60 protein-coding genes (2 of these 60 only partly in view) are annotated in these 53,975 nt (G+C 67.4%); 34 read left to right on the forward strand and 26 right to left on the reverse strand.

Annotated features, from left to right (window positions below; all coding sequences use genetic code 11):
• Together WOA58_RS10485 and WOA58_RS10490 are read right to left on the reverse strand one after the other, a co-directional pair.
• Window positions 1–467, reverse strand: the 5' portion of a protein-coding gene (locus tag WOA58_RS10485) for an electron transfer flavoprotein subunit beta/FixA family protein (RefSeq protein WP_340604143.1). Its footprint begins 310 nt before the window's first position; 467 of the gene's 777 nt are visible here — the first part of the coding sequence; its start codon is at window positions 465–467; its stop codon lies beyond the left edge, outside the window.
• A 36-nt stretch (window positions 468–503) separates the two neighbouring features.
• Complete coding sequence (locus tag WOA58_RS10490) at window positions 504–1,616, reverse strand: DUF7345 domain-containing protein (RefSeq protein ID WP_340604144.1); 1,113 nt, start codon at window positions 1,614–1,616, stop codon at window positions 504–506.
• A gap of 141 nt (window positions 1,617–1,757) precedes the next feature.
• Between WOA58_RS10490 and WOA58_RS10495 the strand changes: the two genes are divergently transcribed.
• On the forward strand, window positions 1,758–2,996 hold the full coding sequence (locus tag WOA58_RS10495; protein ID WP_340604145.1) for a DUF7096 domain-containing protein: 1,239 nt from the start codon (window positions 1,758–1,760) through the stop codon (window positions 2,994–2,996).
• Between the two features lie 23 nt (window positions 2,997–3,019).
• The gene (locus WOA58_RS10500) at window positions 3,020–3,478 is read left to right on the forward strand and encodes a type IV pilin N-terminal domain-containing protein (protein WP_340604146.1); all 459 of its coding nucleotides are present in this window, start codon (window positions 3,020–3,022) and stop codon (window positions 3,476–3,478) included.
• A gap of 24 nt (window positions 3,479–3,502) precedes the next feature.
• On the opposite strand, the gene WOA58_RS10505 is transcribed toward WOA58_RS10500, so the two are convergent.
• A complete protein-coding gene (locus WOA58_RS10505; RefSeq protein ID WP_340604147.1) occupies window positions 3,503–4,123 on the reverse strand; it encodes a methyltransferase domain-containing protein in 621 nt (206 codons plus the stop codon).
• An 88-nt stretch (window positions 4,124–4,211) separates the two neighbouring features.
• Here WOA58_RS10505 and WOA58_RS10510 point away from each other — a divergent pair, with 88 nt between their 5' ends.
• The 9 genes from WOA58_RS10510 to WOA58_RS10550 all read left to right on the forward strand — a co-directional run bounded on the left by WOA58_RS10510 (window position 4,212) and on the right by WOA58_RS10550 (window position 13,227).
• Window positions 4,212–5,060 (forward strand): SDR family NAD(P)-dependent oxidoreductase, encoded by an 849-nt coding sequence (locus WOA58_RS10510; RefSeq protein ID WP_340604148.1) that lies wholly within the window; start codon window positions 4,212–4,214, stop codon window positions 5,058–5,060.
• 63 nt (window positions 5,061–5,123) lie between these two features.
• Entirely contained in the window at window positions 5,124–5,456 is a 333-nt protein-coding gene (gene ahaH, locus WOA58_RS10515) for an ATP synthase archaeal subunit H (RefSeq protein ID WP_340604149.1), read from the forward strand.
• Complete coding sequence (locus WOA58_RS10520) at window positions 5,443–7,680, forward strand: V-type ATP synthase subunit I (RefSeq protein ID WP_340604151.1); 2,238 nt, start codon at window positions 5,443–5,445, stop codon at window positions 7,678–7,680. The genes ahaH and WOA58_RS10520 overlap by 14 nt, the downstream gene beginning before the upstream one ends.
• Window positions 7,681–7,701: 21 nt before the next feature.
• Complete coding sequence (locus WOA58_RS10525; protein ID WP_390220885.1) at window positions 7,702–7,968, forward strand: F0F1 ATP synthase subunit C; 267 nt, start codon at window positions 7,702–7,704, stop codon at window positions 7,966–7,968.
• 20 nt (window positions 7,969–7,988) lie between these two features.
• Window positions 7,989–8,570, forward strand: a complete 582-nt coding sequence (locus tag WOA58_RS10530) for a V-type ATP synthase subunit E (RefSeq protein WP_340604152.1) — start codon at window positions 7,989–7,991, stop codon at window positions 8,568–8,570.
• The gene (locus tag WOA58_RS10535) at window positions 8,567–9,640 is read left to right on the forward strand and encodes a V-type ATP synthase subunit C (RefSeq protein WP_340604153.1); all 1,074 of its coding nucleotides are present in this window, start codon (window positions 8,567–8,569) and stop codon (window positions 9,638–9,640) included. Before WOA58_RS10530 ends, WOA58_RS10535 begins: the two co-directional genes overlap by 4 nt.
• Entirely contained in the window at window positions 9,637–9,963 is a 327-nt protein-coding gene (locus WOA58_RS10540) for a V-type ATP synthase subunit F (protein WP_340604154.1), read from the forward strand. The genes WOA58_RS10535 and WOA58_RS10540 overlap by 4 nt, the downstream gene beginning before the upstream one ends.
• 10 nt (window positions 9,964–9,973) lie before the next feature.
• The gene (locus WOA58_RS10545; RefSeq protein WP_340604155.1) at window positions 9,974–11,737 is read left to right on the forward strand and encodes a V-type ATP synthase subunit A; all 1,764 of its coding nucleotides are present in this window, start codon (window positions 9,974–9,976) and stop codon (window positions 11,735–11,737) included.
• Complete coding sequence (locus WOA58_RS10550) at window positions 11,737–13,227, forward strand: ATP synthase subunit B (RefSeq protein WP_340604156.1); 1,491 nt, start codon at window positions 11,737–11,739, stop codon at window positions 13,225–13,227. The genes WOA58_RS10545 and WOA58_RS10550 overlap by 1 nt, the downstream gene beginning before the upstream one ends.
• Window positions 13,228–13,304: 77 nt before the next feature.
• On the opposite strand, the gene WOA58_RS10555 is transcribed toward WOA58_RS10550, so the two are convergent.
• Together WOA58_RS10555 and WOA58_RS10560 are read right to left on the reverse strand one after the other, a co-directional pair.
• A complete protein-coding gene (locus WOA58_RS10555; protein ID WP_340604157.1) occupies window positions 13,305–14,357 on the reverse strand; it encodes a hypothetical protein in 1,053 nt (350 codons plus the stop codon).
• Window positions 14,358–14,428: 71 nt separating this feature from the next.
• Window positions 14,429–15,424 carry a DMT family transporter gene (locus WOA58_RS10560; protein WP_340604158.1) on the reverse strand — a complete coding sequence of 332 codons (996 nt, stop codon included), beginning with the start codon at window positions 15,422–15,424 and terminating at the stop codon, window positions 14,429–14,431.
• A 176-nt stretch (window positions 15,425–15,600) separates the two neighbouring features.
• Here WOA58_RS10560 and WOA58_RS10565 point away from each other — a divergent pair, with 176 nt between their 5' ends.
• The 3 genes from WOA58_RS10565 to WOA58_RS10575 are packed head-to-tail and all read left to right on the forward strand — an operon-like array spanning window position 15,601 to window position 17,561.
• A complete protein-coding gene (locus tag WOA58_RS10565; protein ID WP_340604159.1) occupies window positions 15,601–16,389 on the forward strand; it encodes a helix-turn-helix transcriptional regulator in 789 nt (262 codons plus the stop codon).
• Between the two features lie 49 nt (window positions 16,390–16,438).
• Window positions 16,439–17,125: a V-type ATP synthase subunit D gene (locus WOA58_RS10570; protein ID WP_340604160.1), complete on the forward strand. Its 687-nt coding sequence runs from the start codon at window positions 16,439–16,441 to the stop codon at window positions 17,123–17,125.
• A gap of 40 nt (window positions 17,126–17,165) precedes the next feature.
• A complete protein-coding gene (locus WOA58_RS10575) occupies window positions 17,166–17,561 on the forward strand; it encodes a DUF6276 family protein (RefSeq protein WP_340604161.1) in 396 nt (131 codons plus the stop codon).
• A 35-nt stretch (window positions 17,562–17,596) separates the two neighbouring features.
• Here WOA58_RS10575 and prf1 read toward each other — a convergent pair whose 3' ends face one another.
• The 5 genes from prf1 to WOA58_RS10600 form a co-directional block, all read right to left on the reverse strand.
• On the reverse strand, window positions 17,597–18,838 hold the full coding sequence (gene prf1 / locus WOA58_RS10580; protein WP_340604162.1) for a peptide chain release factor aRF-1: 1,242 nt from the start codon (window positions 18,836–18,838) through the stop codon (window positions 17,597–17,599).
• A 55-nt stretch (window positions 18,839–18,893) separates the two neighbouring features.
• Window positions 18,894–19,274: a hypothetical protein gene (locus WOA58_RS10585; RefSeq protein ID WP_340604163.1), complete on the reverse strand. Its 381-nt coding sequence runs from the start codon at window positions 19,272–19,274 to the stop codon at window positions 18,894–18,896.
• Between the two features lie 40 nt (window positions 19,275–19,314).
• Window positions 19,315–21,054, reverse strand: coding sequence for an arginine--tRNA ligase (argS, locus tag WOA58_RS10590; protein WP_340604164.1), 1,740 nt, complete (start codon window positions 21,052–21,054; stop codon window positions 19,315–19,317).
• 34 nt (window positions 21,055–21,088) lie between these two features.
• Window positions 21,089–21,526, reverse strand: a complete 438-nt coding sequence (locus WOA58_RS10595) for an HTH domain-containing protein (protein WP_340604165.1) — start codon at window positions 21,524–21,526, stop codon at window positions 21,089–21,091.
• 64 nt (window positions 21,527–21,590) lie between these two features.
• Entirely contained in the window at window positions 21,591–22,214 is a 624-nt protein-coding gene (locus WOA58_RS10600; protein WP_340604166.1) for a MaoC family dehydratase, read from the reverse strand.
• A 144-nt stretch (window positions 22,215–22,358) separates the two neighbouring features.
• Between WOA58_RS10600 and twy1 the strand changes: the two genes are divergently transcribed.
• From twy1 to WOA58_RS10625, 5 genes are all read left to right on the forward strand, one after another.
• On the forward strand, window positions 22,359–23,327 hold the full coding sequence (gene twy1, locus WOA58_RS10605) for a 4-demethylwyosine synthase TYW1 (RefSeq protein WP_340604168.1): 969 nt from the start codon (window positions 22,359–22,361) through the stop codon (window positions 23,325–23,327).
• A 66-nt stretch (window positions 23,328–23,393) separates the two neighbouring features.
• Window positions 23,394–24,092, forward strand: coding sequence for a DUF120 domain-containing protein (locus WOA58_RS10610; RefSeq protein WP_340604169.1), 699 nt, complete (start codon window positions 23,394–23,396; stop codon window positions 24,090–24,092).
• Window positions 24,089–24,751 carry a 3,4-dihydroxy-2-butanone-4-phosphate synthase gene (gene ribB, locus WOA58_RS10615; protein ID WP_340604170.1) on the forward strand — a complete coding sequence of 221 codons (663 nt, stop codon included), beginning with the start codon at window positions 24,089–24,091 and terminating at the stop codon, window positions 24,749–24,751. The genes WOA58_RS10610 and ribB overlap by 4 nt, the downstream gene beginning before the upstream one ends.
• A 50-nt stretch (window positions 24,752–24,801) precedes the next feature.
• Window positions 24,802–25,725, forward strand: a complete 924-nt coding sequence (locus WOA58_RS10620) for a branched-chain amino acid transaminase (protein ID WP_340604171.1) — start codon at window positions 24,802–24,804, stop codon at window positions 25,723–25,725.
• A 34-nt stretch (window positions 25,726–25,759) separates the two neighbouring features.
• Window positions 25,760–26,185, forward strand: coding sequence for a TIGR03668 family PPOX class F420-dependent oxidoreductase (locus tag WOA58_RS10625; RefSeq protein WP_340604173.1), 426 nt, complete (start codon window positions 25,760–25,762; stop codon window positions 26,183–26,185).
• Here WOA58_RS10625 and tatC read toward each other — a convergent pair whose 3' ends face one another.
• Window positions 26,186–27,010 (reverse strand): twin-arginine translocase subunit TatC, encoded by an 825-nt coding sequence (gene tatC, locus WOA58_RS10630; RefSeq protein ID WP_340604174.1) that lies wholly within the window; start codon window positions 27,008–27,010, stop codon window positions 26,186–26,188.
• Window positions 27,011–27,111: 101 nt separating this feature from the next.
• Here tatC and WOA58_RS10635 point away from each other — a divergent pair, with 101 nt between their 5' ends.
• A complete protein-coding gene (locus WOA58_RS10635; RefSeq protein WP_340604175.1) occupies window positions 27,112–29,898 on the forward strand; it encodes a twin-arginine translocase subunit TatC in 2,787 nt (928 codons plus the stop codon).
• A gap of 78 nt (window positions 29,899–29,976) precedes the next feature.
• Here WOA58_RS10635 and WOA58_RS10640 read toward each other — a convergent pair whose 3' ends face one another.
• Window positions 29,977–30,720, reverse strand: coding sequence for a DUF4397 domain-containing protein (locus WOA58_RS10640; protein ID WP_340604176.1), 744 nt, complete (start codon window positions 30,718–30,720; stop codon window positions 29,977–29,979).
• A gap of 84 nt (window positions 30,721–30,804) precedes the next feature.
• On the opposite strand from WOA58_RS10640, the gene WOA58_RS10645 reads away from it, so the two are divergent.
• Complete coding sequence (locus WOA58_RS10645; RefSeq protein ID WP_340604177.1) at window positions 30,805–30,981, forward strand: ribbon-helix-helix domain-containing protein; 177 nt, start codon at window positions 30,805–30,807, stop codon at window positions 30,979–30,981.
• Complete coding sequence (locus WOA58_RS10650) at window positions 30,968–31,675, forward strand: queuosine precursor transporter (RefSeq protein ID WP_340604178.1); 708 nt, start codon at window positions 30,968–30,970, stop codon at window positions 31,673–31,675. Before WOA58_RS10645 ends, WOA58_RS10650 begins: the two co-directional genes overlap by 14 nt.
• A gap of 5 nt (window positions 31,676–31,680) precedes the next feature.
• Here WOA58_RS10650 and WOA58_RS10655 read toward each other — a convergent pair whose 3' ends face one another.
• The 3 genes from WOA58_RS10655 to WOA58_RS10665 form a co-directional block, all read right to left on the reverse strand.
• On the reverse strand, window positions 31,681–32,436 hold the full coding sequence (locus tag WOA58_RS10655) for a 23S rRNA (uridine(2552)-2'-O)-methyltransferase (RefSeq protein WP_340604179.1): 756 nt from the start codon (window positions 32,434–32,436) through the stop codon (window positions 31,681–31,683).
• Window positions 32,437–32,511: 75 nt separating this feature from the next.
• The gene (locus WOA58_RS10660; RefSeq protein WP_340604180.1) at window positions 32,512–32,691 is read right to left on the reverse strand and encodes a hypothetical protein; all 180 of its coding nucleotides are present in this window, start codon (window positions 32,689–32,691) and stop codon (window positions 32,512–32,514) included.
• A 114-nt stretch (window positions 32,692–32,805) separates the two neighbouring features.
• Window positions 32,806–33,600 carry a TrmB family transcriptional regulator gene (locus tag WOA58_RS10665; protein WP_340604181.1) on the reverse strand — a complete coding sequence of 265 codons (795 nt, stop codon included), beginning with the start codon at window positions 33,598–33,600 and terminating at the stop codon, window positions 32,806–32,808.
• A 129-nt stretch (window positions 33,601–33,729) separates the two neighbouring features.
• Here WOA58_RS10665 and WOA58_RS10670 point away from each other — a divergent pair, with 129 nt between their 5' ends.
• The gene (locus WOA58_RS10670; protein ID WP_340604182.1) at window positions 33,730–35,418 is read left to right on the forward strand and encodes a COG1361 S-layer family protein; all 1,689 of its coding nucleotides are present in this window, start codon (window positions 33,730–33,732) and stop codon (window positions 35,416–35,418) included.
• Window positions 35,418–37,835: an efflux RND transporter permease subunit gene (locus WOA58_RS10675; RefSeq protein WP_340604183.1), complete on the forward strand. Its 2,418-nt coding sequence runs from the start codon at window positions 35,418–35,420 to the stop codon at window positions 37,833–37,835. The genes WOA58_RS10670 and WOA58_RS10675 overlap by 1 nt, the downstream gene beginning before the upstream one ends.
• 3 nt (window positions 37,836–37,838) lie before the next feature.
• On the opposite strand, the gene WOA58_RS10680 is transcribed toward WOA58_RS10675, so the two are convergent.
• The gene (locus WOA58_RS10680; RefSeq protein WP_340604184.1) at window positions 37,839–39,041 is read right to left on the reverse strand and encodes an acyl-CoA dehydrogenase family protein; all 1,203 of its coding nucleotides are present in this window, start codon (window positions 39,039–39,041) and stop codon (window positions 37,839–37,841) included.
• Window positions 39,042–39,092: 51 nt separating this feature from the next.
• A complete protein-coding gene (locus tag WOA58_RS10685) occupies window positions 39,093–40,469 on the reverse strand; it encodes an MmgE/PrpD family protein (protein ID WP_340604185.1) in 1,377 nt (458 codons plus the stop codon).
• A 108-nt stretch (window positions 40,470–40,577) separates the two neighbouring features.
• Here WOA58_RS10685 and WOA58_RS10690 point away from each other — a divergent pair, with 108 nt between their 5' ends.
• Complete coding sequence (locus tag WOA58_RS10690; RefSeq protein WP_340604186.1) at window positions 40,578–41,321, forward strand: DNA polymerase sliding clamp; 744 nt, start codon at window positions 40,578–40,580, stop codon at window positions 41,319–41,321.
• On the opposite strand, the gene WOA58_RS10695 is transcribed toward WOA58_RS10690, so the two are convergent.
• Complete coding sequence (locus WOA58_RS10695; RefSeq protein ID WP_340604187.1) at window positions 41,318–41,800, reverse strand: GNAT family N-acetyltransferase; 483 nt, start codon at window positions 41,798–41,800, stop codon at window positions 41,318–41,320. The genes WOA58_RS10690 and WOA58_RS10695 overlap by 4 nt on opposite strands.
• A gap of 79 nt (window positions 41,801–41,879) precedes the next feature.
• Here WOA58_RS10695 and priL point away from each other — a divergent pair, with 79 nt between their 5' ends.
• Window positions 41,880–42,968: a DNA primase regulatory subunit PriL gene (gene priL, locus WOA58_RS10700; RefSeq protein ID WP_340604188.1), complete on the forward strand. Its 1,089-nt coding sequence runs from the start codon at window positions 41,880–41,882 to the stop codon at window positions 42,966–42,968.
• A 6-nt stretch (window positions 42,969–42,974) separates the two neighbouring features.
• On the opposite strand, the gene WOA58_RS10705 is transcribed toward priL, so the two are convergent.
• Window positions 42,975–43,187 (reverse strand): DUF7472 family protein, encoded by a 213-nt coding sequence (locus WOA58_RS10705; protein WP_340604189.1) that lies wholly within the window; start codon window positions 43,185–43,187, stop codon window positions 42,975–42,977.
• A 141-nt stretch (window positions 43,188–43,328) separates the two neighbouring features.
• Between WOA58_RS10705 and WOA58_RS10710 the strand changes: the two genes are divergently transcribed.
• Window positions 43,329–43,964 (forward strand): SWIM zinc finger family protein, encoded by a 636-nt coding sequence (locus WOA58_RS10710; RefSeq protein WP_340604190.1) that lies wholly within the window; start codon window positions 43,329–43,331, stop codon window positions 43,962–43,964.
• On the opposite strand, the gene hjc is transcribed toward WOA58_RS10710, so the two are convergent.
• The 3 genes from hjc to WOA58_RS10725 are packed head-to-tail and all read right to left on the reverse strand — an operon-like array spanning window position 43,961 to window position 46,199.
• Window positions 43,961–44,440 (reverse strand): Holliday junction resolvase Hjc, encoded by a 480-nt coding sequence (gene hjc / locus WOA58_RS10715; RefSeq protein WP_340604191.1) that lies wholly within the window; start codon window positions 44,438–44,440, stop codon window positions 43,961–43,963. The genes WOA58_RS10710 and hjc overlap by 4 nt on opposite strands.
• Entirely contained in the window at window positions 44,441–45,730 is a 1,290-nt protein-coding gene (locus WOA58_RS10720) for an adenosylhomocysteinase (RefSeq protein WP_340604192.1), read from the reverse strand.
• 31 nt (window positions 45,731–45,761) lie between these two features.
• A complete protein-coding gene (locus tag WOA58_RS10725) occupies window positions 45,762–46,199 on the reverse strand; it encodes a DUF6653 family protein (protein WP_340604193.1) in 438 nt (145 codons plus the stop codon).
• 79 nt (window positions 46,200–46,278) lie between these two features.
• Between WOA58_RS10725 and WOA58_RS10730 the strand changes: the two genes are divergently transcribed.
• The gene (locus tag WOA58_RS10730) at window positions 46,279–46,434 is read left to right on the forward strand and encodes a hypothetical protein (RefSeq protein ID WP_340604194.1); all 156 of its coding nucleotides are present in this window, start codon (window positions 46,279–46,281) and stop codon (window positions 46,432–46,434) included.
• Here the strand turns inward: WOA58_RS10730 and WOA58_RS10735 are convergent.
• The gene (locus WOA58_RS10735) at window positions 46,431–47,717 is read right to left on the reverse strand and encodes an amidohydrolase (protein ID WP_340604195.1); all 1,287 of its coding nucleotides are present in this window, start codon (window positions 47,715–47,717) and stop codon (window positions 46,431–46,433) included. The genes WOA58_RS10730 and WOA58_RS10735 overlap by 4 nt on opposite strands.
• Before the next feature lie 122 nt (window positions 47,718–47,839).
• On the opposite strand from WOA58_RS10735, the gene WOA58_RS10740 reads away from it, so the two are divergent.
• Together WOA58_RS10740 and hisG are read left to right on the forward strand one after the other, a co-directional pair.
• A complete protein-coding gene (locus WOA58_RS10740) occupies window positions 47,840–48,046 on the forward strand; it encodes a hypothetical protein (protein ID WP_340604196.1) in 207 nt (68 codons plus the stop codon).
• Between the two features lie 60 nt (window positions 48,047–48,106).
• Complete coding sequence (hisG, locus tag WOA58_RS10745; RefSeq protein WP_340604197.1) at window positions 48,107–48,955, forward strand: ATP phosphoribosyltransferase; 849 nt, start codon at window positions 48,107–48,109, stop codon at window positions 48,953–48,955.
• Window position 48,956: 1 nt separating this feature from the next.
• Here hisG and WOA58_RS10750 read toward each other — a convergent pair whose 3' ends face one another.
• From WOA58_RS10750 to WOA58_RS10760, 3 genes are read right to left on the reverse strand one after another with little or no spacing between them, the layout of a single operon-like run.
• A complete protein-coding gene (locus WOA58_RS10750) occupies window positions 48,957–49,904 on the reverse strand; it encodes a CPBP family intramembrane glutamic endopeptidase (protein WP_340604198.1) in 948 nt (315 codons plus the stop codon).
• Window positions 49,901–50,248: a DUF7473 family protein gene (locus WOA58_RS10755; protein ID WP_340604199.1), complete on the reverse strand. Its 348-nt coding sequence runs from the start codon at window positions 50,246–50,248 to the stop codon at window positions 49,901–49,903. The genes WOA58_RS10750 and WOA58_RS10755 overlap by 4 nt, the downstream gene beginning before the upstream one ends.
• Window positions 50,249–50,252: 4 nt before the next feature.
• Complete coding sequence (locus tag WOA58_RS10760) at window positions 50,253–50,810, reverse strand: TATA-box-binding protein (RefSeq protein ID WP_340604200.1); 558 nt, start codon at window positions 50,808–50,810, stop codon at window positions 50,253–50,255.
• A 326-nt stretch (window positions 50,811–51,136) separates the two neighbouring features.
• On the opposite strand from WOA58_RS10760, the gene WOA58_RS10765 reads away from it, so the two are divergent.
• From WOA58_RS10765 to WOA58_RS10780, 4 genes are all read left to right on the forward strand, one after another.
• Window positions 51,137–51,823, forward strand: a complete 687-nt coding sequence (locus WOA58_RS10765) for a helix-turn-helix domain-containing protein (protein ID WP_340604201.1) — start codon at window positions 51,137–51,139, stop codon at window positions 51,821–51,823.
• A gap of 418 nt (window positions 51,824–52,241) precedes the next feature.
• Window positions 52,242–53,003 carry an IclR family transcriptional regulator gene (locus WOA58_RS10770; protein WP_340604202.1) on the forward strand — a complete coding sequence of 254 codons (762 nt, stop codon included), beginning with the start codon at window positions 52,242–52,244 and terminating at the stop codon, window positions 53,001–53,003.
• Between the two features lie 77 nt (window positions 53,004–53,080).
• Window positions 53,081–53,209 (forward strand): hypothetical protein, encoded by a 129-nt coding sequence (locus tag WOA58_RS10775; protein WP_340604203.1) that lies wholly within the window; start codon window positions 53,081–53,083, stop codon window positions 53,207–53,209.
• Window positions 53,209–53,975: the beginning of a sodium:solute symporter family protein gene (locus WOA58_RS10780; RefSeq protein WP_340604204.1), read on the forward strand. The gene runs 808 nt beyond the window's last position; only the first 767 of its 1,575 coding nucleotides appear in the window; the start codon lies at window positions 53,209–53,211; its stop codon lies off the right edge, out of view. Before WOA58_RS10775 ends, WOA58_RS10780 begins: the two co-directional genes overlap by 1 nt.

The raw sequence follows: 53,975 nt of genomic DNA on the forward strand, positions 1-53,975 counted from the left end.
ACGTGTGCGGTCCCGTCCTCGAGCTCCAGATCGTTGACCACGGCGGCCCACGGGTAGTCGATCGCAGCGGCCAGCGAGACGCCCGTCGCGCCGAACATGGCGTCGCCGGTCTGGACGCCCGAGAGGATCAGATCGGGCTCCTCCTCCTCGACGACCGCCCGCAGGATCCCCGTCTTCGCGGCCACGTCGAGCAGCCCGTCGATCGAGTCGTCCCAGACACGGATCGCGCGGTCGGCCCCCTTCGCCAGCGCCATCCGGATCGTCTCCTCGCTTCGCTCGGGCCCGATCGTCACCGCGACGACCTCGTCGGCGAGCCCCTCCTCGCTCAGCTGGACGGCCTCCTCGATCGCGTAGTCGTCCCACTCGTTCAGATCGTATTCGAGGTATCGCTCGTCGATGGCCGTACCGTCGATCTCGAAGTCGTCCCCGACGGTCGCCACCTCCGCGACGGTCACGAGAACCTTCATGGTCGATGGTTCCGACCCCGAACTCCTAAACGTTTCCTAGCCCTCCCGGTCGGCGAGAGTAATGAGGTTCTCCCGGCCGATCCGCAGCTTCTCGATCTCGCCCTCCTCCTCCATCGCCGAGAGCAATTGGGAGACCTTCGCGTTCGACCAGTCGGTCTCGACGACGATCGACGCCTGCTTCATCCGGCCGTCGTTGGCCGCGAGCAGCCGGAGGACCCGCTCCTCGTCCGAGAGGAGGTCCTCGTCGACGTCGGCCAACGGGTCGGGATCGGGCTCAGGCTCGATCGCCGGCTCCCGATCGGGGTCGGGTTCGGGATCGTGCGTCGCCGAGCCATCGTCCGTCCGGGCAGCGGGGGTGAGCAGCGCCATCCACCCGCGGCCCCCGCCGGTCGGCGCCGGCACGAACGACTCGTCGCCCTCGCGCCGCGAGAGCACGTAGACCAACAGGACGATCGTCGCGACCAGCCCGAGCCCGAGCCCGACGGTCAGCAGCGAGAACCCGTCCTCCGACGGTTCGCTCCGGACGAGCGTCGCCTCGAACTCGCCGGGATCGAAGCTCTGGGGGCCCTCCCAGACGAGCGTTCCGTCGTCGATCGACGCCTCGTCGGCGCTGTCGATGGCGTACCCCTCCGGCGTGTGGATGACGAGCCGCTGGTCGTCCGACAGCGCGGGTAGCCACGTCTCGCCGTCGATCACGAAGGCGTCGCCGACCTCGACCCGCTCGTCGGTGGCGTCGGCGAACCCGTTCCAGACGAAGTTCAGCCGGAGCGTCCCCGTGTTCGAGGTCGCCTCGGTCTCCCGCTCGACGTCCTCGATCGTCATCTCGCGGTCGGTCTCCTCGCTCGCCCCGGCCGCGACCCGCTCGTAGGTCTCCGCCGAGAGCTCGCCGTCGGCCTCGCCGTCCTCGAAGTCCTCGGCGAGGCGGTCGAACGCCTCCTCGTCCTCGGCGGTCTCCAGCCCGAACTGTTTGTAGACCGAAACGTCCGCGTGGCCGTCCTCGTCGAGCCAGATCTCGATCGTCTGGGAGCCGTTCTCGACCTCGGACTCGACGCCGTTCGACTGGCCCGCCGCCGACTCCGCACCGAACGCGAGGCCTCCGATGGCGACCACCAGACAGAGACCGAGGACGACGACGGCGGACATCCGCATGCAGTAGCCTGGTAGCCGGGGGGAGAAAATGCTTTCCATGCTAAATGAAACAGCGGACAAAGATCTAAGATAATTATTTTGACGGTTGTGGCATTGATACATGTCGAGTAGATTTTTGTAGTAGAAGGGGTATGGGGGCACATGACCCGGCTGCTCCCGTTTCTGCTCGCAGCCCTGCTGATCTGCTCACTGCCGGCCATCGCGGTTCCGGGGTCGGTCGGGCCCCAGGCGGGCATCGACGGGGCCGGCGGCGAGTACGCCGCCGTCGACGCCGGATCGATCGACTGGCTCGCCCTCTCCGAGGAGCCCGCGGTGAGCGGCGACGACCACGTCACCGTCGACGTGGGCGCGACCCTCGAGGGCGACTCGGACCGGCTCGAGGCCCGCTACGACGACCATCACGTCGATGTCCGGATCGAGAACGCCGACTCCGAGGCCGAGCAGCGCGCGATCGTTCGCGAGGAGGAAGGCCGCATCGCCGCGGAGATCTCGCAGCTCCGCGAGCACGAGCGGGCCGCCTACGTGGGCTACTACGGGGGCGACATCGACGAACACGAGCTGCTCGTCGAGCTCGCGGTGGTCCACACCAACGCCGCGATGCTCGAGGAGTCGGTCTCGCGCCTCGAGGAGAGCGCCGACGAGGTGCCGGAGGTCTCCCTCGGCTCGGAGATCGGGGAGCTCGAGGTCGAGACGCTCACCATGCAGGGGCCCGTCCGCGAGCGGGTCGCGGAGATGCTGCGCGGCGAGACCGACCCCGAACGGGTCCACGTCGAGAGCGACGGCAACGGCGTCGTCCTCGCGCTCGTCGACGGCGATCAGTTCCACCGGGAGGCCTACCGCGACGACAACCGGGAGCCCGATGCCGAGGCCCAGTATGCGAGCCTCGGCCAGTCCGAGGACCGGATCGCCGAGCTCTACCCCTCGATATTCCCCGAGGCCCGCTGGAGCTACAGCGAGGTCGGCGAGAACACTCACCGCGGGATCGGGAACCACGCACAGGGGAGTCTGACGACGTATCTCGACACCGGGACCGGCGAGGTCTACCGCGAGTCCCAGACGCTCCGGCTCGGCGGGATCGACGCCACGACCGTCGGCAGCGACACCGACGAGGGCGTCGAGCTGACCGTCAGCGGGACGCTGCCCGGCGGCCCGGCGCAGGCGACGCTGACCGACGCCGAGACCGGCGACCCCCTCTCGGGCGAGATCGAACTCGACGACCGCGCCGTCGGCGAGACCGACGACGGCACCCTCTGGTTCGTCGCCCCGCGGAGCTCGGTGACGGTCACCGCCACCGTCGGGGAGGCCGAAGTCACCGTCGAGATCACCGAGGGGGTCGTGAGCCAGAGCGACATCAGCGTCTCCGGCGACGAACGTTCATAAACGATGACGGGTCCATCGGGGGCGTGGCTCGAGCGATCTCCCCGGTCATCGGCGTCGTCCTGCTGATCGCCTGTACGATCGGCCTGAGTGCCGTCGTTGGCGTGATGGCCTTCGCCTACGAGCCCGCCCAACCGGCCTCGATCGTCGTCGTCGGCGGCGAGGCCGACGCCGCGGCCGACCGGATCACGCTCACCCTCGAGCGGGGCGGCCCGCTCGACATGCGCGAGCTGTCGCTCGCCGTCGCGATCGACGGCGACCCCCTCGAGACGCAGCCGAGCTACGGAAGTCAGCGCGGGCTGTCGGGCTACCCCAACGGGGCGCTCAACCCGGGGACCGATTCAGAGTGGAACCAGGGCGAATCGACCTCCTTCGTCATCGCCGGGACGACCAACGGTCCGCATCCCGAGCCCGGGAGCGCCGTCACGGTCCGGCTCCACGAGGACGGCCTGCCGATCGCGACCGTCGAGACCACCGCCCGGTGACCCGCGTCTCCCGGCCGCTCGCGCTCACTCGGTGATGCGTGCGACGGAGGTGATCGCGATGTCGGGGTCGTAGGAGGGGCCCATCAGTCGGTGTTCGACGTCCTCGTAGCCGGCCTCGGCGAACATCCGGTCGGCCTCCTCGGCGTCGTAAAAGAGCATGATCGAGTCGGCGACCGTCTGCATGATCCCCGTCTTCGGATAGTTCGGGCCGACGACGAGCACCTCGCCGCCGGGCTTGGTGACCCGCCGGATCTCCCGGAGCGCCTCGACGGGCTCGGGCCAGTACTCGATCGAGCCCGACGACCAGACGACGTCGAAGCTGTCGTCGGCGAAGGGGAGGCGTTCGGCGTCGCCCAGATAGAACTTCACGGGGTCGTGCTTGCCGAGCTTCGCCCACGCCTTCTCGAGCTGGTGGGGGCTCTGATCGAGGCCGTGGACGTCGCTCGTCTGTCCGAGCAGCCCCTCGGTGGCGAACCCGGTCCCACAGCCGACGTCGAGCACCCGGTCGCCCTCCTCGATGTCGAGCATCGAGAGGGCCTGCCCGCGCATCTGTTCGTTCCAGATGAAGGGGTTGACTCGATCGTAGACCTTCGAGAGGTACTTGTAGAACAGCCGCGCGCGCGCCTTGTCTTCGAGGACTCCCATTGTCGCCTCGTTTGACCCGTGTTCATATAATCCCTCACACTTCCGGCCCACCGAAATACACAGGGAGGGGGCCGTCGTGCGGGTATCCATGACACGCAACGAGATCGAAGCGCCGGAGCTCACCCGCGAGGAGGTCCTCCTCGTCCCCGACGACCGGTTCTCGCCCGATTCCGTCGCGATCGTCACCGGCGCGGGCTCGGGGATCGGCCGGGCGACCGCGCTCGCGCTCGCACACAACGGCCTGACCGTCTGTGCGACCGACATCGACGAGGAGGGGCTCACGGGTACCGCCGACCGCCACGCCGACCTCGGCCTCGACGGCCGGATCGAGACCACGACCGCGGACCTGACCGACGACAGTGCTTTGGAAGCGATCGTCGAGGCCGCGAGCGCGGAGGGCGAGATCAGGTATCTCGCGAACATCGCCGGGATCCAGCACGTCGCGCCCATGGAGGAGTTCCCGATGGAGAAGTACGACCTGATGCACCGGCTGATGCTGCGCGCGCCGCTCGTCCTCTCGAAGCTGTGTCTGCCACACATGCGCGAGGCCGGCGGCGGTGCGGTCGCGAACATGTGTTCGATCCACGGCCATTACGTGACCCGGGACAAGGTCGCCTACAACGTCGTGAAGTTCGGGCTTCGCGGGCTGACCCAGTCGATCGCCGCCGAGGGCGAGGGCGACGTGCGCGCGTTCTCGTTGAGCACGGCCTACGTGAAGACGCCGCTGGTGGTGAACCAGATCGCCGACACCGCCGAGAGCCGCGGGATCACCGAGCGCGAGGTCGTCGAGGACGTGATGCTCGGCGAGGCGCGGGTCACGGAGCTGATGGACCCCGTCGAGGTGGCGAACGTCTTCGCGTTCGGGCTCTCGAAACACGGGCGCTTTCTCGACGGCGGGGACCTGCTGTTCGACGGCGGCTACACGCTGACGTACTGATCAAGCGTTACGGTTTCGCAACTACCTTATAGCCCGTCATGCAACCTTCCGACTGATTACAGCATGCCGAGGCCAGAGGTTCTGGACAGTATCAAGGAGGCCGAAGCGGAGGCCGACGAGATCGTCGCCGAGGCCGAACGCGAGCGCGAGGAGCGCATCGCCGAGGCCCGCGCCCAAGCGGAGGACATCCGCGACGAGGCGCGCGAGGAGGCGAACGAGCTCGCCGAAACACGCCTCGCCGAGGCGCGCGAGGAGATAGACGCCGAACGCGAGGAGATCCTCGCCGCCGGCGAGGAGGAACGCGAAGCCCTCGAGTCGCGTTCGGAAGGCCGCGTCGACGAGGTCGTCGAGTTCGTCGTTTCCAGGTTCGAGGAGGCGGTGCATGCTCAGACCTGAGCGAATGAGCAAGGTCTCGGTGACCGGGTCCAAGCGCGTGATGGACGAGGTCATCGAGACGGTTCATGGGCTGAAGCTGCTCCACGTCGTCGATTACGACGGCTCCTGGGCGGGCTTCGAGCCCGGCGACCCCGGCGAGGAGGCCGAGTCGATCTCCGAGACGCTCGTGACGGTGCGCTCGATCGAGAGCATCCTCGACGTCGACGAGGAGGACGCCGGCCCGAGCCGGATCGTCTCCGACGAGGAGGTCGACGCCGAGATCGCCGACGTCCGCGCCCGCGTCAACGAGCTCGACGACCGACGAAGCGAGCTCCGCGAGGAGCGCCGCGAGGTCGACGAGCGGCTCTCGTCGATGCGCCCGTTCGCGAAGCTCGGGATCGACCTCGACCTGCTCTCGGGCTACGACTCGCTCGAGACCCGGGTCGTCGAGGGCCGCGAGGATCAGATCCGGGAGGCGCTCTCGGAGGCCGAGGGGATCGAGGAGTTCGAGACCTTCGCCGAGGCCAACGTGGTCGCGCTCTTCGTCTACCCCGAGGAGGGCCACGAGGCCGTCCTCGAGGACGCGCTCGTCGGCGTCGAGGCGGCGCCGCTGACCGTTCCCGACGCCGAGACGGGCCCCGACGAGTACGTCGCGACCCTCGAGGAGCGAAAGGCCGGGATCGACGCGAAGCTCGAGGAGGTCGACGACGAGCTTGAGGAGCTGAAGCTCGACGCCGCGGGCTTCCTGCTCGCGGTCGAGGAGCAGCTCTCGATCGACGTGCAGAAGGCCGAAGTGCCGCTGTCGTTCGCGACGACCGACCGCTCGTTCATCGCCGAGGGCTGGGTCCCGACGAGCCGCTACGACGAGCTCGAGGCCGCCCTCCACGAGGAGGTCGGCGAGCACGTCGAGTGCGAGGAGCTCGCGCGCGTCGACTACGACGAGGCGGCGGCGGGTCACGGCCACGGCACCCACGACGACGAGCCCGGCGACGCGGGCGACGCCGATCGCCAGCCCGCCGCGGCCGACGGCGAGGGCGAGCCCGCGGAGGTCCGTTCGGACGGTGGACAGACGCGGAGCATGCACGGCGACGAGCCGCCGGTCGTCCAGCAGAACTCGACGGTCGTCAAACCGTTCGAGATGCTGGTCCAGGCGGTCAACCGGCCCAAGTACTCGGAGCTCGACCCGACGATCATCCTCTTCCTGACGTTCCCGACGATGTTCGGGCTGATGATCGGTGACGTCGGCTACGGCTTCCTGTATATGGCGCTCGGTTACGGTCTCTATCGGTTCTTCGAGAGCCCCGGCATCAGGAGCCTCGGCGGCGTGGCGATCTGGTGTGGGGTCTTCACGACGATCTTCGGGTTCTTCTACGGCGAGCTGTTCGGCTTCCACACCCTCTCGTACGTGTTCTGGCAGGACATCGCGGGGCTGTCGTACGCCCCGTTGGAGAAGGGTCTGGACAGTAGCTTCGCGCTGCTGTGGCTCGTGGTGAGCCTGCTGATCGGCGTGGTCCACCTCTCGCTGGGCTTTCTCTTCGGCTTCGTCAACGACCTCGAGGCCGAGGGGATCGTCCCGGCGTACCTCGACAACGCCTCGTGGATCCTGATGATCGTCGGGGTCTGGACGTGGGTGTTCAGCCACTCCGCCAGCGCGTCGAAGCCCGACTTCCTGTTCACGGTGTTCAACGGGGACCCCGTCTCGCTCGGCTTCGGCGGCTTCTCGGCCACGGTCGGGCTCGCCGGCGTCGGGCTGTTCCTGGTCGGGATGGTCTCGATGATCGCCGGCGAGATCCGCCACGAGGGGCCGATGGTCGGCGGCCTCGCCGGACTGATCGAGAGCGTCAACGCGCTCGTCCACGTCGTCTCCTATGCCCGTGTCGCCGCGGTGTTGCTCGCGAAGGCCGGGATGGCCTTCGTGGTCAACCTGCTGGTGGTCGGCGCCTACCAGGACGACGCCGGACTGCATTTCCTCGACGCCTCCACCGCCACCGCCCCGCAGGGGGCCGAACTGATGTTCCCGGGGATCATCTCGACGGACGCCGGACTCGCGGTCGCGGCGGCGACGTTCGTCGCCGGCGCGCTCGTGTTCGTCGTCGGCCACATCCTCGTCCTGATACTTGGTATCACGAGTGCCGGTCTACAGGGCGTACGCCTCGAATACGTCGAGTTCTTTGGGAAGTTTTATGACGGCGGTGGGGAGAATTACGAACCGTTCGGATACGATCGAACTCACACGACGGAGTAACACGATAACCCAACCTAATCAATGTACGAAGCTACCAACGCACTGGCGGACACGATGATCGCACTACAAGCAGAGAACGGCGGCCCGGCCCTCGACGCCGAGGGTGCGGCGGCGCTGGCGGTCGGTCTCGCGGCGCTGGCCGCGGGCTACGCGGAGCGTGGCATCGGGAGCGCGGCGATGGGCGCGATTGCGGAGGATCGCAGCCTCTTCGGGCTGGGACTGGTCCTTACGGTCCTGCCGGAGACGCTCGTGATCCTCGCGCTGGTCGTCGTGTTCGTCGTCGGTTAAACCGCCCTTTCCCTTCATCAATGAGTTTAGAAACGGTCGTCGAGGACATTCGGGAGGAAGCCCGCGCGCGTGCCCGCGATATCGAGCAGGACGCCGACGAGCGCGTCGACGCGATCATCGCCGACGCCGAGGAGGAGGCCGAGGAGATCCGCCTCGAGCGCCAGCGTGAGGTCGAGCGCGAGATCGCCCAGGAGCGCGAGCAGCGCCTCTCGAGTGCGAACCTCGAGGCCAAACAGAAACGCCTCGAAGCCCGCCGGAACGTCCTCGAGGACGTCCGCGGACGGGTCGAGGAATCGATCGCGTCGATCGACGGCGAGCGCCGCGAGGAGCTCACCGACGAACTGATCGCAGCGACCGCGGCGGAGTTCGACGAGGGGGCGTCGGTCGAGGTCTACGGACGGACCGACGACGAGGCGCTCATTGCCGCGCTGCTCGAATCCTACGACGGCTACACGTACGCCGGCGAGTACGACTGTCTGGGCGGCGTCGTCGCCGAGAGCGAGGGATCGCGGATCCGCGTGAACAACACGTTCGATTCGGTGCTCGAGACGGTCTGGGAGGACAACCTCAAAGAGGCTAGCGACCGTCTGTTCGAGCAATGAGCCCCAGAACGCGAACGATCGGGAGTTCGAACCCGGAGTACGTGAACGCCCGCGTTCGGGCTCGCCGCGCCGCGCTGTTCGACGACGAGGAGTATCGCAAGCTGGTCCGGATGGGCCCCAGCGAGATCGCACGGTTCATGGAGGAGACGGAGTACGACGAGGAGATCAACGCGCTCGGCGCGCGCCACAGCGGCGTCGACCTGATTGAGTACGCGCTGCATACGAACCTCGCGAAACACTTCGACGACCTGCTTCGCTGGGCCGAGGGACGGCTCTACGAGTTCATCGCGAACTACCTGCGGAAGTTCGACGCCTGGAACGTCAAGACGATCATCCGCGGGATCTACGCCGACGCCGACCACGAGGAGATCGAGTCCGACCTGATCCGCGCGGGCGAGTTCTCCGATCGGGAGCTCGACCGGCTGCTCGAGGCGAACTCGATCGAACAGGTCGTCGAGGGGCTCCACGGAACGATCTTCGAGGAACCCCTCCAGAGGGCCTACGAGGACTACGAGGAGACCGACACCCTCGTGCCCCTCGAGAACGCCACCGATCGGACCTACTATGAGCACATCCTCGACAACGTCGGTCGGGTGAGCCACGAGCCCGACGACCCGGTCGCCCAGTACGTCGAGTTCCTGCAGGCCGAGATCGACTTCCGGAACGCCCGCAACGCGCTGCGGCTCGCGCGGACGGGCGCGGACATCGATCCCGGCGAGTACTTCATCGAGGGCGGGACGCTGTTCGAGCAACGGGAGATGTCCGGGCTCGTGGCGAACCGCGACGAGCTGCTCGGGCGCATCGAGGAGAGCAAGTACGGGAGCCGGCTGGCCGACCCGCTGACGCAGCTGCGCGAGGCGGAAAGCCTGATCGCATTCGAGCACGCGCTCGATACGGCGCTGTCGGCGTACGCCGACCGGCTCGCCAACCGGTACCCGATGACGGTCGCCTCGGTGCTGTCGTACATCCTCGCCAAGGAGCGCGAGGTCGACAACATCCGGGCGATCGCCCGCGGACGGGAGGCCGGACTGAGCGAGGAGGAGATCACGGAGGAGCTGGTGATCCTATGAGTCAGGAGATCGCAGTCATCGGCAGTCCCGAGTTCACGACCGGCTTCCGACTGGCCGGGGTGCGCGTCTTCGAGAACGTCCCCGACGAGCGGAAGGACGAGGAGCTCGACGAGGCCGTCTCGAACGTGCTTCGAAACGACGACGTCGGCATCGCGATCATGCACGAGGACGACCTCGACCACCTGCCCCGGAAGCTCCGACAGAACGTCGAGACGAGCGTCGAACCGACGTTCGTCATGCTCGGCGGCGGCGCGGGCAGCGGCGGGCTGCGCGAGAAGATCAAGCGCGCGATCGGTATCGACCTGATGGACGAAGACAACTGAACTACGATATATGAGCCAAGCAACACAGACCGACATCGACGTCGTCAGCGAGGGTCGGATCGAGAGCGTGAGCGGTCCCGTCGTGACCGCGATCGACCTCGACGCCCGAATGAACGACGTCGTCTACGTCGGCGCGGAAGGGCTGATGGGCGAGGTCATCGAGATCGAGGGCAACATCACGACGATCCAGGTCTACGAGGAGACCTCGGGCATCAGCCCCGGCGGCCCAGTACAGAACACCGGCGAACCACTGAGCGTCGACCTCGGACCGGGGATGCTCGACACCATCTACGACGGCGTTCAGCGCCCGCTGGACGTCCTCGAGTCGCGGATGGGCGCCTTCCTCGACCGCGGGGTCGACGCGCCGGGCATCGACCTCGAGGAGACCTGGGAGTTCACGCCCGAAGTGGACGTGGGCGACGACGTCGAGGCCGGCGACATCATCGGCACCGTCCCCGAGACCCCGAGCGTCGACCACAAGGTGATGGTGCCGCCCGACTCGGAGGGCGGCGAGGTCACCGCGATCGAGGCCGGCGAGTTCGACGTCACCGAGACGGTCGCCGAGCTCGACACCGGTGAAGAGATCGCCATGCGCCAGGAGTGGCCGGTCCGAGAGGCCCGTCCCTCCGCCAACAAGCGCTCGCCCGACCGCCCGCTGGTGACCGGCCAGCGCGTCCAGGACGGGCTGTTCCCGCTCGCGAAGGGCGGGACGGCGGCGATCCCGGGTCCCTTCGGCTCCGGAAAGACCGTCACCCAGCAGTCGCTCGCGAAGTTCTCGGACGCGGACATCGTCGTCTACATCGGCTGTGGCGAGCGGGGCAACGAGATGACGGAGGTCATCGACGACTTCCCGGACCTGCCGGACCCCCAGACGGGCAACGCGCTGATGGCCCGGACCTGCCTCATCGCGAACACCTCGAACATGCCCGTCGCGGCCCGCGAGTCCTGCGTCTATACGGGGATCACGATCGCGGAGTTCTACCGCGACATGGGCTACGACGTCGCGCTGATGGCCGACTCGACCTCGCGGTGGGCAGAGGCCATGCGCGAGATTTCCTCGCGACTGGAGGAGATGCCCGGCGAGGAGGGCTATCCGGCCTACCTCGCCGCGCGCCTCTCGCAGTTCTACGAGCGTGCGGGGCTGTTCGACAACATCAACGGCACCCAGGGCTCGATCTCGGCGGTCGGCGCCGTCTCGCCGCCGGGCGGGGACTTCTCCGAGCCCGTCACGCAGAACACGCTGCGCATCGTCAAGACGTTCTGGGCGCTCGACGCGGACCTGGCCGAACGCCGGCACTTCCCGTCGATCAACTGGAACGAGTCCTACTCGCTGTACAAGGACCAGCTCGACGACTGGTTCATCGAGAACGTCGCGGGCGACTGGCCCGAGACCCGCCAGTGGGCGGTCGACGTCCTCGACGAGGAGAGCGAGCTCCAGGAGATCGTCCAGCTCGTCGGTAAGGACGCCCTGCCGGAGGACCAGCAGCTCACCCTCGAGGTGGCGCGCTACCTCCGCGAGGGCTTCCTCCAGCAGAACGCGTTCCACGACGTCGACCAGTTCTCGCCGCCGGAGAAGAGCTACCTGATCTGGAAGGCGATCAAGACCTTCAACGACGAGGCGTTCGCGGCCCTCGAGGCCGGCGTGCCCGTCGAGGAGATCACCGCCATCGACGCCGCCCCGCGGCTCAACCGGATCGGGACCCAGGAGGACTACGAGGCGTACATCGAGGAGCTCCAGGAAGACATCGAAGCGGAACTCAGGGAGAAATACTGATGAAAGAATACCAGACTATCACCGAGATCAGCGGCCCGCTCGTCTTCGCGGAGATCGACGAGCCCGTCGGCTACGACGAGATCGTCGAGATCGAGACGCCCGGCGGCGAGGTAAAGCGCGGCCAGGTGCTCGAATCCGAGAGCGACATCGTCGCGATCCAGGTGTTCGAGGGCACAACCGGGATCGACCGGAAAGCTTCAGTTAGATTCCTCGGCGAGACGATGAAGATGCCCGTCACCGAGGACCTCCTCGGGCGGGTGCTCGACGGCTCGGGCAACCCGATCGACGGCGGCCCCGAGATCGTTCCCGAGGAGCGCCAGGACATCGTCGGTGCGGCGATCAACCCCTATGCCCGGGAGTATCCCGAGGAGTTCATCCAGACCGGGGTTTCGGCGATCGACGGCATGAACACGCTCGTCCGGGGCCAGAAGCTGCCGATCTTCTCGGCGTCCGGACTGCCGCACAACGATCTCGCGCTGCAGATCGCGCGGCAGGCGACCGTGCCGGAGGAGTCGGCCGAGGACGAGGCGACCGACGAGCCCGGCAGCGAGGAGGGCGGCGAGCTCGGCGAGGGCGAGGAGGACGAGGGCAGCGAGTTCGCGGTGATCTTCGGCGCGATGGGGATCACCGCCGAGGAGGCGAACGAGTTCATCGATGACTTCGAGCGCACGGGCGCGCTGGAGCGCTCGGTCGTCTTCATGAACCTCGCGGACGACCCCGCAGTCGAGCGCCAGGTCACCCCGCGACTCGCGCTCACCACGGCAGAATACCTCGCCTTCGAGAAGGGCTATCACGTGCTCGTGATCCTCACGGACATGACCAACTACTGTGAGGCGCTCCGGGAGATCGGCGCGGCTCGCGAGGAGGTCCCGGGTCGACGTGGCTACCCCGGCTACATGTACACCGACCTCGCCCAGCTCTACGAGCGGGCGGGCCGGATCAAAGGCCGTGAGGGCTCGGTCACGCAGATCCCGATCCTGACGATGCCCGGCGACGACGACACCCACCCGATCCCGGACCTGACGGGCTACATCACCGAGGGCCAGATCGTGATGGATCGAGACCTGAACAGCCAGGGGATCGAGCCGCCGGTGAACGTGCTTCCCAGCCTCTCGCGGCTGATGGACGACGGGATCGGCGAGGGCCTCACCCGCGAGGACCACGGCGACGTTTCCGACCAGATGTACGCCGCCTACGCGGAGGGCGAGGACTTGCGCGACCTGGTGAACATCGTCGGCCGCGAGGCCCTCTCCGAGCGGGACAACAAGTTCCTCGACTTCGCGGACCGTTTCGAGGAGGAGTTCGTCCAGCAGGGCTACGAGACCAACCGCGACATCGACGAGACGCTCGATCTGGGCTGGGAGCTGCTGGGCATGCTGCCCAAGACCGAGCTCAACCGGATCGACGAGGAGCTCATCGAGCAGTACTACCCCGAGGACGCGACGGAGGACGAGGACCCCGAAGCGGTCGGCGTCGAAGCCGACGACTAGTCGTCGGCGTTCAGGTCGCCTCCGGCTCTCCGCTCCCTTCTGTTTTCCCCATTTTCTGTTTCGACTCTCGAGCGTCGCTACTCGGCGTCGCCCGGCTCGTCGTCGGGCAGCCCGCGCTGGAGGACGAACGGGCCGAAGTCCGCGGCGGTTCGGCGCGCGACGGTTGCGATCCTGAGCACGTAGACGATCAGCACGGCGAAGGGGCTGAACAGCGCCGTGATCGTCGCGCTCACGACGACCGCGTAGACGTACGGGTGGAACTCGAGCGCGAGCAGGTTGCCGTAGGCGAGGACGACGAACCCGCCGCCCAGAAGCGTCGGGAAACCGACGTAGAGCAGCACCTTCGAGAGGTCCGCGAGCTCCTGTTGCATGTGGACCGTCTTGAAGTACTGGCGTGCGACGTGGACGTCCTGGAGCAGCTCCTCGAGGCGGTCGAGCTGGCGGTCGGCGGCCTCCGAGAGCTCGTCGACGTAGTTCTCCTGGATCCTGCGTATCACCTGGAGCTGCCAGGGATCGTCGTAGTCGATGATGACCCCGATGACTTCGAACGTCCCGAACGTCGCGTCCTCTAGGGTCTTCACGGCGGCCTCGTCCCTGGGCTCCGTGGTCTCGACGTAGTCGTCGATCTCGTCTTGGAGCTCGGGCGAGGCGTCGGCACACACCTCTCGGAGGCCGAGTGCCGTCTGTCGTTTCTTCGCGATCAGGACCTGGAGGAACTCCGAGGGCTCGGCCGGAGTCGGACGGACCCCGGTGTGGTTTTCGATGCCGCGTCGGTACTCGCGCGTCTCCTCGAGGCGCTCGAAGAACGTCCCCGTCGTCCCGAACTCCTCGGAGAGGATCAGCTGGTTGATCGCGAGCACCACCGTGATGAAGGGGAGCATCCCGCCGATCAGCGCGCCGGCGAGTTCGGTGACGTCGCCCGCCTCGGAAGGGGTGATGAGTCCGCTCCGGATGAGCAACAGCGACACGACGAACACGACGACGAGCAGCCCGCCCGAGAGCAGCCCGCGGTGGCCGTCGAGGTAGATCCACCGCGTGAGCCCCTCGACGTTCAGCCGCTCACCGAGGCCCGGATCCGGCTGGGACTCCGGCGGATCGTCCCCGTCCCGGGTCTCGCTCGTCTCGCCCATACCCCGATACCGATCCCCGAACGGAAAGGACCCCGGGTCGGTCGTCGGCACGCGTCCGTTCGCGGGCGACCTCAGTCCTGGTCGTTCCAGGCGTGGCCGCGGAGCTTCGATGGCTCCGACGGGCGCGGGTCGTCGGTACCCGTCCCGAGGCGGGCCGCTAGCCCGCTCGCGAGCTGCTCGTAGTTGATGATCGCGAAGCCCGCGAACACCACGAGGAAGCCGGCGGCGGTCGTCGCGGTGATCGCCTCGCCCAGCACCGCCCAGCCGCCGATCGCGGCGACGACCGGGACGAGGTAGAACGCGAGGTTCGCCCTGGTCGCACCGATGTCGTCGATGAGCCCGAAGTAGACGACGTACGCGAGCACGCCCGAGAAGACGGCCACGTAGCCGAGCGCGATCAGCGCGCCGGGGGTCCACTGGATGGCCGAGAGCTGCTCGCCGCGCAGCCCGGCCAGCAGGTGACAGAGCGCCGCGCCGAGCGGCAGCCCCCAGGCGATCCGAACGGTGCTCGGCATCGTCGAGTCGACCCGCCGGATGAGCACGCCGCCCAGCGCGACCGCGACCGCGCCGACCAGCAGTACGAGATGGCCGATCCCGGCGCTCGCGAGCAGGCCCGCGGGGTTCAGCTCCATGACGACCGCCACGCCGACGAGCGCGACGACCATCCCGACGGCCTCGACCGGCGCGAGGCGTTCGTCCGAGAGCAGGACCGCCGCGAACACCGGCGTCAGGATCGGGCTGAGGCTGAAGATGACGGAGGCGACGGCGCTGGTGACGTACTGCTGGCCCATGAAGATCATCGCGTTGGCGAGCCCGACCGTCAGCAGGCCGGCGGCGGCGATTCCCGCGAGATCGGCGCGCGACTCAGGCAGCCACTGCTCGCGGGGCAGCGCCAGCACGACGTAGCCGAGCAGCAGTATCGCCGCGATGTCGAACCGGATCGCGACGAACAGCAGCGGGGGCATGTACTCGAGGCCCGCCTTCGCGGCAACGAACGTCCCTCCGAAGAACACCGCCGTCGCGAGGAAGGCGACGACGCTGCGGGTCGTCGAGTCTATCGCCCCCACCTCCCTTTGCCGACGAAACGAATCATTCTCGACTCGAAGTAGGCCTCTCATACGTTTATATGTGTCCAGAAATAACTTCATTAAGTGAACGTAAGTACACGGCACGACGGAATATCGGACGGTGAAACGGTTTCACGGTACGAAACCGTTTTGTGGAGCTGTCGTCCAGGTCGTGTATGAAGTCGGCGCTCGCGGAGATCGAGTTCCTCGCCCTGTCGTCGAACCGCGTCGCTGTGCTGGAGGCGCTTGCCGATGGGCTCCACACGCGAAGCGAGCTCGCCGACGCCACGGGCGCCTCCCAGCCGACGCTCGGGCGGATCCTGCGGGATCTCGAGGAGCGCCGGTGGATCGCGCGGGCCGACGGCGGGTACGAGGCGACGGCGACGGGGAGGATGGTCGCCGAGGGGATGACGGACCTGCTCGCCATCGTCGAGACCGAGGCGAAGCTGCGGCCGGTGATGGAGTGGCTCCCGACCGAGTCGATGACGTTCGACCTCGGGCGGCTTCGCGACGCGACGATCACCGTCCCGAGCAGGACGCGACCGAGCGCGCCGGTGAAACGCGTGAACGAGGCGCTCGGGCGCGCCGAGGACGTGCAGGTCTGCTCGCACGCGTTCAACGAGGGGACCTTGGAGACCGTCCGCGAGCGGGTCGTCGACGGCCGGCAGCGCTTCGACGGGGTGCTCTCGCGGGCCGCGATCGACGCGCTCGCGGAGGACGACTCGCTGCGGGCCGGCCTGCGCGAGCTCGTCGCCGCCGAGGGCGCGACGATCCGCCGCCACCCCGAGGAGATCCCGATCGCGATCACGATCGCCGACGGTCGGGTCCTCCTCCTCGTGCGCGACGACGACGGCGTGTTGCAGGCGTCGATCGACACCGACGATCCGGAGGTGGTGTCGTGGGCGCGATCGGTCTACGAGGAACACTGGGAGGCGGCGACGCCCGTCGAGGCCGACGAGCTCTAGGCCGATCGACTGAAAAGGATTAACAGCGTTCGCGTACAATCCCCGCCTAATGGCCAAGGACGTCAAACCGACTCGGAAGAACCTGATGGCGATCGAGGATCGCATCGACCTCTCCGAGCGCGGCCACGACACCTTAGAGAAGAAGCGCGACGGGCTGATCATGGAGTTCATGGACATCCTCGATCAGGCCCAGGACGTCCGTTCGGACCTCGATCAGGACTACGAGCGCGCCCAGCGCACCCTCGACATGGCCCGCGCGATGGAGGGCGACGTCGCGATCCGCGGCGCGGCCGAAGCGCTCAAGGAACACCCCGAGATCACGCTCCAGTCGAAGAACATCATGGGCGTGGTCGTTCCACAGATCGAGTCCACGCGAGTCAAGAAGGGCCTCGACCAGCGGGGCTACGGCGTGCTCGGCTCCTCGGCGCGAATCGACGAGGCCGCCGACGCCTACGAGGAGCTGCTCGAGACGATCATCCTCGTCGCGGAGGTCGAGACGGCGATGAAGAAGATGCTCGACGAGATCGAGACGACCAAACGCCGCGTCAACGCCCTGGAGTTCACCCTGCTGCCCACGCTCTACGATAACCAGGAGTTCATCGAGCAGAAGCTCGAGGAGCAGGAGCGCGAGGAGATCTTCCGCATGAAGAAGATCAAGGACAAGAAGGAACGCGAGGAAGAGGAGGAGGACGAGCCCGACGTCACCGAGGGCGCGCCGATCCCCGCCGACGACTGATCCGCTCGCCGACTGACCCCTTTCTGAGTCCCTCTCTCACATGTCCTGTCCGACCTGCGGCGGCGAGCCCCTGTTCGTTCCGGCCCCGGAGCTCGGCGCGTATCTCCCCGGCGAGCCCCGGGTCGTCGCCGTCTGTCGGACCTGTCTCACCGTTACGCCGACCGAAGCCGACGCGACCGACGACCCCGAATCGGTCGCGGAGCTCTCGAACGCGCTTCCCGACGACCCCGACGCCGCGCTCGCGATGGCGCTCGTGGTGACGCTCTGTGAGTCGCTCGCGCTCTACCGGGCCGAGCTCGAGGAGCTCGTGACCCGCGTCGAGCGCGCGGGGACCGACCCGCTTCTGGCGCTCGACTACCTAGCCGACGATCCCGATCTGGCGATCGCGCTCGACGTCGAGCGCCGCCGGCCGCAGCTGGTCCAGCTGCTCGAATAGGCTCGAATAGGCGGCGACAGGAAGAACGTGGCCGGTCAGACGCCGGTCTCGTAGCGCAGGATGCCCGCGATCCCGCCGAAGGCGTCGTGGAGCTGCTCGCCCTTCTCGAAGTCCGTCGAGATGAACTTGGGCTCGGTCCCGCGCTGTTCGGCGATCGCGATCAGGTGCTCGATCACGTCCTCGCGCTCTACGACCTCCGCCTCGGAACCGTCCTCGCAGGTGTGTTCGGGCGTCGAGTTGCGCTGGTCGACGACCTCGTACTCCTCGACGTCGCCACAGTCGTAGACGACGACGTCCTTGCGGAGGTCCTCGCTGATCAGCAGCCGGTCGACCGACCCCATCACGAGGTTCCGGCGGGTGGGCTCGAAGCCGTAGGTCGCGAGCCCGCCGTCGTGGAGCTGTTTGAAGAACTCCTCCATCTGGTTCTTGTCCTTCATCACCTCGGCGTCCGCCAGCGCCTCCTCGGCGGCGTCGACCAGGTCGTAGAGCCCCGACTCGTCGGTGTAGGAGACGTCGAACTTGCCCAGCACCTGGTCCTGGAGCTCGTGGTGGAGGTAGTCGCCGTCGAGGAACTCGTCCTTCGTCGGCGAGGGGCCGCCGACGAGGATACCCTCGAGGTCGTGGCGCTCGGGGACGAACAGGTCGTTGGCCATCCCCGCGACCTCCTGGTAGAAGTTGTCGATGGCCTCGAGGCGGAGCCGGGCGAAGCGCTGTGCGGACTGGCCACCCTTTCGCTGCTTGCCGGGTACGAGCGAGGAGGCGCTCTTGACGGGTTCGACGCGCTTGCCCCGGAGCCAGCCGACGTTGGCCTCCCGGCGGTCGAGGACGACCAGGCCGTACAGGCCCTGGTCGGCGAGCATGTGTTCGAGGGGTTCGGTCAGGAAGTCCGAATCGCAGTGATAGCGGAAGGACTCGACGGGCTGGGGCGGGCTCTCGAGCACCCGGGTGATCATCTCGGTCTGGCCGCCGCCCGAGTCGACCGCGCCCGAGAACAGCACCATCCCGTTCTCCGGCGGGAAGTTGCCGTAGTACTTCAGGCGGTCCTTGATGCTCGTCAGGGCGTCCTGGACGTTCGTTCGGGTCTGCTTTGACTTGATGTTCGACGCCTCGCTGTGCTCCTGGGTGACGTGGGCGGCCACGTCGGAGATCTGTCTGTCCTCGGGAACGTAGATCGTCACCAGCTGGGTGCCCGACCCCTCGAAGTCGTTGAGCTCCTCGATGACCCGCCTGAACTCGTATTTCTTCCTGTCGGACTCCTCGATGTCCTGACCACTCATTACCGTTTCTAGCCCCGCCAACCGGTAAGTACCCTTTGACCGGCCGTGTCCGCCCTCAGCCCGCGAGCAGCTCGCGATACGCCTCCGTGAGGAAGATCTCCTCACAGCTGTACCGAAACGTCCCGACGGACCGGGGCGGGCTCTCGAGGGTCGCCTCGATCCACTCGTCGTCGACCCGCCCGCAGAACAGCGCCATCCCGTTCTCGGGCGGCGTGTCGTACTCCGTGAGGCGGTCCTGCAGCCGGACGAGCGCCCCCTCGACGTGCTGGCGACGTTCCTCCGACAGCTCCCCGGCCTCGGCGTGCTCGTCGCCCAGGAAGACGATCACCTCGTCGACGAGCCGCTCCGGGGGGACGTAGACCGACACCAGCCGCGGGTCGTCGGTCGAACACCGCCCGAGCCGGTCGAGGACGGCGTCCGGATCGTCGGGGTTCATCGGACGTGATACGTGAACAGCCGTCAAGGGTCTTGTGGCCTCACATCGACTCGGGTGCCTCGACCCCGAGCACCCACAGCGCGTTCGCGATCGTGTGGCGGGCGGCCGCCACGAGCGCGAGGCGAGCCTCGGTCAACGCCTCGTCGTCGGTGAGCACCTGGCACTCCCGGTAGAAGGCGTTGAACGTCTCGGCGAACTCGCGGGTGTAGGTGGCGACCTGGTGGGGCTGGCGGTCGCCGGCGGCGGACTCGACCACGGCAGGGAACCGGGCGATCACCTCGATCAGGTCGCGTTCCTCCTCGCTCTCGAGCAGCGCGGGATCGACCGCACCGGGCTCGCGATCGGCCTCGCTGAGGATCCCACACGTGCGTGCGTGGACGTACTGGACGTAGGGCGCCGACTGGGCCTCGAAGTTCAGCGCGCGATCCCACTCGAAGGTGATCGCCTTCGAGGGCTGTTTCGAGACGATGTCGTAGCGGACGGCGCCGATCCCGACCTGGCGGGCGATCCGCTCGACGTCGTCCTCGTCCAGGTCGTCGTCGCGGATCCGGTCGTCCATGCGGGTCTCGACCTCCTCTCGTGCGCGCGCGACCGCCTCGTCGAGCAGGTCGTCGAGGTCGATCCCCGTCCCCGCGCGCGTGCTCATCTTCCCTTCGGGGAGGTTGACGTAGGAGTAAAAGACCGAATCCAGCCGGTCGGTGTCGTTGCCCAGCAGGTCGAGCGCCGCCGCGAGCTGCTGGGCCTGGAGCTTGTGGTCCTCGCCGAGGACGGTGACGGCGCGGTCGTAGTTATCGAACTTCCACTCGTGGTGGGCCAGGTCGCGGGTCGTGTAGAGCGAGGTGCCGTCCGAGCGCAGGAAGACGAGGTTCTTCTCGAAGTCGGGCAGGTCGAGCTGCCAGGCCTCCTCCTCGTAGACGGCTTCGTCGAGGGCCTTGAGCCGCTCGACCAGGTCGTCGGTGCTGCCGTCCCGGATGAAGCGGGTCTCCTTGACGAACTCGTCGAACTCGGCTGGCAGGCGAGCGAGGGACTCGCGCATCCCGCCCAGCACCCTATCGACGACGCTGCCGACGCGCTCGTAGGCCTCCTCGTCGCCCTCCTCGAGGCCCTGCATGATCGACTGGATCTCGGCCTCCGCGGCCTCGACCTCCTCCTCCGATCCTTCCTCCAGCACCCGGTTGCCCTTCCGGTAGTAGCGCACCAGCTCGTAGTCGCTCTTCTCGCGTTCGGGCTCGGGCAGGTCGTCCTCGTCGAACGTCTCGTAGGCCCAGGTGAACACCGCCATCTGCCGGCCGGCGTCGTTGACGTAGTAGTGGCGGTCGACGTCGTTGCCCGCGAAGTCGAGCAGGCGGGCGATCGCGTCGCCGATGATCGGGTTTCGCGCCCGGCCGACGTGGACCGGCCCCGTCGGATTGGCGCTGGTGTGCTCGACGACGACCTCCCGCCCGGTGGGTTCAAGCCGGCCATAACCGTCCTCGCGGGCGGCCTCGAGGGTCCCCCCGTAGTAGGCGTCGCTCGCGTGGAAGTTGACGTACGGGCCCTGCTGGGTCGCGCCGGCGAGCAGCTCGTAGCCCTCGACCTCGATCGCGTCGACGAGGTCGGCGGCGACCGCCCCAGGGGCCTTTTCGGCCTCGCCAGCCAGCCGGAAGGCGACGCTCGAGGCCAGCACCGCCTCGACGTCTTCGGGGGGCTCTTCGATCGCGAGCTCGGCCGTCGGAAGCGAGAGCGCCGAGAGCGCCTCCGAAAGCGCGTCTTCGGCGTCCGCACGAAGCGCGAGGAACATACCCGCCGTTCAGGATCGGCGGATAAAGCCGTTTTCAATCGTCGAGGTCCGCGAGGTCGCCGTCGGTCTCGAGGGCCGTCAGACAGTCCCAGACGCTGTAGGCGTCCTCCTCGTCCCGGCAGGGGAACACTCGCCGGAGCTCCTCTTCGACGTGGACGGCGATACAGATGACCGGGAAGACGATCTCGCGGATCTCGCCCCGCTCGTGCTCCTGGAAGAACGGTTCGATGGAGTGTCCCATCTCCCCGGCCCGTTCTTTGAGTGCCTCGAAGGTGGCCACCGCCTCGGCGTCGTCGCCGTTCCGGACGGCGACCCGGGCCTCCCAGTGTCGAACGCGCAGGTCGGCGATCAGCTCGTCGTCGGCCAGGCGCTCGGCCCGTTCGATCACCTCCTCCTGGCGCTCGCGGGCCGGAAACGGCGTCGACGACCGGAGGTAGACGGTCAGCTCGGGTCGCGTATTCGGTTGGCTCATGTCTGCCCCACCCACGGTACGTGGTCACGATACTGTTGGACAGCCAACTACAAAACTGCGGGGGCTACTCGGGCATCTCGTCGATGAGGACGACCGCCTCGCCGTCGATCAGCTCGTTGCCGTCGGCGTCGGTCACCCGCGCGGTCAGGCGGTACTTCTCGTCCCCGAGGTCCTCGACGATCTCACAGCGCGCGGTCAGCACGGCGCCGATCCGTGCGGGCCCCTTGAACTCCATGTTCTCCGAGAGGTAGATCGTCAGTCCCGGGAGGCGCGCGAGGGCGGCGCTGATCAGCCCGGCGACCAGGGTTCCGTGGACGATCCGCCCGCCGAAGCGCGACTCGCTGGCGAACCCCTCGTCGAGATGCAGCCGGTTGGTGTCGCCGCTCGCTTGCGCGAAGGCGTGGACGTCCGCGTCGGTCACCGGCTTGGTGAACTCGACGTACTCGCCGACACCGAGCTCCTCGCGGGTCTCGACCGAGCGCTCCATCGTCCAGTCGGGAAGGCCGTGCGCCAGCGAGGGGATCGGCGCCGGATCTCGCTCGCTTCCGGCCGGCGAGGAGAGCCCCATTCCGGCGAGGAACGCCCGGTTAGCCTCGACGTAGCTGTTGACGGCGTGCTTCGAGGCGTCAGACCAGGAGTCGACGAACTCCGTCACGGGGGTCTCCCCCTCGTCGGAGCTCCCGCTCATCGTCCCTCCCCTACACTGCGGTCGGGAATCGGGCGACACACGGACTTCGAGGTATGATCCATGGTCACAAATAGTCCACGAGCACCTTAAGTACATTGAACCTAAGCGCGGGGCTTTTCACCCCGCCCGTCCAACGACGGTTCCATGAGCGGGCCCAAGCAGGTGTCCTCGCCGGACTACCACAGCGAGAACCACACCGCCGCCCAGACCTGCGGGTGGACCGCGAACGCGCTGCGGGGCGAGGGCAAGTGCTACAAGTACGCCTTCTACGGGATCGAGTCCCACCGCTGCATCCAGATGACGCCCGTCGTCAAATGCAACGAGCGCTGTGTCTTCTGCTGGCGCGATCACCGGGGCCACGCCTACGAACTGGGCGACGTGGAGTGGGACGATCCCGAGGCCGTCGTCGACGCGAGCCTCCGCCTCCAGAAGAAGCTGCTCTCGGGGTTCGGCGGCAACGACGAGGTCCCGCGCGAGGTCTTCGAGGAGGCGATGGAACCGCGCCACGTCGCGATCAGCCTCGACGGCGAGCCCACCCTCTACCCCTATCTCCCCGAACTCATCGACGCCTTCAGTGATCGAGGAATCACCACCTTCCTCGTTTCCAACGGAACGGATCCCGAGATGCTCTCGCGGTGTGACCCCACGCAGCTCTACGTCAGCGTCGACGCCGCCGAGCGCGCGACTTTCGACGACGTCGTGCGCGCGGTCGAGGACGACGCCTGGGAACGCCTGATCGACACGCTCGACGTACTGGCGGAGAAGGACGAGACACGAACCGTGCTTCGCACCACGCTCGTCGGCGGCGAGAACATGCGCGACCCCGACTGGTACGCCGCCCTCTACGACCGCGCGGACCCCGATTTCGTCGAGCTCAAGGCCTACATGCACGTCGGCCACTCACAGGGCCGTCTCGACCGAAGCGCGATGCCCGACCACGAGGACGTCGTTGCGTTCGCCGAAGACGTGAGAGAACATATGCCCGAACACGACTACATCAACGACGTGCCGGCCTCGCGGGTCGCGCTCCTCTCGCGCGACGAGGACACCTGGGTGCCGAAGCTCAGGAAGGACAGCGAGTTCTGGGAGGACGATCCGCTCGCGGCCGACTAGCATCCCAGATACGTTACGCATCCCACATCCGATACGCTTATACGGGCAACTCCCGGAGTGGTGGGTATGTCACGGACCGTGACCCGAGACGTGGGTCAGGACGAGCTCGCCGCCCTCCGACAGTTGGGACTCGACGGCGCGCTCTCGGGGGAAACGAAGATCTCGTGTTCCGCGCTCGCGGACCGGCTCGAGACCTCGAGCCAGACCGCCTCGCGGCGCCTGCAGGCGCTCGAGGCGGCCGACCTGATTGCCCGCGAGACTGTCACGGACGGCCAGTGGATCGCCGTCACCGGCGAGGGCGAGCGCGCGCTGCGCGCGGAGTACGACGCCTACCGGCGGCTGTTCGAGGAGCGATCGAGCGTCGACCTCGAGGGGTTCGTCACCGGGGGGATGGGCGAGGGCAAACACTACATCTCGCTGCCGGGTTACATGGCCCAGTTCGAGGAAAAACTGGGCTACGAGCCGTTCCCCGGCACCCTGAACGTGGACCTGACCGAAGAGAGCGTGCGCCGGCGTGCCGCCCTGGAGGCGCTCGAGCCGGTCCACATCGACGGCTGGGAGGACGAGGATCGGACCTACGGCCCATGTGTCTGCTATCCGGCGACGATACTCGCCGACGGCGAGTACGACGGGGCCCACGTCATCGCGCCCGAACGGACCCACCACGACGAGGACCAACTGGAGGTGATCGCGCCCGCCAAACTACGCGATGAGCTCGGGCTGGACGACGACGACCGGATCACCGTCCGCGTGGAGGAGAAATGACCCAGCGACAGACGCGTTCGGCCCAGCGGGCCATCGAGGCGTTCCGCGAGGGCTCCCCGGTGTTGATCCACGACGCCGACGACCGCGAGGGCGAGACCGACCTGATCTACCCCGCCGGCGGGGTCGATCCCGAGGACGTCGCGCGGATGCGAAACGACGCCGGCGGGCTGGTCTGTGTCGCGCTTTCGTCGAACGTGGCCGACGCCCTTTCGCTCCCGTTCGTCCAGGACGTCCTCGACCACCCGGCGGCGAACGACCACGAGCTGGCCTACGACGACCGCTCGTCGTTCTCGTTGACCGTCAACCATCGCGATACCCGAACGGGGATCACCGACGCCGACCGCGCGCTGACGATCACCGCGCTCGCGGAGGCCGCCGCGGACCCCGATCCCGAGGCGTTCGCCGAGACCTTTCGGGCGCCGGGCCACGTCCACCTGCTTCGGGCCGCCGAGGGCCTCCTCGAGGAGCGCGAGGGCCACACGGAGTTCGGCGTCGCGCTCGCCGACGCGGCGGACCTGCCGCCCGCGGTCGTGGTCTGCGAGATGCTCGACGACCACACGGGAGAGGCGCTCTCGCCGGACGACGCGCGGGCCTACGCCGAGCGCCACGACCTCCCCTATCTCGAGGGTCGGGAGCTGTTCGCCGGCCTCGACCGATAGCGACCCCCGGAAACCGCACACTCATTACGGAGGGATTCGACGGGTCGGATATGGGATTCGACGACATGGACGTCGATACGATCTGGATGGACGGCGAGTTCGTCGACTGGGAGGACGCACAGATCCACGTCCTCAGCCACGGGCTGCACTACGGCACCGGCGTCTTCGAGGGGATCCGCTGTTACGACACCGAGGAGGGCCCCGCGATCTTCCGCTGGGACGAACACGCCGAACGCCTCTACGACTCGGGCCAGCCCTACGGCCTCGAGATCGACCACGAGCCCGAGGAACTCGAGGAGGCGACCAAGGAGCTGATCCGCCGCCAGGAGATGGAGTCGTGTTACATCCGCCCGATCGCCTTCTACGGCTACGACAGCCTGGGCGTGAGCCCCGGGGACTGCCCGACCCGGGTGGCGATCGCCGCCTGGCCCTGGGGCGCGTATCTCGGCGAGGACGCTCTCGAAAAGGGCGTCGACGTGAAGGTCTCCTCGTGGCGCAAACACGCCTCCAGCCAGATCCCGACGAACGCGAAGACGACGGGCCTGTACGTCAACAGCCTGCTCGCGGGCGAGGAGGCCCGGAGCCACGGTTACGTCGAGGCACTCGTGTTGAACAAGGAGGGAAACGTCGCCGAAGGCCCCGGCGAGAACCTCTTTCTGGTCCGCGACGGCGAGCTCTACACCCCCGGGCTCTCGGAGGGTATTCTGGACGGCATCACCAGAAACAGCGTGATCACCATCGCCCGCGATCTGGGCTATACGGTCCACGACCAGGCGTCGATCAGCCGCGGGGAGCTGCACACCGCCGACGAGCTGTTCTTCACCGGCACCGCCGCGGAGGTCACCCCGATCAAGAAGGTCGACAACGTCACCGTCGGCGAGCGGGGTCCCGTCACCGAGGAGATCCAGACCCGCTTTTTCGACGTGATCGAGCGGCGCACCGACAACTACGACGACTGGTTCAGCTACGTCTGAAACCCCCTTCCGTCGTGGGATCATAACCCCGGATATGGTTCTCTCGGATCGGGAGCGGGCGTACGTCGAACGCGCGCGGGTGGCCCGCCTGGCGACCGCCGACGACCGCGGTCGTCCACAGGTCGTCCCCGTCTGTTTCGCGCTGGTCGACGGGGCCGTCGTCTCGGCGGTCGACGAGAAGCCCGCGGAGGCGGGCGAGCAGCTCAGACGGGTACGGGACGTCGAATCCAACCCCTTCGTCTCGCTGGTGGTCGATCACTACCGCGAGGACTGGGACCGCCTCGGCTGGGTCCAGCTCCGCGGGTGGGCGACGGTCCTGAAGCCCGGCGCCGACGGTCGGGAGGCGGCGATCGGGGCGCTGCGCGGGAAGTACGAGCAGTACGAGGACCACGCGCTGGAGGAGCGGCCGCTGGTGTGGATCGAACCGGGTCACGCGGTCTCGTGGGGCGACCTCCGGTAGCTACCGGCCGACCCACTTCAGGACCAGCAGGGTCCCCTCGAAGAGGCCGGCCATCGTCAGCGCGATGATGATCGGCGCCATGCCGGTCGGGTCGGGACTGGAGATGAACGCGAGCCCGAGGAACGCGCCCCAGAAGTAGAGCCTCTTGTCGGCGAGCCAGTCCCGCGTCGTGATCCCCATCATGATCGCGAGCATGATGATCAGCGGGATCTGGAAGACGATCGCGAGATACGCGATCAGGATCAGCATCAGCCCGAACGTATCGCCCAGCCCGAAGGCGATCGCGCCGGCGTCCTGCGAGTAGGTCAGGAAGTAGGTGAAGATCGCGGGCAGCACGACGAAGTACGCGAACAGCACGCCGACCACTGCGAGGACGAGGCTGGTCGGCACGGCCGCGAGGTAGTACTTCCGTTCGTTGCGGTAGAGGCCGGGGCGCATGAACCGGTAGGTCTGATAGACCATCACGGGTAAGGCGACGATCAACCCCGCGAGACTGGCGACCTTGATGCGCGCGAAGATGAACTCGAGGGGACCGTAGACGCGAGGTTGGGCGATCTCGCCCTCCGGCAGCACGGAGTACCAGAGGAAGGTGATCGCCTGATCGGCAAGCGGGAAGACGACGATGCTGACCGAGCCGGCGATGACGATGACGATCGCCAGCCGTTTTATCATCTCCTCGATGTGATCGGCGAGGGGCATCTCCTGATCCTCGGTGGGCGCGGAGATGCCGCCGACGTCGGTTTCGGCATCGTCGGCCGTGGCAGCCGCCGTGGACGTTCCGCCGTCCGTGGCGACCCGCTCGTCGCTCGCGCGATGCTCGCCCATTCACCAGAGTGTACGTGTCCCCGCGGTTATAGGCTTTCTTGAACGCCCTCGCGCACGCCGAGAGGGAAGATTGATAACGACCTATCGGTTATCGTCGATGAATGTCGAGTTCGATCGTCGACGAGGACACCGCCCAGACGCTCGACAGTGGGCGGCAGACGGTCGGGGCGATGCTGTCGACGATCCAGACGCATCTCCAGAAGGTCTTCATCATCTTCGTGGTCGGCTTCCTCGGGACGTTCTACGCGCTGCGAGCGGTCATCTGGGACTGGCTGCGGGCGGTCACCGAATCCGAGATGCCGGCACAGGTCGCAGAACAGCACGAGATCATCGTCACGACGCCTTTCGAGGTGATCCTGCTGCAGGCGAAGATCGGGATCGTCGGTGGGATCCTCATCGCCATCCCGCCACTGCTGTATTTCTCGCGCCACGAGCTCCGGGCGCGGGGCTACTGGCCCCAGACGCCGATCGCGCGCTGGAAGCTCGTCGGCATGGGGCTGATGTCGTTCCTCCTGTTCGTCGGCGGCGTCTCCTACGCCTACGGTCTGTTCTTCCCGCTGATCCTCGGCTTCCTCGCCGAGTTCGCGTTCAACGTCGGGATCGATCCCACGTGGTCGATCGTCATGTGGACGGAGTTCCTCGTCCTGCTGACGATCTCCTTCGGGCTCGCGGCCCAGCTCCCGTTGATGATGAGCTCGCTGGCCTACGCCGAGATCGTCCCCTACGAGACCTTCCGGGACAAGTGGAAGTACGCGATCATGGGGATCTTCGTCTTCGGGGCGATGTTCTCGCCGCCGGACCCCATCTCCCAGGTCATGTGGGCGCTGCCGCTGATCGTCCTCTACGCCTTCAGCCTCGGGCTGACGCGCTTCATCGTCAACCTCAAACGCGGCGGCCGGGCGAACATCGTCGGGACGGCCAAGCGGAACCTCGGGAAGCTCCTCGGGATCCCGCTGTTGCTCGCGGCCGGCGCCTACGCCGCGCTCGTCTCCGGGCTGGGCGAGTACGTCAACGAGGAGTTCCTCGCCCCGCGCGACGTCGTGCTGCCCGAGGCGCTCTGGCTCCAGGAGCTGCTGGGTGTCCCCCAGGAGGTCGCGCTGGCGGTCGGGGCGGGGGCGGCCCTGTTCGTCCTCTCGTTCCTGCTCATCGGGTTCTTCCTGCTGGTCTCCTCGGTCGAGGAGCCTCCCTCGCAGTCGGGCGGCCGGATGGGCGACCCCGAGTCGATCGACCTCGAGGGGCTCGACGCCAACGGGGTCCACGCCGCTCCGCAGGCGGCCTTCGAGGAGCTCTCCGAGGAGGAGGCGCTTTCGGTCGCCCGCGGGGCGATGGAGGACGACGACCCCGAGAAGGCCCAGGCGGTCCTCGACCGGTACGACGCGGTCCACGAGGAGGAGGCCGAGACCGACGAGGACGAGGGGACAGCCGACGCCGCCACCGGGAGCTCCTCCGAGGGGCAAACGGCGGGCGCGGACGCTGACCCCGAGACCGACGAGGAGGACGTCGGCGGGATCCTGACCGGGACGGCCTCGGGGGTGTTCGCCTCCTTCTCCGAGGAGAAGGACGAGGACGACATCGGCGGCTACCTCTACGACATGAAGTACATCGCCGACAGCCTCCGTTCCCGGATGCTGTTGATCTTCGCGGTGTTCGGGCTCGTGCTCGTCGGCGTCTTCACCTTCTTCTACATGGGTGGGGTCCGGGTCATTACCCAGGACTTCGTCTCGCGAATGCCCGCGGCGGTGGTCGACATCGACGACATCCGGATCATCGACCTCCACCCGGTCGAGACGCTGATCTTCATCATCAAGGTGAGCACGATCGCCGGCCTGCTCTCGATCCTGCCGATGGTGCTGTACTACGCCTGGCCGGCGATGAAGGAACGCGGGCTGACGACGGGCCAGCGCTCGGTCGTCTACGAGTGGACGATCGCGTTCACGCTCGCGCTCGCCGGCGGCACCTTCCTCGGCTACTACTACATCGCCCCCAGCCTGATCGGCTTTCTCGTCTACGACGCCGTCCAGGGCGGGATGGTCATCTCCTATCGGATCAGCAGCTTCTCCTGGCTGATCATCTACACCACCGTCGGGGTCGGTCTGCTCGCCTGCGTTCCGGTGACGATGTGGATGCTGTTCCGGGGTCGACTCGCCTCCTACGGCGCGATGCGCAACCGCTGGCGCGAGTTCACGATCGCCGTCTTCGCGGTCGCCGGGGTGTTCACGCCCGCCGGCGTCCTGACGATGTTCCTGGTCGCCGTCCCGACGATGCTGGTCTACTGGGTCGGGCTCGGGGGGCTTCACGCCGCCACGCTGGGCGGCCGGCGGGACTTCGGCGACCAGCCCGTGGCCGAGACGAACAGCGGCAACTCGAAGTGGCTCGTGGGGATCCTCGCGGTGCTGGTCACCGTCGGCGTCGCCGTCTCGATGACCGGCGGGCTCGGGACCGTCCTCTCCGACGACAGCGAGATCCCGGAGGAGGAGGGCCCGGACGCGGGTGTAGAGCCCGGCGACGAGGACGATGAGGACGACGTCGGCGCCGACGACGGGAGCGAGGAGGCTTCCGACGGCGCCGAAGGCGGTGAGGACACCGACGGCCCGGACGACCCGGACGGAACTGATACGGCCGACGATACCGACGACGCCGGCGATCAGGGAACGGACGAGACTGACGACGAGAACGACGCGTTCGACGAGGGCGACGCCGCCGAGGAGGACGATAACGAGGCCGACGACCAGGACGCTCCGGCGGCCGACGATGCCGACACCGAGGATGCGGACGAGGCTGACGAACAGGACGATGACGACGGCGACGTCGACGAGACGGAAGACGACGAAGCGGAAGCGGACGGTGACGACGACGACGGGATCGAGATCATCGACCCGGAGGGCTGACGCCGTCGCTTCACGGTCCTTCGGAACGCTCGGCTCTTCTTACCGATACGCAGAAAGCAGGAGTAGCGAGTCGCGGGCTCAGCGCTCGCCCGGCGTGGCGTCCTCGCTGAGCGCCAGCGAGAAGGAGAACTCCTCGGGCGCGTCATCGGGGGCTCCCTCCGGGTCGCGATAACCGACGGCGAACGCGGAGTAGACGCTGCCGGCCGCGGGTTCGAGCGCGAACCGGGCGAGGCTCTCCCCGTCGGCGCCGATCGAGACGATCGACTCGCCGGCGGGCAGTTCCGCCGTCGCCGCCTCGCCGAACCCGAGGCCCTCGGCGATCACCATCCCGTCCTCGGTCTCGACGTCGACCGCCGGGACGTCCGGCGCGGCGTGGACGACCCGGAACCGCGCGTGGTCCTCCTCGGTCGGTTCGAAGTCGTCCTTCAGCGCGACCAGGTCGAGCGGGTTGCCGCTCAGATTGCAGACCTCGCCGACCACGCCGAGGGTACAGGGCCCCGGCTCGACCTCGCAGTCGGTCTCGACGAGCGCGTCCTCGAGCTCCCCGCCGGCCGGCACCGCTGCCACCTCGTAGACCCCCGGCTCCGAGGGCATGTAGTGGTCCTGAACGGTCAGCGACTCGACGGTCTCGAACCACAGCTCGCCCTCGACGTAGATGTCGAGCGCCGGCGCATCCGGCGAGAGGTGGACGACCCGGGCACCGTCGTCGCCCGTCTCGGGGTCGTCCCCGTGTTCGTCCGCACCCGCGACGCTGCTTCCGGCCGCGAGGGCTATCCCTGTTCCGGCCGCCGCGAGGACGGACCGTCTGGTGTGATCGATCATCGTTTCGACCCTCGGTGCCGCTGAACAATAAAAGCCGCCGGATCGAGCCGGCGGGCTTATGGCGCCGTCCGATATTCTTCGAGTATGCCCAAGATAAGCGTCGAAGTGCCCCGGGAGCTGCTCGAGGACCTCGACTCGCACGTCGGCGAGGACGGGAAGTTCGTCAACCGCAGCGAGGCGATCCGCGCGTCGGTCAGGAAGACCCTCGACCTGCTCGACGAGATCGACGACCGACAGGGACGGCACGATGGCCCGCAGTGATCACGCGCCGCGGCTGGTGCTCGCGGCGCTGTTCGTCACCGCGCTGGTCGTCGCCCAGCTGCTCGCGGTGAAGATCCTCGCGCTCCCGTTGCCCGCCGCGCTGCCGGCCGTCGGCGGCGAGATCATCGTCCCCGCGGGCGTGCTGGCCTATGCGATCACCTTCGTCGCCACCGACTGCTACGCCGAGCTCTACGGCAAACGGCCCGCCCAGCTGCTGGTCAACGTCGGCTTCGGGATGATCTTCGTCATGCTCGGGCTGCTCTGGCTCGCGATCCTTGCGCCGGGCTCGCCCGCCGGCGTCGATCCCGACCTGTTCGCGCAGGTGCTGGCCCCGAGTACCAACGTCGTTCTCGGCGGTCTCCTGGCGTATCTCGTCAGCCAGAACTGGGACGTGCTCGCCTTCCACCGGATCCGCGAGCGGACGGGCGGGAGGCTGCTCTGGGCGCGCAACCTCGGCTCGACGGCGACCAGCCAGGCGCTCGATACGGTCGTCTTCATCCTGGTGGCGTTCTCGCTTGCCCCGTCGCTGCTCGGGATCGGGATGGCGCTCCCGGGAAGCGAGCTGGCGGCGCTGATCGTCGGCCAGTACCTGATCAAGCTGCTGATCGCGCTCGCCGACACGCCCGTCGTCTACGCGGTCGTCGGGTTAGTCCGATCGCGAGAGGGCGATCCGGCGGCGACGCCCGCAGACTGACCCGATCAGTCGGCGCGCTTCGCGAACGCGAAGTTCGGCTTGACGTCCTCGATCTCGACCTCGACGCGCTCGCCCTCCTCCGCGTCGGGCACGAACACGGTAAAGCCCTCGACCTTGGCGACCCCGTCGCCCTCGCTGCCGCGTCCCTCGACCTCGACCGTCAGCCGGTCGCCGGCCTCGACGGGCGCGGTCAGGAACCCCTTCGCGATCATGTAGATCTCCGAAGACTCGTCGCGGGAGGCCTTCGGGCTCGTCGTCCGGACGTACTCGAACTCCGCCTCCATGTCCTCGCGGAGCGCATCGACGTCCCGGCCCTCGAACACCTTGGTGACGAAGTCCCCGCCGGGCGCGAGCAGCTCGAGGGCGGTCTCGAACGCCTGGCGCGCGAGATGGAGCGATCGCGCCTGATCCAGCGAGTACTCGCCGGTCATGTTCGGCGCCATGTCCGAGAGCACCACGTCCGCCTCGCCGACCCGCTTGATGACCCGCTCGCGGGTCCGTTCGTTCGTCATGTCGCCCTTGATCGTCTCGACGCCGTCGAGATCGTCGATGCGCTGGAGGTCGACGCCGACCACCGTGCCGGTGCCGACGCGCTCGCTCGCGACCTGGAGCCAGCCGCCCGGGGCGGCCCCGAGGTCGACGACGCTGTCGCCGTGCGAGAAGAGGTCCTCCATCTCGTCGAGCTGCTGGAGCTTGTAGGCCGCCCGGGAGCGATACCCCTGCTGTTTCGCCTTGTTGTAGTATTCGTCCTTTCCGGCCATCTGAATGGCGGCTATAGACGGCCGAGGGGCTTACGGGCTTCGCTGTCCGTCCGAGAAAACCGCGTGGTCAGGAGGCTATCCTTCGATCGAGATCGAGATGTCGAAGAGGCTGGCGATCAGTTCCAGCAGCGGGCCGAATTCGTCGGCCTGCAGGAGGAGGTCCGTCGATCCCTGTGCGGCCGCCGTTCCGGCCAGGCTGGCGAGCATCCCCACCGCGAACACGACCGCGAGCGCGGTCATAATGGTTCGTCTCATGGTGTTCACACTGTTGTTCTCTCCATAACAACTTAAGCTCTCGCAGACCTCTGAATTGCTAGGGTTGTTCGATATGGTTTCAGACTGGAGAGAACAGAATTAACGGGTCGAGGGCTACGCCCCCTGCTCGGCGGGCGTCGCGGCGTCCCAGAGCGCCTCGAACGTCTCCGCCAGCTCCCGGGCGGGCTGGTTGTTCCGGAAGTCGACGACGGCGAGCAGCCGATCGGGCGAGACCGGGCGGACGACCTCGATGCAGGCCTCGGCGCCGTCGATCACGGCGAAGCGGTGCTCGGGTTGCCGGTCGGGGTCGACGACCCGGACGTCGAACCCCTCCCCGTTCAGCTCGCTGCCCCGCTCGGCGGCATCCACGAGGAGCAGCCGGATCTCGATCCCCTCGTCGACCCGCCGGCGAAGCAGCTCGTCCAGCTCCTCGTCGCCCTCGGTTCGGGCGGTCGCCTCGTCGACCACGATCCGGATCGATTCCTCGGCGGCCTCGAAGCGATCGAGCAGCAGCTCGCGCGCCTCGTCGTGGTGGAAGGCGCTCGTCGAGAAGCCGGCGTCGCTCTCGTCCGTTTCGAGCGACGACAGCGAGCGCCGCAGGCGCTCGGCCGTCCGCTCGTAGTCCACGCGCTGCTCGTCGAGCTCGTCGAGGCGCGTCTCGAGGAGGCGGTCGACCGCCCGCGCCGCGCCGACCACGGTGTAGGTCTTGGGTCGCTCGTCGTCCGAGCGGACGAGCGAGCGCTCGGTCAGCGCGTTCAGGACGTCGTATATCCGCCCCTTCGGAACCTCGGCGGCCGTCGCCACCCCCTCCGCGGTCTCGGGCTCCTGCTGGAACAGGGAGACGTAGGCCCGAGCCTCGTATCGCGACAGGCCGAGGTCGACGAGTCCCTCGACGATCCGTTCGTCCATACCCGTTGGTCCCGGTCGAGAAACAACGCTGTTGTGGTTTCGATAAGGGAAGATTGATGTGAGTTCTTCCCGACTATCGGCCATATGGGGAAACGGGGAGTTGTACTCGGGATACTTATCCTATCCGTGATGATTTCCGGAATCGCGTTCGCACAGGCAGAGGGCAGCCCCGCGTTCGAGGCGTATGCGCCCGACAACACCGTCGCGCCCGGCGAGGAGACGAGCCTCACGGTGACCTTCGAGAACCAGGGCGAGATCACCACCGAGGGCGAGGAGATCGAGGAGGCGACGGTGACCGAGGCCCGCGGCGTCACCGCCGAGCTCGACTCCGGCGGCGCGCCGATCTCGGTCCAGACGGATACCGCCCCGATCGGCACGGTACAGGAGGGGGCGACGGGGACCCAGAGCTTCGACATCACCGTCAACGGCGACGCGAACCCCGGCACCTACGAGGTCCCGATCGAGCTCGAGTACAGCTACACCCCCGAGGCCGACGAGGACGGCGACGACGCCGACGAGGTGACGACGACCGAGACCGTCACGGTCGATCTCGTGGTCGACGAGGGCTCGCAGTTCGAGATCGAGGGCGCGACCTCCGACGTCGTCGTCGGCGACAGCGGCGACTCGACGATCGACATCACCAACACCGGGCCCGGCGACGCCAGCCAGGCGGTCGTCACGCTCGACGCGCCCGACACGAACGTCGACGTCACCTCCCAGAGCCAGCAGATCTACGTCGGCGACTGGGCCGCCGGCGAGACCCAGGCGATAAACTTCGTCACCGAGCTCTCGGACGACGCACTCCCCCAGGACACGACGCTCAACGCGACCGTCGAGTATCTCGACGAGAGCGACAACGAACGGAGCTCCCGCGAGCTCCGGACCGCGATCGCGACCGGCGACCAGCAGGCGTTCTCGGTCGACGACGTCGAGAGCGAACTCTACGTCGGCGAGAACGGCCAGGTGACCGGCCAGGTCACCAACGATGGGCCCAACGCGGCCGAGAACGTCGTCCTCCTGCTGGGCGACGGCGGCGGCGACGGCGAGGCGCTCGACATCCTCGGCGACGTCGGCGGCGGGCCGGGCGTCGGGCTCGGCGAGAACGTCGACGCCCGCGAGTCGCAGTTCTCGGTCGGCTCGCTCGACCCCGGCGAGAGCGCCGAGTTCGAGTTCCCGATGGCGGTGAGCAGCGAGGCCGAGCCCGGTCCGCGCGAGGTCGAGGTGACGACCCGCTATCGGAACGTTGCGGGCGACGTCCAGACGACCGATCCGATCGACATGAGCGTCGAGATCGACGACGAACGCGAGGTGTTCACCGTTGAACGCCACGTGGCCGAGACCGACGAGGACGCCGAGACCGAGACGGAGACGGAGACGGACGACGAGACGGCGGAGGACACTTTCGAGCCCGGGGCGACCGACACCCTCGAGATCGCGGTGACCAACGACTACGACCAGACGCTCACCAACCTCCGGGCGCAGGCGTTCACCAACGACCCGCTGTCGATCGACGACGACGAGGTCTTCATCGGCGAGATCGAGCCCGGCGAGACCGAGGTGCTCGAGTTCGATCTCGAGGTCGGCGAGGGCGCCGATCCCCAGACCTACCCCGTCGAGATGGACTTCCAGTACGACGACGAGGACGACTCCGACCAGCTCTCCGACACCTATCGGGTCCCGGTGACCGTCGCCGAGACCGAGGACGACGGGCTGGGTTGGCTGCTCGTGATCATCGCCGTGATCGCGCTGCTGGCCGCAATCGTCTGGTGGTTCCGCGACGACGTCCGTGAGTGGTACCACTCGCTCGATCGGCCATAATGTCGCGGTTCAGCCTCGAAGGGGCGATCGAGTGGACGAACTACTGGATCACCCAGCGATCGGGCGTTGTCATCGCGTTGTTCCTCGTGCTGACGCTCGTCTTCGCCGGCGGGCTGGGCGACATCGAGCTCGACGAGGGGACCGAGGGGTTCGCCGAGGACGTCCCCGCACAGCAGGCTCTCGAGGACGTCAACCAGCAGTTCGAGCCCCCCTTCGAGGACGACCAGCCGACGACCCAGCTGATCCAACGGGGTGACAACGTCGTCACACAGGAGGAGATGGTGCGGATGTTGACCCTCCAGCAACGCCTGGAGGACGACCCGACGGTCCGCGTCGAGGACTCCTCGAGCTTCGCGGAGACGATCGCGCTCTCGATCGACCCGACCGCAGAGACGCCCGGCGAACAGGCCGACGCGATCGAGGCCGCGACCCGCGGCGAGGTCCGCGAGACCGTCCGGACGACCATCGAGGAGCAGCCGGAGGTCGAGGGGCTGTTGAGCGACGACGTCAACGCCCAGGACCCCTCGGCATCGGCGACGATCGTCACCGTCACCCACACCGAGCGGGGCGATCCGGGCGGTGACTTGGACCGCATCGATCATATCGTCGACTCGGTCGGCGGGGACGTCATCGTCTTCGGCCAGGGCGTCTTCGAGAACGAGTTCGAGGCCGTGATCGGCGACTCGCTCGCGCTGGTGATCCCCGTGGTGGTCGTGCTGATCCTGGGCTTCCTGATCTTCGCGTTCCGGGACCCGTTCGACCTGCTTTTGGGCCTGGTCGCGCTCGCGATGACGATCGTCTGGACGTTCGGGTTCACGGGACTGGCTGGCATCCCCTTCTCGGAGATGCTCATCGCGGTGCCGCCCCTGTTGCTCGCGATCGGGGTGGACTTCGGAATCCACGCGGTCAACCGGTATCGCGAGGAACGGACCGGCGACCGGTCCCCGGGCGAGGCGATGTCGATCGCGACTCACCAGCTGCTAGTCGCGTTCTTCATCGTGACCGGTACGACCGTCATCGGCTTCGGCGCCAACATGGTGAGCGACCTCCCGCCGATCCAGGAGTTCGGGGTCGTCGCGAGCGTCGGCGTCGTGTTCACCTTCCTCATCTTCGGCGTGTTCATGCCCGCCGCGAAGGTCGCGATGGACCGCGCCCGCGAGGGCCGGCCGATCCCCGCGTTCGGCTCCTCGCCGCTCGGCTCCGAGGACTCGATCCTCGGGCGGGTCCTCCCGGCCGGGGCGATCGTCGGCCGGAAGGCGCCGATGGCGATCCTGGTGGTCGCGCTGCTGGTGACCGCGGGCGGCGGGCTCTCGGCGACGAACGTCGACACGACCTTCGACGACGAGGACTTCCTGCCCCCCGACGAAGAGCCCGGCTACCTCGAATATCTTCCCGAGAGCGTCCAGCCCCAGGAGTACACCATCACGGCGACGCTCAACTACCTGGAGGAGAACTTCGCGAGCGGCGACGACGACCAGGTGACGATCTACGTCGAGGGGCCCTTGCGCCACGACTACGCCTTGGAGTCCATCAACCGGGCCGGACAGGACCCGCCGCCGTCGATCGTGACCGAGGACGGCGAGGCCCAGAGCGAGAGCATCATCGACGTGATCGAGACGCAGGCCGAGAACGACCCCGAGTTCGCCGCGCTGGTCGAGCGAAACGACCTGAACGACAACGGCGTCCCCGACCGGAACCTAGAGGAGATCTACGACGCCTTGCTCGCCTCCGAGTCGGGCGATCAGGCGAGCCAGTACATCACCGACGACCGCCGAAGCACCCAGGTCATGTACTCCGTCGAGGCCGACGCCGACGACGAGCAGGTGACCGAGGACATCAACGAGCTGGCCGACGACTACCGGCTGGACGCGACGCCGACCGGCGAGATCGTCGTCTTCCAGGAGGTCTCGGACCTGATCCTCGACTCGGCCATCGAGTCGCTGATCCTCGCGCTGGTGTTCACGGCGGTGTTCCTGCTCGTCATCTACTACGTCCTCGAGGGCCACTTCGCCCTCGGGATCGCGAACCTCGTCCCGATCGTCGTGAGCGTCGCCCTGTTGGCGGGCTCAATGCCGATCCTGGGGATCCCGTTCAACGTGCTGACGGGGACGATCCTGCCGATCTCGATCGGCGTCGGGGTCGCCTACTCGGTGCACATCACCCACCGGTTCATCGACGAGTACAACGTCACGGCCGACGCCTACGAGTCGCTGCTGACCACCCTCCGGGGAACGGGCGGCGCGCTCACCGCGAGCATGCTGACGACGTTCGGCGGTGCGGGCTCGCTGATGCTCGCGCTGACGCCGATTCTCGGGCAGTTCGGCGTCCTGATGACGATCAGCGTCGTCTACTCCTATCTGATGGCGATCGTCGTCCTGCCGCCGACGCTGCTCGTCTGGGCGCGCTACTTCGGCTGAGCTTCAGAACGACCGGGGGAGGCCGAGCACGTTCTCGCCGACGTAGTTCAGCGCGAGCTCCTGTGTGATCGGCACGAGGCGGGTGAGCCTGGCCTCCCGGAAGTAGCGCTCGACGTCGTACTCTCGGGCGACGCCCCGACCGCCGTGGGTCTGGACCGCGGCATCCGCGGCCTCGAAGCACGCCTCGCTTGCGAGATACTTCGCGACGTTCGCCCAGGTCCCGATCGTCTTCGGATCGTCGTCGGTCCGGCCGGCGGCGGCGTACACCAGCTGGCGGGCCGCCTGTACGCGCGCGTAGGCCGCCGCCAGGGGGTGTTGGACCGCCTGGTTCGAACCAATGAAACGACCGAACACCTCCCGCTCGCCGGCGTAGGCCGCGCCACGTTCGATCGCGAGCTCGCCGAGCCCGGTACACTCGGCGGTGATCACCAGCCGCTCCTCGTTGAGCCCGTCGAGCACGTGGTAGAACCCCCGGTCCTCCTCGCCGATCAGGGCGTCGGCGGGTACGCGCAGCCCGTCGTACCTCACCCGAAAGGAGCTCACGACGTTGCTCGCGGTCTTCTCGATCTCCTCGAGGTGGATCGAACCCGCGTCGAACGCCCGTTCGAGATCGACCAGGAACAGCGAGATCCCCTCGGTCTTCCTCTCCACGTCCGATTTGGGCGTGGTCCGGGCGGCGACCACGGCGTAGTCTGAGACGTCGATTCGCGAGGTCCAGAGCTTCTCGCCGTCGATCACGTACTCCTCGCCCTCACGCCTCGCACGGGTCTCGATCGCGGTCGACTCCGAGCCGGCCTTCGGTTCCGTCAGCGAGAAACACTGGATCCAGGCGTCGCCGCTGGCCACCCGCGGAAGGAGCTCCTCCTTCATCGCGTCGTTGCCGTGGGCCACGAGCGGCGCGGAGTTGTAGACCGCCGCGTGGATCGTCTGGGCGCCGCTGAAGCCGGCGCCGCTCGCGGCGATCGTCTCCATCATGACTACCGCCTCCGCGGTGTCGAGACCCTTTCCGCCGTACTCCTCGGGCACGAGCACGCCGAGCCAGCCCTCCTCGGCCAGCGCCTCGACGAACGCGTGGGGGTACTCGCCGGCGGCGTCCCGCTCGCGCCAGTACTCGCGATCGAACTCCGCACAGATCTCTCCGACCGCCTCGTGGACCCGTCGCTGGCGATCGGTGAACTCGATCGCGCGCTCGGAAAACGGTAGCATACCTCTCGATGGCTCCCCTGCCGTGTTAAGGTTGTAGTTCACGGTGGTCCGTCACTCGCCGGTCGCAACGGCCACCAACTCCCCGACCGAACGATCCGGTAGCCTCTCGACTGCTCTCGCGAGCGCGTCGGGGTCGACTCCCGTTTCCGCCGTCTCGATGAGCCCCCGTGCCTTCTCGACGACCGCCTCCCAAGCCATCGGGTCAGAGGGCTCGCCGCGGGGAACATCGACGAACCGCTCGTACCGGTCGCCGGCCTCGACGACGACCCGGGCGCACCACCGCTCTGGGAACGCCGCCTGCACCTCGGGATCCGTCGTAACGTCCGTCGCGTCCATCAACCGGCGGAACCCGCGGTCCTCGAATCGCGGCGGGTCGTCGAGTCGCCCGGCCGCTCGCAGGAAGGGTTCGGCGCCGGCCGCGCCCTCTGAGAGCGCGAGCGCCGCCGCGAACGGCATGCTGAACTGACAGTCGACGAAGTTCTCCGGACGACGTTTCGACCCGATCGGATCGCCGGTTAGGCGCACGCCAGCCTCGGGCAACGCCACTTCGATCCCCGTCACCGCCTCGGGGCCGACCACGGGCGCGAGTTCGCGAAGCGCGTCGATCGCGGGATGCATGTACCGACAACAAGGGTAGGGCTTGAGCCCCGTCTCAGCGACCGCGTTCCGTCCCTCGAGTCGGTCGATCCTCTCGGGACGAGGCTCGTCCGTGTAGCCCGCGAGGAAACCGAACTCACCCTCGATGGGTTCGGCGGCGCCCTCGAAGCCCGCCGCCGCGAGTTCGACCGCCGTCACCGCCCGCCGCGCGGCGAGTCCCGGATGGAGGCGCTTGTTCCACGCACCGTTCGCGAGGAACTGCAACGAGCCGGCGGCCTGGCTCCCGTTGATCCCGAAGGCGTCGGCGAACTCCCGCTCGGTGAGCCCGTGGACGACGCCGGCGGCCGCGGTCGCGCCGAAGGTGCCGCAGGTCGCGGTGACGTGGAATCCTCGGGCGTAGTGGGCGTCGGGGTTGACCGCCTCCCCGACGGTGCAGGCGACGTCGTAGCCGACGGCGACCCCGGTGAGGAACCGTTCGGTGGGGGCGTCGGTCGCCTCGGCGGTCGCGAGCGCGGCCGCGATCGACGGCGCGCCGGGATGCAGCGAGGAACCGAGATGTGTGTCGTCGAAATCGAGGCTGTGGGCGAGCGTGCCGTTGACGAGCGCCGCGGCTCCGGGCGGGCGGCGGTTACCGGTCGGGATCACGGTGGCGGTGCCGCTTCCGGCGTCCCCCGTTCCTTCGAACAGGGCGGGCGTCGAGTCGGCATGGGCGGCGCCGCCGATCGCGACCCCGAACCAGTCGAGTACGTGCTTTCGAAGCGCCTCTCCAGGCGCGTCGACGGGCTCCCGGCTGGCGCAGTGCTCCGCAAGCCGATCGGTGAACGCGATCATCGATCGAGCCTACGGACCGCCGTGGTAAGTATCCGCACGCCTCGCTGCGCGCACGCGCGCGAACAGAAAGCTGCCTTTTTAAGCCGCGCTTCCGTAGCCGGAGACAAGATGTTCAATGCGATCGTGAGTGCCGACACCCTCGGGACGGCGCTCGATTCCGTGAGCGCGTTGGTGGACGAGTGTAAGATCCACCTCAACGAAGACGGGCTGGCGATCCGCGCCGTCGACCCCGCGAACGTCGGCATGGTCGATATGACGCTCGACGCCCAGGCCTTCGAGTCCTACGAGGCCGACGGCGGGCAGATCGGCGTCAACCTCTCGCGGCTCGAGGACACCGTCGGGATGGCCGACGCCGGCCAGCTCGTCCACCTCGAGCTCGACGAGGAGACCCGCAAGCTCCACATCCGGATCGACGGCCTCGAGTACACGCTTGCGCTGATCGATCCCGACTCCATCCGCCAGGAACCCGACATCCCCGACCTCGATCTCCCCGCGAACGTCGTCGTCGAGGGCCGCGACATCAATCGAGCCGTGAAGGCCGCCGACATGGTGAGCGATCACATCGCGCTGGGCGTCGACGAGACCGAGGACCTCTTCTACGTCGACGCGGAGGGCGACACCGACGACGTCCATCTCGAGCTCGACGAGAGCGACCTCATCGACCTGACGCCCGGGCCCGCCCACTCGCTCTTCAGCCTCGACTACCTCAAGGACATGAACAAGGCGATCCCGAGCGACGGCGAGGTCACCCTCGAGCTCGGCGAGGAGTTCCCCGTCAAGCTCCACTTCGAGGTCGCCGAAGGCCAGGGCCAGATCACCTATATGCTAGCGCCACGCATCCAGAGCGACTAGATCCCCTTCCCGTAGCGGTACTCCCGATACGATTCGCCCCCGACCTCCACTTCCCGTTCTCCCTCCCGTTCGAACCCCCGTTTCTCGTAGAATCCGATCCCGACCTCGTTCTCCGCGAGTACTGACAGCGTGAGTCGGTCGTAGTCGGCGAGTTCCCCTTCGACCGCCGCGAGCAGCCGGCTTCCGATCCCCTCTCCCCAGCGCTTGGGCCGGACGTAGAGTCGCAGGAGCTCCGCGACGTGCTCCTCGTTTGGGTTCGGCCCGATGTGTGCGAACCCCACTACGTCATCCGCGACGCGAACCACGTGCTCCGGGTGCTCGATCGACTCCCGGAGCCCGTCGAGCGCGTACCACTCCTCGACGAGCGCCTCGACCGTTTCCCCACCGAGCAGGTCGTCGTAGGCGGCGTGCCACGACGCGAGCGCCGTTTCGCGGATCGCTTCGGCGTCCTCGGGCCGTGCGGGACGGATCGCGACCATACCGTTCGATCCCGGCGGTCGTATATAACTGCGGGCGTTCGCACAGGTTTATCGGCCTCGCCGTCATAGCCGCTCGCGGATGAAGGCGCTTCACGCCCAGTACCCGTTTCTCTCTGGTGCCCGCGAGGCCGTCGAGGCCGCGGACGTCGATCTGGCCGAGCTGATCCGGGAGAACGATGCCGTCGTTTCGCGGGCGAGCGAGCGGGTCACGGGCGCGCTACAGGAGGGGTCGATCGGGAACGCCCACCGCAACACGCGCGTCGAGCTGCTCTCCTACCCGGTCGCGCGCGTGCTCGTCTCGCTGGTCGACGAGCGGGTCTGTACCCGCAAGTACGCCCGCGCGGAGGCCGAACGCGCCATCTCGCAGTTCGGCGCCGGTGAGACCAGCTCGCGGCTCAAGAGCGACCGAACCGAACGACTCGGGCTGTCGGAGCTGCTCGCGGAGTTCGACCTGGAGGAGGCGATCGTCGAGGCCGAAGACGGCTATCGCGTCGCCGTCGGCACCTACCTCCGCCTCGCCTCAGACGTCTGGGGCGACGAGTGGCGCCTGGTCAACCGCACGCTCGCAGACGGCGAGGTCCACGTCGCAAGCGAGGAGCTGGCCACGCTGCTGGAGGAGGCCATCGCCCAGCGGGTCGCCGACGGGCTGCCGCTATCGGTGCCCGACCCGATCGCCGAGCCGGTCGAGGCGGAGGTCGAGGCGATCCGTGAGACCCTCTCGGAGCTCGACCTGACCCGCGAGATCGACACCGTCGTCCCCGAACGGTTCCCGCCGTGTATGAAGGCGCTGCTCGACTCGATCCAGCAGGGCGAGCATCTGCCACATCACTCCCGGTTCGCGATCACCGCCTTCCTCACGAGCATCGGGATGGACACCGACGAGATCATCGAGCTCTACATGGTCAACTCCAGTTTCGGCGAGGAGATGACGCGCTACCAGACCGACCACATTCGGGGCGAGACCAGCCCGACGGAGTACACCCCGCCGAGCTGTGCGACCATGCAGTCATACGGCGACTGCGTGAACAAGGACGAGATCTGCGAGGAGGAGATCAACGAGTCCCACCCGCTGAACTACTACGAGTATCAGCTTGACGAGGCCGACGAGGACGAACTGGTCGACTGGCGCGAGGAGAACGACGAGGAAGCGGCGGTCGAAAGCGACTGAACGGTTCTACTCCTGGTTGAGGTAGTACGCGAGCCCGAGCCCGACGCACGACATGAGGACCACGAAGGCGGTGATCGCGCCGACCAGCACCAGGCCGCCGTCGGCCGAGAGCCCGCCGTCGTTGTAGGCGGAGCCGATACCGACCAGCACCCCGACGAACAGCCCCACCGCCCCCACGGAGACGACGACTTCGACGATCGTCTCCCGGTCTATGTCCATGGCGTGGCGTTTTCCGCCCCGAAGTAAAAGCACTTCGAAGCGAATCCTCCACACCCGTTTCCGGTGGAAGACTTAGGTTCCTCGGGCGCCTACCTATGACTGCAACGATTCGGGGGTTCCAGTGGAACCCTCGGTGATTCCATGACGCAAGCCAGACACACACCAGCGTCACTGCCGTCCAGTGAAAGCGAACTCGACCGGCGCTCGGTCCGCGCCAGAACCGAACGGATGACCACCACGGCCCTCGGCGACGCGCTCTACGAGGTCGCAACCGAGCGCGACGAGCGCTATCTCGTCGACCTCGACGCGCGGCGCTGTAGCTGCCCCGACCACGCCTTCCGGGACGTCCGCTGTAAACACCTCCGGCGGGTCGCCATCGAGATCACGGAGGGCCGCCTCGCGCCGCCGGGCCGGCTCCCGGCCGACTGTGCGGTCTGTGGCGAGGAGCTGTTCGTCCCCGAGGAGGCGGTCGACGAGCCCCACTACTGCGAGGACCACGCCCTCGAGCCGGGCGCGTTCGTCCGCGACCGGGAGACGGGCGACCGGCTGCTCGTCGTGCACGTCTCCGACCGGCGGGCCGACCACGTGGGGATCGGCAAATCGGCCTACAGCGTCGCGACCTACCCGACCAACCGCTCGTACGACCCGGCCGACCGGGTCGTCGGCGCGGTCTACCCGCAGTCCGTTTCGATGACCGACTCGGGGCCGGCACCCGACTCCCTCAGGGTCTACTCGTTCCCGCGCTCGCGGCTCGAACGCCTCTCCGAGCCCGCCTAATCGAACATCCCCGCGGCCTCCTCGGCCGAGAGCGTCCCCTGCTCGACGGCCGTGAGAACTCGCTCGACGTCCGCATCGCTCCCGCTCGTTTCGGCGAGCTCGGCGAGGGTCTCGCCCTCCTCGAGCGCCGTCTCCTTTTTGACCCTGTAATTGCCGCCGTCGGTCCGATAGACGTCGCCGGGGTGGAAGAAGTACCAGTCCTCGCGGTCGAAGCGCACCCCGATCTTGGGGCGGGCGCCGAAGTTCCGCGAGAAGTAGACCAGCGCCTCGACCTCCTCGCCGGTGAGGTAGATCGGCTTGCCCGAGCTGGATTTGGCCTCGATCGCGTAGAACGCCTCGCCGTTGCCCGCGAGCACGTCGGGCAGCTCGCGCTGGGTCGCCCCGCCGCTCGCGGGCGCGCGCATGACCGCGAAGCCGGCCTCGTCGAGCCGGTTGACCAGCTCGCGTTCCCGGCGATCGCCCTTCCGATTCGCCATCTACGTTCCGTGTTCCCAGCTGCCCATGTACTCGCGCTGCTCCTCGGAGAGGCTGTCGAACTCGACGCCCTCGGCGGCGAGCTTGATCTCCGCGATCTCCTCGTCGAGTTCGTCGGGCACGTCGTGGACGCCCGCGCCGTAGCTCTCGCCGTTCTCGACGAGCTCGCGGACGCAGGCGGCCTGCACGCCGAAGCTCTGGTCCATGACCTCGACCGGGTGGCCGAGCGCGACCGGCGCCGCGAGGTTCACCAGCCGCCCCTCGGCGACCACGTTCAGACGGCGGCCGTCGTCCATCTCGTAGGCCTCGACGCCGTCGCGGGCCTCGTAGCGATCGGCCGCGAGGTCGTCGAGCGCGTCGAGGTCGATCTCGATGTCGAAATGGCCCGCGTTCGCGAGCAGGACGCCGTCCTGCATGGCCTCGAAATGCTCGCGAACGATCACGTCGCGGTTGCCGGTCGTCGTGAGGAAGACGTCGCCGACCTCGGCGGCCTCGCTCATCGGCATTACGTCGTAGCCCTCCATGTGGGCCTCCAGGGCTCGGCGGGGCTCGACCTCGGTGACGATGACGTTGGCGTTCTGGCCCGAGGCCTTCTGTGCGACGCCCTTCCCACAGTAGCCGTAGCCCGCGACGACGACGTCCTTGCCGGCCCACGAGAGGTTCGTGGTCATGGCGATGCTCGCGAGCGAGCTCTCGCCCGTGCCGTGGACGTTGTCGAACAGGCGCTTCATCGGCGTGTCGTTGACCGCGAAGACGGCGTAGTTCAGCGCGCCGTCCTCGTCCATCGCTCGAAGCCGGTGGACGCCCGTCGTCGTTTCCTCGCAGCCTCCGACGATCGAGTCGATCAGCTCGGGGTAGTCGTCGTGGATCGCCGCGACCATGTCCATCCCGTCGTCGACCGTAATGGAGGGTTCGTGGTCGATGACGGCCTCGATGGCGGCGTAGTACTCCTCGTCGTCGACGCCCCGCACGGCGTAGGAGGTAATGTTTTCATGACTGTCTAGCGCCGCGCTGACGTCGTCGTGGGTCGAGAGGGGGTTACAGCCCGTGATGGCGACCTCGGCGCCGCCGTCGGCGAGCACCTCCACGAGGTTCGCCGTCTTGGCCTCGACGTGCATCGCCATCCCGATTGTCTGGCCCGAGAGGGGCTTTTCGGCCTCGAAATCCTCCTGAAGCTCCGTGAGGATCGGCATGTGTTGGAACGCCCAGTCCATCTTGCGTCGGCCCTCCTCGCGGGCGCCCTCGACGTCGTCGAGGTGCTCGCTGATCGGGGGATACGCGGTCTGACTCATGAAACGAGATGGGAAGCGCGCGCCCAAAACCCTACCGAAGGTCGCGCCGGGCGCGGTAGTATCGCCCCATCGCGTCGACGAACAGGAGCTTGAGGGCGAACGTGACGAGGAAGCCGACGAGGGTCCGAACCGGGTACTGGCGATACGCCGAACAGAGGGTGTACAGGTACAGCGGGACGTTCAGCACGTTGATTACCTCCGGATACCCCATCCCGAACATCGGGTTGCCGTCGGCGATCCAGGCCTCCTCGCCGAGGACGCCCTCGCTCAGCCAGTTGTCCGTGTCCTCAGGTTCGGGAAACAGGACCGGGTTGAGGACGAGGAAGGCGACCGTCGTCGCGAGTCCTTTCCAGGCGTGGCGATAGAGCGTGAGGAGCAGTGCCGCGCCCCCGAGCATTCGCGTCGCCCCGCTCCAGGGGTTTGTATGTCGGCTCCAAGCCCCCTCGGGCATCGGGCTCGGGACTGCCATACGCCGTGGACGATCGCTGCCGGCAAAACGATTCGTACTCAAGCCGCAGACCTTTGTATCGCGCGGCCGACCCACCTCTATGAGCTACAACGACTCGGGCTACCGGACCACGATCGGTTGGTCGCTGCTCTCGTCGGGTATCGTCACGCTGATCCTCAAGATCATGCCGTTCGACTCGCTGTGGTGGGGGCTGTTACTGATCGCGGCCGGCATCGCCGTCATGGTCTACCGTTAGACGCGTTCGATCAGCTCCGTCGCCCGCTTCTCGGCGGTCTCGCGCACCTCCTTCTCGTCGAGCGTCAGGACCTCCCGGTCACACATCAGCACCTCGCCGCCACAGACCGTGTGGCGCACGTCGCTCCCGCGGACCGCGTAGGCGAGGTGGCTCACGGGGTCGTGAGCGGGCGTGAGATGGGGCTTCCCGAAGTCGATCACGGCGAGGTCCGCGTTCGCGCCCGCCTCGATCCGCCCCGAGTCGATCCCGATCGCCTCGGCGCTTCCCGCGGTCGCCATCCGCACCACTTCCTCGGCGGGGACGGCGGCCGCCGAATCGGCCGCGAGCTTCCCGATCATCGCCGCGTCGCGCATCTCGTCGAAGAGGTCCAGGTCGTTGTTCGAGGCCGCGCCGTCGGTACCGACTCCGACGGAGACGCCCGCATCGAGCATCGCCTGGACGGGCGCCATCCCGCTCGCGAGCTTCATGTTCGAGGCCGGACAGTGGACGACCCCCATTCCGGTTTCGGCGAGCAGTTCGATCCCCCGTTCGTCCGTGTGAACGCCGTGGGCGAGGAAGTTCTTCTCGTCCAGTAGCCCGAGCTCGTCGGCGTATTCGAGGGGGCGGATCCCGCGCTCCTCGACGATCGGCTCGACCTCGTCGCGGGTCTCGTTTATGTGGATGTGGACCGGGACGCCGATCTCACGAGCGCCCTTGACGGCCATCGAGAGACACTCCTCGGAGACGGTGGTCAGGCTGTGGGGCATCACCGCCGTCGAAACCCGTCCGTCCCCCGTGCCGTCGAATTCGCGGGCGATCGCGATGCTCTCCTCGACGTCCTCGCGGGCCTCCTCGTCGTCCTTGCCGACGGTAACGATCCCGTGGCCGATCCGTGCGCGCATGCCCGACTCCCGGACGGCGGCGGCGATCTCGTCCACCTCGAAGTACATGTCGGCGAACGCCGTCGTACCCGATTTGATCATCTCGACGATCCCGAGTTCGGCACCGGCACGCACGTCCTCCGGGGTGAGCTCGGCTTCGGCGGGCCAGATGTCCTCCTGGAGCCACGCGTCGAGGGGTTTGTCGTCGGCGTACCCCCGCAGGAGCGTCATCGCGGCGTGGCCATGGGCGTTCACGAGCCCGGGAATCACCAGACTGCCCTCGGCGTCGAGTCGCTCGTCGCCGCGCTCGGTCTCGCCGACGGCGAGGATCTCGCCCGCCTCCCGATCCACGAGTACGTCGGCGCTCTCGACGGTCATGTCGGGCAGGAGCACCTGCCCGCCCGTTATCTGCAGCGTCGTCATGACAGCCCGTTTCGTCGGCGGCCGTGTCAATCTACCGAGTGCGGGGGACGACGTGGGTCCGACACGACTCCACGTGATTCCATCCAACCGGTCGTTGCCCGTCGCCCGTCGGTTCTTATAGGATGACGGTCCAGGAGAGCGGGATGGAACGGATGGATCACACCGACTGGTTTCTCGGCATGCTCGTCTTCCTGCTTGCGGCGCTCGTCCACGAGGTCGGCTCGGGAAACACGCCGATGCTGATCGTGGTTCCGCTCCTGGCGATCCTCTACGGGCTCCCGGTCTACTTCGGACTCTACACGCTCTCGATTCTGACGACGGACGCCTGAGATCCTCTCCCCCCGCCGAGACACCGCAAGGCAGTTGCCGCCTCCATCGAATGAGGAGGTATGCAGATCGCCGTTCCGAACAAGGGCCGGTTGCACGAGCCGACGATCGAGCTGCTCGAACGCGCGGGGCTCCACGTCGAGAACGGCGCCGACCGGAAGCTCTACGCCGACACCGTCGACCCCGACGTGTCGCTGTTGTTCGCCCGCGCGGCCGACATCCCCGGCTACGTCGCCGACGGCGCGGCCGATCTCGGGATCACTGGGCTGGATCAGATGCGAGAAAGCGGCCACGAGGGCATCGAGGACCTGCTCGATCTGGAGTTCGGGAGCTGCCGGCTCGTCCTCGCGGCGCCCGAGGACGGCGACGTCTCGGCGGTCGAGGACCTCGCGGGCGGCTCGGTTGCCACTGAATTCCCCCGGATCACCCGGCGCTACTTCGAGGAGAGGGGCGTCGACGTCTCGGTCGTCGAGGTCACGGGCGCGACCGAGCTCACGCCTCACGTCGACATGGCCGACGCGATCGTCGACATCACCTCGACGGGGACGACCCTGCGGATGAATCGGTTGGGCGTCGTCGACGACGTCCTCAAAAGCTCCGTCCGGCTGTTCGCCCGCGAGGACGTCCTCGACGATCCGAAGGTCGAGCAGCTCCGCACCGCGCTCGAGTCCGTTCTGACGGCAAACGGCAAGCGCTACCTGATGCTCAACGCGCCCGAGGACCGGGTAGAGGAGATCCGCGAGGCCCTGCCCGGGCTGGGCGGCCCGACGGTGATGGACATCGCAGGCGAGGGGATGGTCGCAGTCCACGTCGTCGTCGACGAGCGCGACGTCTTCGAGACTATCACGCGGGTAAAGGAGCTGGGCGCGAGCGGCATCCTCGTCACCGAGATCGAGCGCCTCGTCGAGTGAGTCATCGAAAGTCGGGGATCGCCACGCGCTCGTCGAGCTCGGCGTCCCCGTAGCGCCACCGAACCCACGCGACGGTCAGCAGGCAGCCCGCGACCATCGCTGCGAACCCGAGCAGGCCGGCCTCCGGGCCGAAGGAGCCGCCGGTCGCCATCTCGGGGCCGCCCTGCTCGATATCGACGATGCTCGCGCCGAAGTCGAGGCCGCTGACCGGGAAGCCGTAGACGGTGCCCTGAAAGAGGTTCCAGGTGATGTGCAGCCCGATCGGGATCGCGAGCTCGCCCGTCAGCAGGTAGCCAAGCGCGAGCATCACGCCCGCAAAGGAGATCGCAAGCGTGCTCACGGTGGTCGCGTTGGGGTTGCTCGCGTGCAGCGCGCCGAAGGCGACCGAGGAGGCGACGGTTGCGAAGGCGATCGCGCCCGCGATTCCGAGGGTGCCCCGGGCACCCTCCGCGAGGTTCGTCAGCAGGTAGCCCCGCAGCAACAGCTCCTCGTAGACGCCGACGATCACGAACAGCAACAGACTCCCGACGACCACCCACAGCAGGGCCTCGCCGGCGAAGACGGCCGTCACTTCGATCCAGCCCGCCGTGAGCTGGACGAGGAAGACGCCGGTCATCAGCAGGCCGCCAAGCGCCAGCCCGAACCCGCAGTCGATCCACCACTCGCGGTCGATCCGCATCCCGAAGTCGGCGAAACGTCGCCGGTCGATATACCGGCCGGCGAGCCAAATCCCCACGACAGCGCCGATCCCGCTGAGTCCTGTCGAGAACAGCATCGAGCCGACGCCGGCGCCCGCGAGCAGCGCGGCGTCGAACAGCGAGAGGACGAGCAGCGGCGGGATCGTCAGCACGGCGGTCGCGAGCACGAGGACCACGACGCCGAGGACCATCCTGATCGGCGTCCGGGGTCTCCCTTCCTCGGCGTTCCAGACGGTCGATTTGAGGTTCATGTCGGTGCGGTTCCGAGCAGCGCGAGCAGGTTCTGCAGGGCGAACCCGAGCAGGAAGCTCACGGTGAAGTGAACGAGGGTGATCAACCCCGCGCGGCGATACGAAACCTCGTAGACCGACTGGACGACGAGCACGTCGGCGACGATCGCGAGGACGGCCGCGGTGATCGGCTGGCCGGCGAGCGTCAGCGAGAGGACGACCGCTGCCGGGGCGAACCCGGCGAGCGCGTTGCCCATCGGGACGTCGCCCAGCACGTACCGTGCGGCGATATGAAGGGTGAGACAGAAGCCGAGCCCGACCACCAGAAAGCTCGCGGCGAGGGTGAGAAGGGCGTCGAGAACCATCCGGCTACTCGAGCAGGCCGAGCTCTTCGAGCCGGGAGACGATCTTGTCGACGGCGTGTTCCGCGTCGACGGGCTGCTTGCCGCCCGTGATCACGAGCTTGCCCGAGCCAAAGAGCAGGGCGACGACCTTCGGCTCGTCGAGTCGGTAGACCAGCCCGGGGAACTGCTCGGGCTCGTACTCGATGTTCTCCAGGCCCAGCCCGATCGCGATCGCGTTCAGGTTGAGGTTGCGCCCGAGGTCCGCGCTCGTGACGATGTTCTGGACGACGATCTCGGGGTCCTCCTGTACCTGGATCTCGAGGTCGCGAAGCTTGTCGAAGACGATCTGGAGGCTCTCGTGGACGTCGTCGGTCGATTTCGCGCCCGTACAGACGATCTTACCCGAACGGAAGATCAGCGCGGCCGACTTCGGGTTCTGGGTTCGGTAGACGAGGCCGGGGAACTGCTCGGGGTCGTAATCGGCGCCCTCGAGGTCCATCGCGACGCTCTGGAGGTCGAGTTCCTGCCCGATACCCGTCGACGCGACCACGTTCTCGATGTTAATAGTCTCCTTTGGGTCCATCGTTCTCTTTATAAGACGTATTTAAGGTTTATAAAGGTTGGTGGCTACCTCCGCGCGAGGTAGGTTGGACTCTCCGCTTCGATCCTCCTGGTATTTCCGATCTACAGAGAGATGGATCTCGGATAGAGGTTGATGACGATGCCACATCAATGTTGTGTGTCCGGCTGATCCGCGGAGGCGACCGGGTTCGTTTCGATCCCGCGTTCACTGATCACACACGGTATGGAGCGATGAAAACCGCCGACATCGGGAATGAACCCACGGAGGGCGGCAGGGGATCGGCCATGAATAGGAACACGGATAGGGGTCGGGACGCCAGAGCTGTCATGGGCGCGATCATCAACGTGCGGCTCCCCGCGGCGGAGGTCGAGTTAGGTGAGCGGGTCGCTTCGCTACCGGAGGTCGTGATCGACGTAGAACAGCTCGCATCCCGGACGAGCGACGACGTCCTCCCGCTTCTCTGGATCCGTGCGGACGATTTCGCGGCCGTCGACGAGGCCCTCGAGGCCGACCCGACCGTCGAGGGATTCGACGTCATCGGGTCGTTCGACCGGCGGCGGCTCTACCGAATGGAGTGGGCCGATGAGGCTGCGTCGACGATCCGGATCCTCGGGACGGCCGGCGGGTACGTCCGGAACGCGAGAGTGGTCGACGGGAAGTGGTCGATCGAGGTCCTGTTCCCCGACCGGGACGACCTCTCCCGGATGTACGACGTCGCGAACGAGGCGGATATCCCGCTGACGGTCGATTCGATCTACGAGCTCAGCGACGAGGATGGCCGGCCCAACGGGCTGACGACCGAACAGCAGGAAACGCTCGTCGCCGCGTTCGAACACGGCTACTACGACGTCCCACGCGAAGTCTCGCTCGTCGACCTGGCCGAGAAGCTCGACATCTCCCATCAGGCCCTCTCCGAACGCCTGCGCAGGGCCCATGAGACGCTCGTCGATGCGTCCGTCAACGGGCACGTCATGGACGGCGCGACCGAGGCGCCGCGGCCGACCGATCAGTAGTTCCCCCGATCCCTTCATTCCATGTGTGTCCCGTTCCCCTTCGGTCATGGTCGCCCGATTATCGTCTAGGAACCTCGCGGGCAGTACTGATAGCTCGTGCCGCCGAGCGCCTTTCAAGGCTACCTGCGACGTTCTCAGTATCGATACTGGCCTACGGCGTTCGGCCGGCCCGAACGCAATGATTTACATATGTATTTGTGTAATTCCCTGCCGCCACCGGCCAGTTCGGATGTCGACGCCGTTCTGGTTGCCCCGTCGAGCTACTAGCTACCCGCCAGTTCGCTATTGCCGGACGAAGCGGATCAATAGAGTCCTCTAATAGCGCTCTCGACCAGTCCTGTTCGGTGTCGGCGAAAACGTGATCCGCGAACGACGGACGTTCACGACTGTTTATTATGCCGGGGGCCCGACCGTGGGTATGACAGGAGCACGGGATCGGCGGGTCAAGTCGGCCGGGACGCTCTTCGACGTGCTGGACGCGGTCCACGCGCTCGAGGGCGCGGGCGTGACGGAGGCGGCGGACCACGTCGGGATCGCCAAGAGCACCGCCCACGACCACCTGAGCACGCTCGTCGAACACGAGTTCCTCGTCAAGGACGGCACGGAGTACCGCGTCGGGCTCAAGCCCCTCCACTACGGGATGGGCGCGAAGAACCGGATCGAGCTCGTCGACGCCGCGGGGCCGTCGCTCGAACACGTCGTCGAGGAGACCGACGAGATCGCCTGGCTCGTCGTCGAGGAGTACGGGCTGGCCGTCTACGTCGAGAAGGCCGTCGGCGAGCGGGCGGTCCAGCCCTACGGCGCGATCGGCAAGCGGGTGCCGTTGCACAACATCGCCGCGGGCAAGGCCATCCTCGCACACCTCCCCGAGGAACGGGTTCGCGCGATCGTCGACCAGCGGGGCCTGCCCGCCCAGACCGAGCGGACGATCACCGACCTCGACGAGCTGCTCGCCGAGCTGGAGACGATCCGCGAACGGGGGTACGCGCGAAACGACGGCGAGACGTTCGAGGGCTTTCGCGCCGTCGCGAGCCCGATCCTCCACGAGGGCGAGCTGCTCGGCTCGATCGTCGTCTCCGGGCCCGAGAACCGACTGCGCGGCGAGCGCTTCGAGACCGAGCTCCCCGATCTGATCACCGGGGCGGCCAACGCGATCGAGCTGAGCCTCGCCAGCCAGTAGCCCGCGTTCCTGGAGCGTCGGGCGCCCTGTGGATGAATGCACCATATTTATTAGGAACATACGAATCGTACAGTGTGGTGGCCATGAACGTACTGGAGGTACTAGCGGTGACGACGATACTGTACTTCGTCGTGGTGGCGGTGTGGGTATGGAAGATCGAAGACATCCTCGAGGCACGCGGCGACGAGCGCCGGGGTGAGGCCTAATGGCCGCGACCGGCGCGGTCGTCACCTACGGCTGGGCCTTCCTCGTCGCCTACGTCGTCTTGATCCTCGGGCTCGGCTACTGGGGCTGGAAGCAGACCAATAGCCAGGACGACTACGCGACCGCACGCGGGGGCTTTGGCTTCCTCGTGCTCGCCCTGGCGTACGCGACGACCGTCGCGAGCGGTTCGACGTTCCTGGGGATTCCCGGGATGGCCTACGACATGGGGTTCAAGGCCGGCTACTACGCGCTGATCTACCCGATCGGTATCTACCTGGGGATGATGGTCGTCGCGCGGATCACCAAGAAGGTCGGCGACCGCTTCAACTCCCAGTCGGTGCCCGACTTCCTCGGCGACCGGTATCAGAGCCCGCTGCTCAGGCTGCTGGCCGCGCTCATCGCGCTGTTCCTGCTGTTCTACATCATGGCCCAGATCGTCTCGGCGGGCTGGATGTTCGACGCGATCCTCGGGGTCCCCTACGAGGTCGGGATCTGGCTGGCCGGCGGGCTCCTGTTGCTCTATCTGGTCGCCGGCGGAAGCCACGCCGACATCATCACCGACGCCGTCCAGGGCGCGATCATGCTCGCGATCACGGCCCTGATCGTGGTCATGTTCGTCACCGGCTACGGGCTCGACGCGGGCGGGATGGGCGCGGTCAACGCCCAACTCGACGCCAACCAGTCGTGGGACACCCACACCAACTACGAGAACCCGATCTTCGCGAACTGGTGGGTGATCTTCCTGTTGTTCGTCGGCCACATCGGCTT

Origin of the sequence: Halalkalicoccus tibetensis, assembly GCF_037996645.1 — an archaeon.
GTDB classification, from domain to species: domain Archaea; phylum Halobacteriota; class Halobacteria; order Halobacteriales; family Halalkalicoccaceae; genus Halalkalicoccus; species Halalkalicoccus tibetensis.

Excerpts from the sequence above, each read along its gene's own strand:
- WOA58_RS10490 (WP_340604144.1), bottom strand. The coding sequence starts at position 1,616 with ATGCGGATGTCCGCCGTCGTCGTCCTCGGTCTCTGTCTGGTGGTCGCC.
- WOA58_RS10495 (WP_340604145.1), top strand. The coding sequence starts at position 1,758 with ATGACCCGGCTGCTCCCGTTTCTGCTCGCAGCCCTGCTGATCTGCTCA.
- WOA58_RS10505 (WP_340604147.1), bottom strand. The coding sequence starts at position 4,123 with ATGGGAGTCCTCGAAGACAAGGCGCGCGCGCGGCTGTTCTACAAGTAC.
- WOA58_RS10510 (WP_340604148.1), top strand. The coding sequence starts at position 4,212 with ATGACACGCAACGAGATCGAAGCGCCGGAGCTCACCCGCGAGGAGGTC.
- ahaH (WP_340604149.1), top strand. The coding sequence starts at position 5,124 with ATGCCGAGGCCAGAGGTTCTGGACAGTATCAAGGAGGCCGAAGCGGAG.
- WOA58_RS10520 (WP_340604151.1), top strand. The coding sequence starts at position 5,443 with ATGCTCAGACCTGAGCGAATGAGCAAGGTCTCGGTGACCGGGTCCAAG.
- WOA58_RS10525 (WP_390220885.1), top strand. The coding sequence starts at position 7,702 with ATGTACGAAGCTACCAACGCACTGGCGGACACGATGATCGCACTACAA.
- WOA58_RS10530 (WP_340604152.1), top strand. The coding sequence starts at position 7,989 with ATGAGTTTAGAAACGGTCGTCGAGGACATTCGGGAGGAAGCCCGCGCG.
- WOA58_RS10535 (WP_340604153.1), top strand. The coding sequence starts at position 8,567 with ATGAGCCCCAGAACGCGAACGATCGGGAGTTCGAACCCGGAGTACGTG.
- WOA58_RS10540 (WP_340604154.1), top strand. The coding sequence starts at position 9,637 with ATGAGTCAGGAGATCGCAGTCATCGGCAGTCCCGAGTTCACGACCGGC.
- WOA58_RS10545 (WP_340604155.1), top strand. The coding sequence starts at position 9,974 with ATGAGCCAAGCAACACAGACCGACATCGACGTCGTCAGCGAGGGTCGG.
- WOA58_RS10550 (WP_340604156.1), top strand. The coding sequence starts at position 11,737 with ATGAAAGAATACCAGACTATCACCGAGATCAGCGGCCCGCTCGTCTTC.
- WOA58_RS10555 (WP_340604157.1), bottom strand. The coding sequence starts at position 14,357 with ATGGGCGAGACGAGCGAGACCCGGGACGGGGACGATCCGCCGGAGTCC.
- WOA58_RS10565 (WP_340604159.1), top strand. The coding sequence starts at position 15,601 with ATGAAGTCGGCGCTCGCGGAGATCGAGTTCCTCGCCCTGTCGTCGAAC.
- WOA58_RS10570 (WP_340604160.1), top strand. The coding sequence starts at position 16,439 with ATGGCCAAGGACGTCAAACCGACTCGGAAGAACCTGATGGCGATCGAG.
- WOA58_RS10575 (WP_340604161.1), top strand. The coding sequence starts at position 17,166 with ATGTCCTGTCCGACCTGCGGCGGCGAGCCCCTGTTCGTTCCGGCCCCG.
- prf1 (WP_340604162.1), bottom strand. The coding sequence starts at position 18,838 with ATGAGTGGTCAGGACATCGAGGAGTCCGACAGGAAGAAATACGAGTTC.
- WOA58_RS10585 (WP_340604163.1), bottom strand. The coding sequence starts at position 19,274 with ATGAACCCCGACGATCCGGACGCCGTCCTCGACCGGCTCGGGCGGTGT.
- argS (WP_340604164.1), bottom strand. The coding sequence starts at position 21,054 with ATGTTCCTCGCGCTTCGTGCGGACGCCGAAGACGCGCTTTCGGAGGCG.
- WOA58_RS10595 (WP_340604165.1), bottom strand. The coding sequence starts at position 21,526 with ATGAGCCAACCGAATACGCGACCCGAGCTGACCGTCTACCTCCGGTCG.
- WOA58_RS10600 (WP_340604166.1), bottom strand. The coding sequence starts at position 22,214 with ATGAGCGGGAGCTCCGACGAGGGGGAGACCCCCGTGACGGAGTTCGTC.
- twy1 (WP_340604168.1), top strand. The coding sequence starts at position 22,359 with ATGAGCGGGCCCAAGCAGGTGTCCTCGCCGGACTACCACAGCGAGAAC.
- WOA58_RS10610 (WP_340604169.1), top strand. The coding sequence starts at position 23,394 with ATGTCACGGACCGTGACCCGAGACGTGGGTCAGGACGAGCTCGCCGCC.
- ribB (WP_340604170.1), top strand. The coding sequence starts at position 24,089 with ATGACCCAGCGACAGACGCGTTCGGCCCAGCGGGCCATCGAGGCGTTC.
- WOA58_RS10620 (WP_340604171.1), top strand. The coding sequence starts at position 24,802 with ATGGGATTCGACGACATGGACGTCGATACGATCTGGATGGACGGCGAG.
- WOA58_RS10625 (WP_340604173.1), top strand. The coding sequence starts at position 25,760 with ATGGTTCTCTCGGATCGGGAGCGGGCGTACGTCGAACGCGCGCGGGTG.
- tatC (WP_340604174.1), bottom strand. The coding sequence starts at position 27,010 with ATGGGCGAGCATCGCGCGAGCGACGAGCGGGTCGCCACGGACGGCGGA.
- WOA58_RS10635 (WP_340604175.1), top strand. The coding sequence starts at position 27,112 with ATGTCGAGTTCGATCGTCGACGAGGACACCGCCCAGACGCTCGACAGT.
- WOA58_RS10640 (WP_340604176.1), bottom strand. The coding sequence starts at position 30,720 with ATGATCGATCACACCAGACGGTCCGTCCTCGCGGCGGCCGGAACAGGG.
- WOA58_RS10645 (WP_340604177.1), top strand. The coding sequence starts at position 30,805 with ATGCCCAAGATAAGCGTCGAAGTGCCCCGGGAGCTGCTCGAGGACCTC.
- WOA58_RS10650 (WP_340604178.1), top strand. The coding sequence starts at position 30,968 with ATGGCCCGCAGTGATCACGCGCCGCGGCTGGTGCTCGCGGCGCTGTTC.
- WOA58_RS10655 (WP_340604179.1), bottom strand. The coding sequence starts at position 32,436 with ATGGCCGGAAAGGACGAATACTACAACAAGGCGAAACAGCAGGGGTAT.
- WOA58_RS10660 (WP_340604180.1), bottom strand. The coding sequence starts at position 32,691 with ATGAGACGAACCATTATGACCGCGCTCGCGGTCGTGTTCGCGGTGGGG.
- WOA58_RS10665 (WP_340604181.1), bottom strand. The coding sequence starts at position 33,600 with ATGGACGAACGGATCGTCGAGGGACTCGTCGACCTCGGCCTGTCGCGA.
- WOA58_RS10670 (WP_340604182.1), top strand. The coding sequence starts at position 33,730 with ATGATTTCCGGAATCGCGTTCGCACAGGCAGAGGGCAGCCCCGCGTTC.
- WOA58_RS10675 (WP_340604183.1), top strand. The coding sequence starts at position 35,418 with ATGTCGCGGTTCAGCCTCGAAGGGGCGATCGAGTGGACGAACTACTGG.
- WOA58_RS10680 (WP_340604184.1), bottom strand. The coding sequence starts at position 39,041 with ATGCTACCGTTTTCCGAGCGCGCGATCGAGTTCACCGATCGCCAGCGA.
- WOA58_RS10685 (WP_340604185.1), bottom strand. The coding sequence starts at position 40,469 with ATGATCGCGTTCACCGATCGGCTTGCGGAGCACTGCGCCAGCCGGGAG.
- WOA58_RS10690 (WP_340604186.1), top strand. The coding sequence starts at position 40,578 with ATGTTCAATGCGATCGTGAGTGCCGACACCCTCGGGACGGCGCTCGAT.
- WOA58_RS10695 (WP_340604187.1), bottom strand. The coding sequence starts at position 41,800 with ATGGTCGCGATCCGTCCCGCACGGCCCGAGGACGCCGAAGCGATCCGC.
- priL (WP_340604188.1), top strand. The coding sequence starts at position 41,880 with ATGAAGGCGCTTCACGCCCAGTACCCGTTTCTCTCTGGTGCCCGCGAG.
- WOA58_RS10705 (WP_340604189.1), bottom strand. The coding sequence starts at position 43,187 with ATGGACATAGACCGGGAGACGATCGTCGAAGTCGTCGTCTCCGTGGGG.
- WOA58_RS10710 (WP_340604190.1), top strand. The coding sequence starts at position 43,329 with ATGACGCAAGCCAGACACACACCAGCGTCACTGCCGTCCAGTGAAAGC.
- hjc (WP_340604191.1), bottom strand. The coding sequence starts at position 44,440 with ATGGCGAATCGGAAGGGCGATCGCCGGGAACGCGAGCTGGTCAACCGG.
- WOA58_RS10720 (WP_340604192.1), bottom strand. The coding sequence starts at position 45,730 with ATGAGTCAGACCGCGTATCCCCCGATCAGCGAGCACCTCGACGACGTC.
- WOA58_RS10725 (WP_340604193.1), bottom strand. The coding sequence starts at position 46,199 with ATGGCAGTCCCGAGCCCGATGCCCGAGGGGGCTTGGAGCCGACATACA.
- WOA58_RS10730 (WP_340604194.1), top strand. The coding sequence starts at position 46,279 with ATGAGCTACAACGACTCGGGCTACCGGACCACGATCGGTTGGTCGCTG.
- WOA58_RS10735 (WP_340604195.1), bottom strand. The coding sequence starts at position 47,717 with ATGACGACGCTGCAGATAACGGGCGGGCAGGTGCTCCTGCCCGACATG.
- WOA58_RS10740 (WP_340604196.1), top strand. The coding sequence starts at position 47,840 with ATGACGGTCCAGGAGAGCGGGATGGAACGGATGGATCACACCGACTGG.
- hisG (WP_340604197.1), top strand. The coding sequence starts at position 48,107 with ATGCAGATCGCCGTTCCGAACAAGGGCCGGTTGCACGAGCCGACGATC.
- WOA58_RS10750 (WP_340604198.1), bottom strand. The coding sequence starts at position 49,904 with ATGAACCTCAAATCGACCGTCTGGAACGCCGAGGAAGGGAGACCCCGG.
- WOA58_RS10755 (WP_340604199.1), bottom strand. The coding sequence starts at position 50,248 with ATGGTTCTCGACGCCCTTCTCACCCTCGCCGCGAGCTTTCTGGTGGTC.
- WOA58_RS10760 (WP_340604200.1), bottom strand. The coding sequence starts at position 50,810 with ATGGACCCAAAGGAGACTATTAACATCGAGAACGTGGTCGCGTCGACG.
- WOA58_RS10765 (WP_340604201.1), top strand. The coding sequence starts at position 51,137 with ATGGGCGCGATCATCAACGTGCGGCTCCCCGCGGCGGAGGTCGAGTTA.
- WOA58_RS10770 (WP_340604202.1), top strand. The coding sequence starts at position 52,242 with ATGACAGGAGCACGGGATCGGCGGGTCAAGTCGGCCGGGACGCTCTTC.